The sequence below is a fragment of the Acinetobacter dispersus genome (assembly GCF_009884975.1).
GTDB classification, from domain to species: Bacteria; Pseudomonadota; Gammaproteobacteria; order Pseudomonadales; family Moraxellaceae; genus Acinetobacter; species Acinetobacter dispersus.
Genome location: NZ_CP041970.1, coordinates 2,996,845 through 3,054,515, shown reverse-complemented (window position 1 = coordinate 3,054,515; position 57,671 = coordinate 2,996,845). Strand labels below are relative to the sequence as shown.

Annotated in this window: 52 protein-coding genes, 2 tRNA genes and 3 rRNA genes (2 of these 57 only partly in view); 29 read left to right on the top strand and 28 right to left on the bottom strand. The window is 41.6% G+C overall.

Translation table 11 applies throughout. The features are described from left to right. The 3 genes from dnaK to FPL17_RS14045 form a co-directional block, all read right to left on the bottom strand. A protein-coding gene (dnaK, locus tag FPL17_RS14055) for a molecular chaperone DnaK (protein ID WP_005186321.1) crosses the window boundary here: on the bottom strand, positions 1–435 show its 5' end (the start). It extends 1,512 nt beyond the left edge of the window; 435 of the gene's 1,947 nt are visible here — the first part of the coding sequence; the start codon lies at positions 433–435; its stop codon lies off the left edge, out of view. A 118-nt stretch (positions 436–553) separates the two neighbouring features. Then, on the bottom strand, positions 554–1,099 hold the full coding sequence (gene grpE / locus FPL17_RS14050) for a nucleotide exchange factor GrpE (RefSeq protein ID WP_005186322.1): 546 nt from the start codon (positions 1,097–1,099) through the stop codon (positions 554–556). A gap of 159 nt (positions 1,100–1,258) precedes the next feature. Next, positions 1,259–2,152, bottom strand: a complete 894-nt coding sequence (locus FPL17_RS14045; RefSeq protein WP_005186330.1) for a LysR family transcriptional regulator — start codon at positions 2,150–2,152, stop codon at positions 1,259–1,261. Positions 2,153–2,259: 107 nt separating this feature from the next. Here FPL17_RS14045 and FPL17_RS14040 point away from each other — a divergent pair, with 107 nt between their 5' ends. The 11 genes from FPL17_RS14040 (at position 2,260) to FPL17_RS13990 (ending at position 13,001) form a co-directional block, all read left to right on the top strand. Continuing rightward, complete coding sequence (locus tag FPL17_RS14040) at positions 2,260–3,114, top strand: MBL fold metallo-hydrolase (protein WP_159885650.1); 855 nt, start codon at positions 2,260–2,262, stop codon at positions 3,112–3,114. Between the two features lie 389 nt (positions 3,115–3,503). Further along, positions 3,504–3,743 (top strand): hypothetical protein, encoded by a 240-nt coding sequence (locus FPL17_RS14035; protein WP_005186334.1) that lies wholly within the window; start codon positions 3,504–3,506, stop codon positions 3,741–3,743. Between the two features lie 366 nt (positions 3,744–4,109). After that, positions 4,110–5,180: an alpha/beta hydrolase gene (locus FPL17_RS14030; RefSeq protein WP_212749402.1), complete on the top strand. Its 1,071-nt coding sequence runs from the start codon at positions 4,110–4,112 to the stop codon at positions 5,178–5,180. A 133-nt stretch (positions 5,181–5,313) separates the two neighbouring features. After that, positions 5,314–5,871 carry a peptidylprolyl isomerase gene (locus FPL17_RS14025; RefSeq protein ID WP_005186344.1) on the top strand — a complete coding sequence of 186 codons (558 nt, stop codon included), beginning with the start codon at positions 5,314–5,316 and terminating at the stop codon, positions 5,869–5,871. A gap of 422 nt (positions 5,872–6,293) precedes the next feature. Next, positions 6,294–7,831: ribosomal RNA gene (locus tag FPL17_RS14020) — 16S ribosomal RNA — on the top strand. A 59-nt stretch (positions 7,832–7,890) separates the two neighbouring features. Next, positions 7,891–7,967: transfer RNA gene (locus FPL17_RS14015), tRNA-Ile, on the top strand. A 55-nt stretch (positions 7,968–8,022) separates the two neighbouring features. Then, positions 8,023–8,098: transfer RNA gene (locus FPL17_RS14010), tRNA-Ala, on the top strand. 383 nt (positions 8,099–8,481) lie between these two features. Further along, a 23S ribosomal RNA gene (locus FPL17_RS14005) occupies positions 8,482–11,374 on the top strand. A 205-nt stretch (positions 11,375–11,579) separates the two neighbouring features. After that, positions 11,580–11,694, top strand: a 5S ribosomal RNA gene (gene rrf, locus FPL17_RS14000). The 16S, 23S and 5S rRNA genes sit together here with 2 tRNA genes alongside, the layout of an rRNA operon. A gap of 138 nt (positions 11,695–11,832) precedes the next feature. After that, positions 11,833–12,168 (top strand): hypothetical protein, encoded by a 336-nt coding sequence (locus tag FPL17_RS13995; protein ID WP_159886874.1) that lies wholly within the window; start codon positions 11,833–11,835, stop codon positions 12,166–12,168. 107 nt (positions 12,169–12,275) lie between these two features. Continuing rightward, entirely contained in the window at positions 12,276–13,001 is a 726-nt protein-coding gene (locus FPL17_RS13990) for an AAA family ATPase (protein ID WP_159885648.1), read from the top strand. Between the two features lie 198 nt (positions 13,002–13,199). Here the strand turns inward: FPL17_RS13990 and FPL17_RS13985 are convergent, their stop codons facing one another. The 5 genes from FPL17_RS13985 to ribF form a co-directional block, all read right to left on the bottom strand. Further along, positions 13,200–13,742, bottom strand: a complete 543-nt coding sequence (locus FPL17_RS13985) for an NADPH-dependent FMN reductase (RefSeq protein ID WP_159885647.1) — start codon at positions 13,740–13,742, stop codon at positions 13,200–13,202. 105 nt (positions 13,743–13,847) lie between these two features. Further along, a complete protein-coding gene (locus FPL17_RS13980; protein WP_159885645.1) occupies positions 13,848–14,330 on the bottom strand; it encodes an FKBP-type peptidyl-prolyl cis-trans isomerase in 483 nt (160 codons plus the stop codon). A gap of 1 nt (position 14,331) precedes the next feature. Further along, the gene (gene lspA / locus FPL17_RS13975; RefSeq protein ID WP_005186355.1) at positions 14,332–14,874 is read right to left on the bottom strand and encodes a signal peptidase II; all 543 of its coding nucleotides are present in this window, start codon (positions 14,872–14,874) and stop codon (positions 14,332–14,334) included. Then, positions 14,867–17,704, bottom strand: a complete 2,838-nt coding sequence (gene ileS / locus FPL17_RS13970) for an isoleucine--tRNA ligase (protein ID WP_159885643.1) — start codon at positions 17,702–17,704, stop codon at positions 14,867–14,869. Before ileS ends, lspA begins: the two co-directional genes overlap by 8 nt. Positions 17,705–18,032: 328 nt before the next feature. Beyond that, the gene (gene ribF, locus FPL17_RS13965; RefSeq protein ID WP_159885641.1) at positions 18,033–19,034 is read right to left on the bottom strand and encodes a bifunctional riboflavin kinase/FAD synthetase; all 1,002 of its coding nucleotides are present in this window, start codon (positions 19,032–19,034) and stop codon (positions 18,033–18,035) included. Positions 19,035–19,241: 207 nt separating this feature from the next. On the opposite strand from ribF, the gene FPL17_RS13960 reads away from it, so the two are divergent. From FPL17_RS13960 to FPL17_RS13950, 3 genes are all read left to right on the top strand, one after another. Continuing rightward, a complete protein-coding gene (locus FPL17_RS13960; protein WP_159885639.1) occupies positions 19,242–20,375 on the top strand; it encodes a TDT family transporter in 1,134 nt (377 codons plus the stop codon). Between the two features lie 358 nt (positions 20,376–20,733). Next, a complete protein-coding gene (locus FPL17_RS13955) occupies positions 20,734–21,300 on the top strand; it encodes a phosphorylase family protein (RefSeq protein WP_159885637.1) in 567 nt (188 codons plus the stop codon). A 189-nt stretch (positions 21,301–21,489) separates the two neighbouring features. Further along, on the top strand, positions 21,490–22,173 hold the full coding sequence (locus tag FPL17_RS13950) for a tetratricopeptide repeat protein (RefSeq protein WP_159885635.1): 684 nt from the start codon (positions 21,490–21,492) through the stop codon (positions 22,171–22,173). A gap of 248 nt (positions 22,174–22,421) precedes the next feature. On the opposite strand, the gene FPL17_RS13945 is transcribed toward FPL17_RS13950, so the two are convergent. The 11 genes from FPL17_RS13945 to ubiG form a co-directional block, all read right to left on the bottom strand. Next, on the bottom strand, positions 22,422–23,033 hold the full coding sequence (locus FPL17_RS13945) for a TetR/AcrR family transcriptional regulator (protein WP_005154234.1): 612 nt from the start codon (positions 23,031–23,033) through the stop codon (positions 22,422–22,424). A 243-nt stretch (positions 23,034–23,276) separates the two neighbouring features. Then, on the bottom strand, positions 23,277–24,077 hold the full coding sequence (locus FPL17_RS13940; protein WP_159885633.1) for an ATP-binding cassette domain-containing protein: 801 nt from the start codon (positions 24,075–24,077) through the stop codon (positions 23,277–23,279). A gap of 13 nt (positions 24,078–24,090) precedes the next feature. Next, complete coding sequence (gene ssuC, locus FPL17_RS13935) at positions 24,091–24,894, bottom strand: aliphatic sulfonate ABC transporter permease SsuC (RefSeq protein WP_005186375.1); 804 nt, start codon at positions 24,892–24,894, stop codon at positions 24,091–24,093. Beyond that, positions 24,891–26,066: an FMNH2-dependent alkanesulfonate monooxygenase gene (ssuD, locus tag FPL17_RS13930; protein ID WP_005319979.1), complete on the bottom strand. Its 1,176-nt coding sequence runs from the start codon at positions 26,064–26,066 to the stop codon at positions 24,891–24,893. The genes ssuC and ssuD overlap by 4 nt, the downstream gene beginning before the upstream one ends. Before the next feature lie 32 nt (positions 26,067–26,098). Further along, on the bottom strand, positions 26,099–27,085 hold the full coding sequence (locus FPL17_RS13925; protein WP_159885631.1) for an aliphatic sulfonate ABC transporter substrate-binding protein: 987 nt from the start codon (positions 27,083–27,085) through the stop codon (positions 26,099–26,101). Positions 27,086–27,097: 12 nt separating this feature from the next. Then, positions 27,098–28,090 (bottom strand): sulfonate ABC transporter substrate-binding protein, encoded by a 993-nt coding sequence (locus FPL17_RS13920; RefSeq protein ID WP_005186383.1) that lies wholly within the window; start codon positions 28,088–28,090, stop codon positions 27,098–27,100. A 319-nt stretch (positions 28,091–28,409) separates the two neighbouring features. Next, a complete protein-coding gene (argA, locus tag FPL17_RS13915; RefSeq protein ID WP_005209772.1) occupies positions 28,410–29,762 on the bottom strand; it encodes an amino-acid N-acetyltransferase in 1,353 nt (450 codons plus the stop codon). A 112-nt stretch (positions 29,763–29,874) separates the two neighbouring features. Further along, positions 29,875–30,258: an RcnB family protein gene (locus FPL17_RS13910; RefSeq protein ID WP_005209775.1), complete on the bottom strand. Its 384-nt coding sequence runs from the start codon at positions 30,256–30,258 to the stop codon at positions 29,875–29,877. Between the two features lie 180 nt (positions 30,259–30,438). After that, on the bottom strand, positions 30,439–31,185 hold the full coding sequence (locus tag FPL17_RS13905) for a YciK family oxidoreductase (protein ID WP_004656765.1): 747 nt from the start codon (positions 31,183–31,185) through the stop codon (positions 30,439–30,441). Positions 31,186–31,215: 30 nt separating this feature from the next. Next, a complete protein-coding gene (locus FPL17_RS13900) occupies positions 31,216–31,914 on the bottom strand; it encodes an HAD family hydrolase (RefSeq protein WP_159885629.1) in 699 nt (232 codons plus the stop codon). Beyond that, complete coding sequence (gene ubiG, locus FPL17_RS13895; RefSeq protein ID WP_159885627.1) at positions 31,911–32,627, bottom strand: bifunctional 2-polyprenyl-6-hydroxyphenol methylase/3-demethylubiquinol 3-O-methyltransferase UbiG; 717 nt, start codon at positions 32,625–32,627, stop codon at positions 31,911–31,913. The genes FPL17_RS13900 and ubiG overlap by 4 nt, the downstream gene beginning before the upstream one ends. A 178-nt stretch (positions 32,628–32,805) precedes the next feature. Between ubiG and FPL17_RS13890 the strand changes: the two genes are divergently transcribed. Further along, entirely contained in the window at positions 32,806–33,426 is a 621-nt protein-coding gene (locus FPL17_RS13890; protein ID WP_005186400.1) for a thiol:disulfide interchange protein DsbA/DsbL, read from the top strand. Positions 33,427–33,477: 51 nt separating this feature from the next. Here FPL17_RS13890 and FPL17_RS13885 read toward each other — a convergent pair whose 3' ends face one another. Further along, entirely contained in the window at positions 33,478–34,113 is a 636-nt protein-coding gene (locus FPL17_RS13885; RefSeq protein ID WP_004801761.1) for a TetR/AcrR family transcriptional regulator, read from the bottom strand. Positions 34,114–34,220: 107 nt separating this feature from the next. Beyond that, positions 34,221–34,871, bottom strand: coding sequence for a TetR family transcriptional regulator (locus FPL17_RS13880; protein ID WP_159885625.1), 651 nt, complete (start codon positions 34,869–34,871; stop codon positions 34,221–34,223). Between the two features lie 312 nt (positions 34,872–35,183). On the opposite strand from FPL17_RS13880, the gene FPL17_RS13875 reads away from it, so the two are divergent. From FPL17_RS13875 to FPL17_RS13860, 4 genes are all read left to right on the top strand, one after another. After that, entirely contained in the window at positions 35,184–36,209 is a 1,026-nt protein-coding gene (locus tag FPL17_RS13875) for a flavin reductase family protein (protein WP_159885623.1), read from the top strand. A 33-nt stretch (positions 36,210–36,242) separates the two neighbouring features. Then, the gene (locus FPL17_RS13870; RefSeq protein WP_171519549.1) at positions 36,243–37,385 is read left to right on the top strand and encodes a fatty acid desaturase family protein; all 1,143 of its coding nucleotides are present in this window, start codon (positions 36,243–36,245) and stop codon (positions 37,383–37,385) included. Between the two features lie 108 nt (positions 37,386–37,493). Next, positions 37,494–38,210, top strand: a complete 717-nt coding sequence (rph, locus tag FPL17_RS13865) for a ribonuclease PH (protein ID WP_159885619.1) — start codon at positions 37,494–37,496, stop codon at positions 38,208–38,210. A gap of 311 nt (positions 38,211–38,521) precedes the next feature. Then, on the top strand, positions 38,522–40,702 hold the full coding sequence (locus FPL17_RS13860; RefSeq protein ID WP_005200928.1) for a phosphocholine-specific phospholipase C: 2,181 nt from the start codon (positions 38,522–38,524) through the stop codon (positions 40,700–40,702). A gap of 64 nt (positions 40,703–40,766) precedes the next feature. Here FPL17_RS13860 and FPL17_RS19095 read toward each other — a convergent pair whose 3' ends face one another. After that, positions 40,767–41,006: a hypothetical protein gene (locus tag FPL17_RS19095; protein WP_167515370.1), complete on the bottom strand. Its 240-nt coding sequence runs from the start codon at positions 41,004–41,006 to the stop codon at positions 40,767–40,769. A 197-nt stretch (positions 41,007–41,203) separates the two neighbouring features. Between FPL17_RS19095 and FPL17_RS13855 the strand changes: the two genes are divergently transcribed. Continuing rightward, complete coding sequence (locus FPL17_RS13855) at positions 41,204–41,389, top strand: ABZJ_00068 family colistin stress protein (RefSeq protein ID WP_159886872.1); 186 nt, start codon at positions 41,204–41,206, stop codon at positions 41,387–41,389. Here FPL17_RS13855 and nadC read toward each other — a convergent pair. Then, the gene (gene nadC, locus FPL17_RS13850; RefSeq protein ID WP_159885617.1) at positions 41,386–42,231 is read right to left on the bottom strand and encodes a carboxylating nicotinate-nucleotide diphosphorylase; all 846 of its coding nucleotides are present in this window, start codon (positions 42,229–42,231) and stop codon (positions 41,386–41,388) included. The genes FPL17_RS13855 and nadC overlap by 4 nt on opposite strands. 145 nt (positions 42,232–42,376) lie before the next feature. Between nadC and ampD the strand changes: the two genes are divergently transcribed. Next, complete coding sequence (ampD, locus tag FPL17_RS13845; RefSeq protein WP_151717011.1) at positions 42,377–42,970, top strand: 1,6-anhydro-N-acetylmuramyl-L-alanine amidase AmpD; 594 nt, start codon at positions 42,377–42,379, stop codon at positions 42,968–42,970. Between the two features lie 62 nt (positions 42,971–43,032). Beyond that, entirely contained in the window at positions 43,033–44,583 is a 1,551-nt protein-coding gene (murJ, locus tag FPL17_RS13840) for a murein biosynthesis integral membrane protein MurJ (RefSeq protein WP_171519523.1), read from the top strand. 42 nt (positions 44,584–44,625) lie between these two features. Here murJ and FPL17_RS13835 read toward each other — a convergent pair whose 3' ends face one another. The 5 genes from FPL17_RS13835 to FPL17_RS13815 all read right to left on the bottom strand — a co-directional run bounded on the left by FPL17_RS13835 (position 44,626) and on the right by FPL17_RS13815 (position 49,976). Then, a complete protein-coding gene (locus tag FPL17_RS13835) occupies positions 44,626–45,309 on the bottom strand; it encodes a BamJ family beta-barrel-assembly machinery protein (protein WP_159885613.1) in 684 nt (227 codons plus the stop codon). Positions 45,310–45,355: 46 nt separating this feature from the next. After that, on the bottom strand, positions 45,356–46,063 hold the full coding sequence (locus FPL17_RS13830) for a BamJ family beta-barrel-assembly machinery protein (protein ID WP_159885611.1): 708 nt from the start codon (positions 46,061–46,063) through the stop codon (positions 45,356–45,358). 177 nt (positions 46,064–46,240) lie between these two features. Next, complete coding sequence (locus FPL17_RS13825) at positions 46,241–48,424, bottom strand: polysaccharide biosynthesis tyrosine autokinase (RefSeq protein WP_159885609.1); 2,184 nt, start codon at positions 48,422–48,424, stop codon at positions 46,241–46,243. A 17-nt stretch (positions 48,425–48,441) separates the two neighbouring features. Then, positions 48,442–48,870, bottom strand: a complete 429-nt coding sequence (locus tag FPL17_RS13820; RefSeq protein WP_005209801.1) for a low molecular weight protein-tyrosine-phosphatase — start codon at positions 48,868–48,870, stop codon at positions 48,442–48,444. Between the two features lie 5 nt (positions 48,871–48,875). Then, complete coding sequence (locus FPL17_RS13815; protein ID WP_032857374.1) at positions 48,876–49,976, bottom strand: polysaccharide biosynthesis/export family protein; 1,101 nt, start codon at positions 49,974–49,976, stop codon at positions 48,876–48,878. Between the two features lie 672 nt (positions 49,977–50,648). Here FPL17_RS13815 and wecB point away from each other — a divergent pair. The 7 genes from wecB to FPL17_RS13780 all read left to right on the top strand — a co-directional run. Next, the gene (gene wecB, locus FPL17_RS13810) at positions 50,649–51,779 is read left to right on the top strand and encodes a non-hydrolyzing UDP-N-acetylglucosamine 2-epimerase (RefSeq protein ID WP_159885607.1); all 1,131 of its coding nucleotides are present in this window, start codon (positions 50,649–50,651) and stop codon (positions 51,777–51,779) included. A 207-nt stretch (positions 51,780–51,986) separates the two neighbouring features. Further along, complete coding sequence (gene tviB / locus FPL17_RS13805) at positions 51,987–53,282, top strand: Vi polysaccharide biosynthesis UDP-N-acetylglucosamine C-6 dehydrogenase TviB (RefSeq protein WP_159885605.1); 1,296 nt, start codon at positions 51,987–51,989, stop codon at positions 53,280–53,282. 25 nt (positions 53,283–53,307) lie between these two features. Then, positions 53,308–54,258, top strand: coding sequence for a Gfo/Idh/MocA family protein (locus FPL17_RS13800; RefSeq protein ID WP_005209807.1), 951 nt, complete (start codon positions 53,308–53,310; stop codon positions 54,256–54,258). Then, entirely contained in the window at positions 54,255–54,833 is a 579-nt protein-coding gene (wbpD, locus tag FPL17_RS13795) for a UDP-2-acetamido-3-amino-2,3-dideoxy-D-glucuronate N-acetyltransferase (protein WP_005209808.1), read from the top strand. Before FPL17_RS13800 ends, wbpD begins: the two co-directional genes overlap by 4 nt. Position 54,834: 1 nt before the next feature. Continuing rightward, on the top strand, positions 54,835–55,914 hold the full coding sequence (locus tag FPL17_RS13790; RefSeq protein WP_005209809.1) for a DegT/DnrJ/EryC1/StrS family aminotransferase: 1,080 nt from the start codon (positions 54,835–54,837) through the stop codon (positions 55,912–55,914). 1 nt (position 55,915) lies between these two features. Then, positions 55,916–56,998, top strand: a complete 1,083-nt coding sequence (locus FPL17_RS13785) for a glycosyltransferase (RefSeq protein WP_005209810.1) — start codon at positions 55,916–55,918, stop codon at positions 56,996–56,998. Next, positions 56,995–57,671 carry the beginning of a lipopolysaccharide biosynthesis protein gene (locus tag FPL17_RS13780; protein ID WP_159885603.1) on the top strand. Its footprint extends 742 nt past the window's final position, so the window shows 677 of its 1,419 coding nt (coding positions 1–677); the start codon lies at positions 56,995–56,997; its stop codon lies beyond the right edge, outside the window. Before FPL17_RS13785 ends, FPL17_RS13780 begins: the two co-directional genes overlap by 4 nt.

Sequence of the window (57,671 nt, the reverse complement as noted above, 5' to 3'; positions counted from 1 at the left end):
AAAGTAAGCAGGAACAGTAATAACTGCTTCAGTTACTGTTTCACCTAAATAGTCTTCTGCAGTTTTCTTCATCTTTTTCAAGATTTCAGCAGAGATCTGTTGAGGTGCTAATTTTTTATCGTTTACTTCAACCCAAGCATCGCCATTGTCTGCTTTGATGATTTTGTAAGGTACAAGACCGATATCTTTTTGTACCGCTTGATCTTCATAACGACGACCGATTAAACGCTTGATTGCGAATAATGTATTTTTTGGGTTAGTTACCGCTTGGCGTTTCGCGCTTTGACCAACAAGGATCTCGCCATCTTTATATGCAATGATCGATGGAGTTGTACGCGTACCTTCTGCATTTTCGATTACTTTTACTTTATCGCCTTCAAGTACAGCAACACATGAGTTGGTAGTACCTAAGTCAATACCAATAATTTTTGCCATTGATTGTGTTCCTCTAAAATTTTGTTGCAATGTTTTGCTTGTTATTCGATATGAGAGTTAATCGGTTTTTTTCAAGCATTTTTGTGAAAAAAAATCAAAAAACTCTCAAATTTTTACCTTATTGACCGACCATGACCATCGCTGGGCGAAGTAAACGACCATTTAAGGTATAGCCTTTCTGTAAAACAGTACCAATTTGATTGGCTTTGGCATTCGGGTCGATACCTACGGCTTGGTGTAAATCGGCATTGAAACCATTTTGGGTATCTGCTTCGACAACGCCAAACTTCTCAAGCGTGGTGAGTAGTGATTTCAAAGTGAGCTTAATCCCTTCAAGTACAGGTGTTTGTTCTTCACCCGCAGCTTGAATTGCACGTTCTAGGTTATCGACAGAATCCAATAATTCTTTCGCAAATTTTTCAAGCACAGTCTCTTTATGCTTTTCAGACTCACGTTGAATACGTTCAACACTCTTTTGTGCTTCATAAACAGCATTGGCTGTACGTGCTTTTTCGAGTTTTAAGCTTTCTTCGAGTTTAGTGATTTGAGCTTGTAAATCTTCAACGCTAAGCTCGTTTGCTTGCTCTACACCTTCAGCTTGAGTTTGTTCAGTTTGTTGCTCATTTTGAATGTCTTGAGCTTGCTCATTGTGCTCATTAGCCATTGATGATCTCCGTTGAAAAAAGTTCTTAAACATGTACAGTCCTTCTGGCGTTAATGCTCATAGGGTTAAACCCGAACTGCCACATCTTGGTCATTCATAGATAGGGATGAAGTATGGGCAACGCGACAAAATTCAAGCGTTCAGGTCGATTTAAATCTTTTAATTTTGCTGATTTAAGTAAAATTTTAAGTTTTCAATCACAAAAGCAATAAATTCTTGGGTTATTTTCGGTAAATGTTGTCTGGATGCATAAACCAAAGATAAGGTGAGATCGGGTGCAGAAAAATCGGTAAACACCTGTTGCAAACGTTGTTGAGCAATATCTTTACGCACCAGCAAGGTTGGCAGCATCGCAATACCTTGTGCTTTAAGACACATCTGATAAAGCGCGATCACATCATTGCTTTTAAACGTAACATTTAAAGGATAGTTCTGGGGTTGCTGATCTGTATCAAACAATGTCCAATATTGATTATGGGTGTGATGGGCAATGCATTCATGTTGAATGAGTTGACTGGGATGTAGCAGGGGAGTGTGGTCTTGTAAATAATGAGGATGAGCACAAAAAGTTGATTCGATTTCACATACAGGGCGTGCAATCAGTCCATCTGCAACTTTCTGGGTAATCCTCAAAGCAAGATCAACATGAGCATCCATTAAGTCCACGGTATTTTCCGTTAAATAGACATCAAAATGAATCTGGGGATAACGTTTTTTAAATTGCTTAATACATTCATTCACGCCAAGCTGAAATAAAAATAAGCCACAGGTAAAACGGATGGTACCGCTGTGCTGTTCTGGCGCGGCCAAGCCTTCTAATAGTTGTTGCTGTTGTAAAATATTTTCGCAATAGACCAATGCTTTTTCACCAGCAGGCGTAAGCGATACTTTTCGGGTATTGCGTTGAAACAGCCGTGTCGAAAAGGTTTGTTCGAGATGGTCTAAGTAACGAGAGACCATCGCTTTAGAATAATCGAGATGTTCAGCAGCTTTGCTCAGATTGCCTTGATGTGCAATACAAACAAAGACTTGAATGGCTTTTAATGTGTCCATCGTTATTATCATTGTTGCAAGATATGCAACATTTTATCTTAGTTTAGAGTGTTTATTCAGCAATAATTGCAATTTAAAGTGTCTCTTATCAGATTGGAGACGATAAGATGAATACCAAACCTTATATTATTGCTTTATCAACTTTGGCAGCAACATCTGCTGCTTTCGCACAAGATTTAAAAATCCAAAACTTTTTGGCTCAACCTGAGCACTTCGGTGTGACTTCAACCTTGATTGAAGGTGAAAAAGAAGTGTTATTGGTGAATGCGCAATTTTCTAAATCGGAAGCATTGCGTATTGCGGCTGATATCTTAGATAGCGGTAAAACCTTAAAAACCATTTTTGTCAGCTATGGCGACCCAGATTTCTATTTTGGCTTAGATGTATTTAAACAGTACTTCCCGAATGTACAAATCATTGCGACACCTGAAACAGTGAAACATATTCAGGATACTCAAGCACTGAAAGTACAGTATTGGGGACCAAAAATGGGGGCTAATGCACCGAGTCAAATCATTGTTCCTCAAGCGTATACCGCAAAAACTTTAAAGCTTGAAAATGAAAGCATCGAAATTAAAGGTAAGAAAGAACTTACTTACTTATGGATTCCAAGTGTTAAAGCTGTCGTCGGTGGTATTCCTGTGTCATCAGGCATTCATTTATGGACAGCAGATACTCCTACAGTGAAAGATCGTGCTGAAGTTGTTCAAACATTGGAAAGCATTAAAGCCTTAAACCCTAAAGTTGTTGTGCCTGCGCATATGAAAGCAGGCGCAGCTGAAGGTTTGGATGCAGTTAACTTTTCAATTGACTATTTAAAGCAGTATGAAAAAGCGGTTAAAGTGACTAAAAACTCGGCCGAATTAATCAAAGCTATGCAAAAGCAGTACCCTGCTTTAGGTGAGTCGAGCAGTTTGGAGTTGGGTGCTAAAGTGGTTAAAGGTGAAATGCAGTGGCCTTAAACTTAAATTAGGAAATTGCAAAAACCGTGATGAAAAATCACGGTTTTTTATGTGCACTACACTTATTTTTAATCAAAATTACCTAATTGTAATCTTTTAAGAAGATTGTGCAGTCTTTCTATGAATTATAAAAAAATAAGATAAATGCTTTTTTGCATCAGAAATAAAGACCAAACGAATGAAACCACTTAATTCATAACACCTTAGCAAAGCTGCACCGATTACAGAATATGTGAAACATGAACGTAGTCTATTTAAGAAAAATTGCAAAACAGTGCTGCTTGCATAACAAACTGCAACTAATACGCATCACGTCTAAGAAAAAAATTGTGAATTATAGGCAACGCAAAGACAACTTTGCTTTTTGTCATAATGAAAGGAAATACACAATGAAAAAGTTAGCATTGATCTCTATGGTTGTATCTGGTGTTGCATTAACAGCTGTGGGTTGCTCAACTCAAGGTGGGTTGGATGCTTCTGGTTCAGCTCAAACAACAAGTGCAAGCCCATCAGGTGTACAAGGTGGTGTTGGTGTGCAAGCAGGTACTTCGGTAGATGTTCAACCTGGCGGTGCTTCTGCTGACGTTTCAGGTTCTGTGTCTGGTTCAGCAGGCGGTTCTGCGCAATAATTTTTTTATTAAGCCGATGAGCATGAGATTGAATCGGAGATGCCAACCTTAATTTCAATCGCTGTTATGTACTGCTATACATAATGTGTGAATCGACTTAATTCATAAAATTGACACTTTAAAAGTGATATAAAACTAGAGCTAAGACATTAGTTCTAGTTTTATAGTTTTGAAAAACGAACTTGTAAGACACGATTGAGTTGACATAAAAAGTGAGTGGTAATAAGCACAATGGTTAATGACTTTTTTAGAATAGCCCTTTAGCGTACGACATAATTTTGAAATCTTGAACTTGATCTAAGACTTTATAAAAGCATATAGTCGAAGGCAACAAGAATTATGGACAGAGCGAAGAAGGGGACAAAAGTGACAGCATTACCTCAAAAAATTCAGACGATTTTAGATAAAGGACAAGGTCCTGCTGCACGAGCACTCGATAAGCTCCCCAAAATCGTACAAGAGTCCTTGGCTAAGATTTTAGCTTATCCGCACCAATATCCAGATTTAGATTCATTTACCAAATGTCTGATGGCTGTCCAAATTAAACAAGGGCGCATTGGCTTCATTGGTGATGATCCGATTGAGTCTCGCCGTCAATTTGACGCGCAAATGTTGGCAATCATCAATAAACCAACTTCGGTTGCATCGGTTGAAGATATTCGTCTTCCTCTACAAAGTGGGACTGTCTTTGCCAGACACTATCATCCTGCGCCAAATAAAAAGCTACCGATTATTGTGTTCTATCATGGTGGTGGCTTTGTGGTCGGTGGTTTAGATACACATGACGAAGCGTGTCGCTTAATTGCCAAGTATGCAAAAGTACAAGTATTAAGTATTGACTATCCATTAGCACCCGAAGCATCACCACAGTTATTGATTAAATCTTGTGAAGATGCCTTGGCGTGGGTATATCAAAATCGCCGTCAATTGAAAATTTATAAGAATCGCATTGCTGTTGCAGGGGATAGTGCGGGTGGCAATATTAGTACGGTCGTTGCACAGCACTCCGTGGGTAAAGCTTATGCGCCACAAGCACAGCTATTGATTTATCCTGTCGTTGACTTCAAAAGCCGTCATCCTTCGTTCTATGCCTATGGAGAGGGCTTGGTACTGACCAGTAAAGATGTGGATTATGTGACTGACTATTATGCAACACAGCATAATGTTGCATTAGACGATCCGTTAATCTCACCAACCTATGGAAGCCTCAGAAAGTTGGCACCTGCTTATGTGATTACTGCGGGGCATGACTTACTTCATGATGAGGGTGCAATCTATAGTCATAAGCTCAGACAAAACGGAGTTAAAGTCCAATACGTGGATTACCCAGATCAGACTCATGGCTTTATTAACCTCACGCCAGTCTCAAGTAAGGCCAAACGTAATACTATTGAAGTTGCCAAAAACTTTAGAAAGTTTTGGGATAAACATAGTTAATAAAGTACGAGCCGATGTTTCACGTGAAACATCGGTTTTTTGTTTTAAAGATAACAAATAGAAATAGCAAAATTAGATTTGCAAAACTAAGATGAGCTTTCACAACAAATCTATGTTCAAGCCGAGAAAAGCAATGATGAAAAAGTTGTTTATGACAACAGGGTTAATTTTGGCAAGCAGCCATTTATTTGCAAATACCATGATTGATATGAAAACCAGTATGGGGAACATCGAAATCGAACTTTTTGATGATAAAGCACCTGTGTCTGCAAAGAATTTCGAAAGCTATGTAAAAAGCAACTTCTATACGGGTACGATCTTCCATCGTGTGATTCCTGGTTTTATGGTGCAGGGTGGTGGTCTTGATGCAAACATGGTGGAGAAGACAACCAAAGCACCGATCGTGAATGAAGCCAGTAATGGTTTGAAAAATACCCGCGGTACTTTAGCAATGGCACGTACCCAAGATCCAAACTCTGCAAGTAGCCAATTCTTTATTAATGTCGCAGATAATAACTTTTTAAATAAATCGCCAATGGATGCAGGTTACGCCGTTTTTGGTAAAGTGACTAAAGGTATGGATATTGTCGACAAGATTGTAAAAGTACCGACAGCTAACTTCGGAATGCATCAAAATGTGCCAAAACAGCCAATCAAAATTATCAGTGTTCAGATAAAGAACAATAAGTAAAAAGCAAAGCAGAAATATGTTTAAAATATTTCTGCTTTAATTTTATATGGTTACAGCTGTATTGATCGCTTGTTAAACATATTTGTGTGTAAAAAAAGAACACTCAATAAAACAAGGGTTTAAAAAAGCTTGCACACCAAAAAAAATCTCCTATAATGCACACATCCCGACGCGATGAAGCAAAAATAACTTAGCTTTACTGGTTAAGTTGTTAGATATTCATTGCGTTAATTTATCGCTGACGAGGCGATAAAGAGATCATTAAGAGAATAGAAGAACAACTTGTGTGGATTTTTACTGATTGATCGATCGAAAATATTTCATTGATTGAATGGTAGAAATTTCTCGAAGTTTATTTGAGCGAATTTTTAGTCAGAAAATTGATGAGCCAAGATTTGTAGCCATAAGCTACTAATGATTTTAAACTGAAGAGTTTGATCATGGCTCAGATTGAACGCTGGCGGCAGGCTTAACACATGCAAGTCGAGCGGAGTGATGGTGCTTGCACTATCACTTAGCGGCGGACGGGTGAGTAATGCTTAGGAATCTGCCATTTAGTGGGGGACAACATTCCGAAAGGAATGCTAATACCGCATACGTCCTACGGGAGAAAGCAGGGGATCTTCGGACCTTGCGCTAAATGATGAGCCTAAGTCGGATTAGCTAGTTGGTGGGGTAAAGGCCTACCAAGGCGACGATCTGTAGCGGGTCTGAGAGGATGATCCGCCACACTGGGACTGAGACACGGCCCAGACTCCTACGGGAGGCAGCAGTGGGGAATATTGGACAATGGGCGGAAGCCTGATCCAGCCATGCCGCGTGTGTGAAGAAGGCCTTTTGGTTGTAAAGCACTTTAAGCGAGGAGGAGGCTCTCCTAGTTAATACCTAGGAAGAGTGGACGTTACTCGCAGAATAAGCACCGGCTAACTCTGTGCCAGCAGCCGCGGTAATACAGAGGGTGCGAGCGTTAATCGGATTTACTGGGCGTAAAGCGTGCGTAGGCGGCTGATTAAGTCGGATGTGAAATCCCTGAGCTTAACTTAGGAATTGCATTCGATACTGGTCAGCTAGAGTATGGGAGAGGATGGTAGAATTCCAGGTGTAGCGGTGAAATGCGTAGAGATCTGGAGGAATACCGATGGCGAAGGCAGCCATCTGGCCTAATACTGACGCTGAGGTACGAAAGCATGGGGAGCAAACAGGATTAGATACCCTGGTAGTCCATGCCGTAAACGATGTCTACTAGCCGTTGGGGCCTTTGAGGCTTTAGTGGCGCAGCTAACGCGATAAGTAGACCGCCTGGGGAGTACGGTCGCAAGACTAAAACTCAAATGAATTGACGGGGGCCCGCACAAGCGGTGGAGCATGTGGTTTAATTCGATGCAACGCGAAGAACCTTACCTGGCCTTGACATACTAGAAACTTTCCAGAGATGGATTGGTGCCTTCGGGAATCTAGATACAGGTGCTGCATGGCTGTCGTCAGCTCGTGTCGTGAGATGTTGGGTTAAGTCCCGCAACGAGCGCAACCCTTTTCCTTATTTGCCAGCGAGTAATGTCGGGAACTTTAAGGATACTGCCAGTGACAAACTGGAGGAAGGCGGGGACGACGTCAAGTCATCATGGCCCTTACGGCCAGGGCTACACACGTGCTACAATGGTCGGTACAAAGGGTTGCTACCTAGCGATAGGATGCTAATCTCAAAAAGCCGATCGTAGTCCGGATTGGAGTCTGCAACTCGACTCCATGAAGTCGGAATCGCTAGTAATCGCGGATCAGAATGCCGCGGTGAATACGTTCCCGGGCCTTGTACACACCGCCCGTCACACCATGGGAGTTTGTTGCACCAGAAGTAGGTAGTCTAACCGCAAGGAGGACGCTTACCACGGTGTGGCCGATGACTGGGGTGAAGTCGTAACAAGGTAGCCGTAGGGGAACCTGCGGCTGGATCACCTCCTTAACGAAAGATTGACGATCGGTAAGAATCCACAACAAGTTGTTCTTCGAAGATGTATCTGAGGGTCTGTAGCTCAGTTGGTTAGAGCACACGCTTGATAAGCGTGGGGTCACAAGTTCAAGTCTTGTCAGACCCACCAAATCTGATTGCAGTAGCTTAGATTGAAAGATATGTCGTTCATTAAATGATAAGCTGGGGACTTAGCTTAGTTGGTAGAGCGCCTGCTTTGCACGCAGGAGGTCAGGAGTTCGACTCTCCTAGTCTCCACCATACATTACAAAGTGATGTAAAACGAAAGTTGAATTCCAAGATAGCTTATAGAATTTAGTAAGTAGATAGCTTATTAAGTTCTGTGATTTATCACAGTTTACTACACACCGACGAGGTGGTAGTTAATCATTAACAGATTAGAAAATTGAGTCTGAAATAAATTGTTCAAACTCGATTAATTTGACACTAACGGTAATACGTAAGTATTGCAGTTGGATGAAGAATTAATCTGAGAACTAGCAAATTAACTGAATCAAGCGTTTTGGTATATGAATTAGATTGAAGCTGTACGGTGATTAAATTCACAGGACAACAGATGGTAGCAATTAAGTTTGCAACGATAACACTCACTTGTATGTGTTAACGACTGTTTGGGGTTGTATAGTCAAGTAATTAAGTGCATGTGGTGGATGCCTTGGCAGTCAGAGGCGATGAAAGACGTAATAGCCTGCGATAAGCTCCGGGGAGGCGGCAAATATCCTTTGATCCGGAGATTTCTGAATGGGGGAACCCACCCGCTATAAGGCGGGTATCATAAGCTGAATACATAGGCTTATGAAGCGAACGAGGGGAAGTGAAACATCTCAGTACCCTTAGGAAAAGAAATCAATTGAGATTCCCTTAGTAGCGGCGAGCGAACGGGGAGCAGCCCATTAAGTTGTGTGTGTTCTAGTGGAACGCTCTGGGAAGTGCGAACGTAGAGGGTGATATTCCCGTACACGAAAGGGCACACACAATGATGACGAGTAGGGCGAGGCACGTGAAACCTTGTCTGAATATGGGGGGACCATCCTCCAAGGCTAAATACTCCTGACTGACCGATAGTGAACCAGTACCGTGAGGGAAAGGCGAAAAGAACCCCTGTGAGGGGAGTGAAATAGATCCTGAAACCGCATGCATACAAGCAGTGGGAGCCGACTTGTTCGGTGACTGCGTACCTTTTGTATAATGGGTCAGCGACTTATATTCAGTAGCGAGGTTAACCGAATAGGGGAGCCGTAGAGAAATCGAGTCTTAATAGGGCGTTTAGTTGCTGGGTATAGACCCGAAACCAGGCGATCTATCCATGAGCAGGTTGAAGGTTGGGTAACACTAACTGGAGGACCGAACCCACTGTCGTTGAAAAGCCAGGGGATGACTTGTGGATAGGGGTGAAAGGCTAATCAAGCCTGGTGATAGCTGGTTCTCCCCGAAAGCTATTTAGGTAGCGCCTCGGACGAATACCATTGGGGGTAGAGCACTGTTTCGGCTAGGGGGTCATCCCGACTTACCAAACCGATGCAAACTCCGAATACCAATGAGTACTATCCGGGAGACAGACTGCGGGTGCTAACGTCCGTAGTCAAGAGGAAAACAATCCAGACCGCCAGCTAAGGCCCCAAAATCATAGTTAAGTGGGAAACGATGTGGGAAGGCATAGACAGCTAGGAGGTTGGCTTAGAAGCAGCCACCCTTTAAAGAAAGCGTAATAGCTCACTAGTCGAGTCGGCCTGCGCGGAAGATGTAACGGGGCTAAAACTATGTGCCGAAGCTGCGGATTTACGCATTAGCGTAAGTGGTAGGGGAGCGTTCTGTAAGCCGATGAAGGTGTATTGAGAAGTATGCTGGAGGTATCAGAAGTGCGAATGCTGACGTGAGTAACGACAAAACGGGTGAAAAACCCGTTCGCTGAAAGACCAAGGGTTCCAGTCCAACGTTAATCGGGGCTGGGTGAGTCGACCCCTAAGGCGAGGCCGAGAGGCGTAGTCGATGGGAAATTGGTTAATATTCCAATACTTCTGTGTAATGCGATGAGAGGACGGAGAAGGTTAAGTCAGCCTGGCGTTGGTTGTCCAGGTGGAAGGCAGTAGGCATGCATCTTAGGCAAATCCGGGGTGCTCTATGCTGAGAGCTGATAGCAAGCTGTACTTGTACAGTGAAGTGGCTGATACCATGCTTCCAGGAAAAGTCTCTAAGCTTCAGTTACACAGGAATCGTACCCGAAACCGACACAGGTGGTCAGGTCGAGTAGACCAAAGCGCTTGAGAGAACTCTGCTGAAGGAACTAGGCAAAATGGTACCGTAACTTCGGGAGAAGGTACGCTGCTGACGGTGATGGGACTTGCTCCCTGAGCTATTGGCAGCCACAGAAACCAGGCCGCTGCAACTGTTTATTAAAAACATAGCACTCTGCAAACACGAAAGTGGACGTATAGGGTGTGATGCCTGCCCGGTGCTGGAAGGTTAATTGATGGGGTTAGCGTAAGCGAAGCTCTTGATCGAAGCCCCAGTAAACGGCGGCCGTAACTATAACGGTCCTAAGGTAGCGAAATTCCTTGTCGGGTAAGTTCCGACCTGCACGAATGGCATAATGATGGCGGCGCTGTCTCCAGCAGAGGCTCAGTGAAATCGAATTCGCCGTGAAGATGCGGTGTACCCGCGGCTAGACGGAAAGACCCCGTGAACCTTTACTGCAGCTTGACATTGAACTTTGACCTTACTTGTGTAGGATAGGTGGGAGGCTTTGAAGTTGGAACGCTAGTTCCAATGGAGCCGTCCTTGAAATACCACCCTGGTAATGTTGAGGTTCTAACTCTGCCCCGTAATCCGGGGCGAGGACCATGTCTGGTGGGTAGTTTGACTGGGGCGGTCTCCTCCTAAAGAGTAACGGAGGAGTACGAAGGTGCGCTCAGCGTGGTCGGAAATCACGCGTAGAGTATAAAGGCAAAAGCGCGCTTAACTGCGAGACCCACAAGTCGAGCAGGTACGAAAGTAGGTCTTAGTGATCCGGTGGTTCTGTATGGAAGGGCCATCGCTCAACGGATAAAAGGTACTCTGGGGATAACAGGCTGATACCGCCCAAGAGTTCATATCGACGGCGGTGTTTGGCACCTCGATGTCGGCTCATCTCATCCTGGGGCTGAAGCAGGTCCCAAGGGTATGGCTGTTCGCCATTTAAAGAGGTACGCGAGCTGGGTTTAGAACGTCGTGAGACAGTTCGGTCCCTATCTACCGTGGGCGCTGGAAATTTGAGAGGATCTGCTCCTAGTACGAGAGGACCAGAGTGGACGAACCTCTGGTGTACCGGTTGTGACGCCAGTCGCATCGCCGGGTAGCTATGTTCGGAAGGGATAACCGCTGAAAGCATCTAAGCGGGAAGCCTACCTCAAGATAAGATTTCCCTAGGAATTTATTCCTCTAAAGAGCCGTTCGAGACTAGGACGTTGATAGGTTGGGTGTGGAAGCACGGTGACGTGTGAAGCTGACCAATACTAATTGCTCGTGAGGCTTGACTATACAACACCCAAGCAGTTGTATGTAAAGCTGATAATCGATTCATAAAAGATCAGTTAAACCTGATCTTGAACAAAGAACTTGATTTAGTGATTGCTAAGCAATAAACTTCGACTCAATAATCTAATCCGTTAATAACTCTTTGGACCGTAAGTAAGGCATACGATGAATACATCGTGAATAAGACCCGAAAGCACCACAACAGTTTGCTGGCGACAATAGCAAGAGTGAACCACCTGATCCCTTCCCGAACTCAGAAGTGAAACCTCTTAGCGCTGATGGTAGTGTGGCACTTGCCATGTGAGAGTAAGTCATCGCCAGCTTTTAAATTAGAACACCCCCAACCTAACGGCTGGGGGTGTTTTTTATCGTGTGGAAAAAGAAAAATAGAAGCCAATATTTAACGAGTCGTGCTATTTTTATCCTAATTAGATGCTAAATAAGAAATGCTATTAGGACTGATGATTCTCTATGAACTTTTATCTGCTATTGGAATTGTCTATTTAGGTTTTTTAGTATGGACGTGGTTAGAAAAACCTAAGAAAAAATATCAAGCACCTAGAGTTATTCGCGAATGGATATTGGATGATCCTGAAGGGGAGCTGTATTTAGCTTCTATTACATCAGACCAAAAGGTCTGGTCTGCTTGTGGACGTTATGCGCATTCTTCTGGTTCAACGAGTACGACTTGGTCTTGTTTTTTAGCAGGGGATTTAAATGAAGTTGTGCGAACAACGATGGGGCAGAAAGTATTGGATGAAATGATTGAATGCCTAAAGCAGCAAAATTTAGGATAGTTCTGTTAGATTTACAATACGACAGCCTAAGACGTTTATCAATGAATTAAGGTATTTTTCAAACTAAAAATCTAGCATGCTATAACAAATCGTTTTGCCAATATTTTATGCAAGAAAGACCCTACATTCGAGCTGTGAAGTTTAAATCACCTGAGTCCTTGGATTGGGCCAGTTATCCTTATGTCGTTCCTGCGGTTAATGATTTAGAAAGTATCGAGTTCCATCCAGAAGTCACCTTTTTTGTCGGAGAAAATGGTTCAGGAAAGTCGACCATTCTTGAAGCTTTAGCGCTTGCTTTGGGTTTTTCAGAAGAAGGTGGAACACGGAATGTGCAATTAAATACGGCAACAACGGCTTCTGATTTGCATCAGGCGATTCGAACAATAAAAAGCTATAAGAAGCCTCAAGATTACTACTTTTTGCGTGCCGAGAGCTTCTATAACGTTGCAACCTATATGAAACAAGTAAACTATTTGGTGGAGTATGGGGGCGATATACATTTGCGCTCGCATGGAGAGGCTTTCTTAAAACTATTAACAATGAAATTAAAAGGGAAAGGTTTATATCTATTGGATGAGCCAGAAGCAGCCTTGTCTCCAACAATGTTGATGACAACTTTATCGGTTTTGGATCGCTTATGTCGGGAGCAATCTCAATTTATTATTGCCACCCATTCTCCCATTTTATTGGCTTATCCAAATGCCAAAATTTATCAGTTTTCGGATTCAGGGATTAAAGAAATATCTTATGAAGAAACAGAGCATTTTCGGGTAACAAAGGATTTTTTAAATAATTATCAAAAGAGAATCCAGCAGTTGTTAGAGAAAGAATAGATAAAAAGAAGCCCCATCATCCTGACGGGGCTTCTTCATATTCAGTTTATGTCGTTGATATCCTATTAACGACCACGTCCTGTGTGTTTTATTATTCTCAATGAGACTTCCTGTCTCTCTATGATTCATATATTAGCGACTAAGTCGAAAGTGGAACAGACGTAAATTGACCTGATCAATGTACGCTTAGGCGTACAACTAAGCGATATGATACTTCTGTAGTTTGCTAATTAGCGCTGCTAATCCTTTCACTTCAAACTCATTAGCTTCAAAGTTGTCGTCTTTATTACGTTTAAAGATGTCGCGAATTTCAATCACAGCATTTGGATCAACAATACCTAAGCTTGAGGTTACTTGGCGAATTTGACTGATTGAACGTGAGCCATTGGTAGAACCATAGCCGATAAAGGCTGCAGGTTTGCCTTGCCATTCTTTACCCACATAATCCAAGGCATTCTTCAGTGCTGGACTATAGCCATGGTTATATTCAGGGTTAATGAAGATAAACGCCTGTGCCTGCGCAATTTTATCCGCCCATTGCTGTTGTTTCGGCTGATCATAGATGCCTGTCGCAGGTGGATGAGAACCTGCAAATAGCGGTAAGTCCCATTCCTTAAGATCAACAACTTCGGTTTGAATATCTTTTAATGCGAGTTCAGTTGTCGCTTGCTGTACCCAATTTGCGACTTTGATCGCTGTACGACCTTCCCGAATACTACCAACAATAATATAAATCAGCATGCTTAAATTCCTATGTTATTGCTTTGATTTTAAAAATGAATGCCTTTAAATGATCTTATACTTTTTTTAGGCGATAAAAAAAGCTCTCATTTGAGAGCTTTTTTGTTACATCAATTTGATGCCTTGCTGGCCTGCTGGGGTGACTTTGAAGATTTCCACTTCAAAAGTAATATTTTTGCCTGCCAGTGGATGATTAAAATCGATTTCTGTGGTGTCATCATTGACTGATTTTACAACGCCAAACAGTGTAGCTTTGGCCTTGTCTTCAAACTCAATCATATGACCCACGGTTGGGCGTTGTTCAAATTTAACCGTATCAAAGATTTGGATATTTTCGGCATTCCAAGGTCCAAAAGCATCTTCAGGTGGTAAATGTACAGTACGACGGTCGCCTGCACGTAAACCAAATAAAGCCTTTTCGAACCCTGGTAACAGGTTGCCATCACCAATTACAAGACTGACTGGTTCTTCACGACCACGGGTATTGTCGATTTCAACACCATTTTCAACCGATACAGAAAAATGTAAGTCGACTTTTGAGCCTTCTTGAATACGAATTTCTTCGTTTGGTTGGATAATTTCGTTCATCTTATGCATCCGCATTTTGGTTGCGTTTCTTCTCTAAGAAGAAAGTATCAATCAGCAGCAAAATCGTGCCTAGGGTAATTGAGCTATCTGCAAGATTGAAGGCTGGAAAATGGCTGTTTTGATAGTAAACATGAATAAAGTCGACCACATATCCTAAGCTGACACGGTCAATCAGATTGCCAATTGCTCCACCAAGAATCAAGGCAATTGCCATCGGTAATACAATCATTTTCTTAGGCATACGCATCAGCCAGAAAACAAAAATTACCGAAACAAAACCTGCTAATGAGGTAAAGAAGTAGCGTTGCCAGCCACCTGCATCCGACAAAAAGCTGAATGCTGCGCCATAATTATGCAGCAGTGTCCAATTTAAAAACGGCAGGACGGGAACAGGGTCCGCATAGTTTAAATGCGAACTTGCAATCCATTTGGTCCATTGATCCAACACAATGGCAAGGACTGAAAGTCCAAGCCAGAGTACGTTGTGCGGGTAAAATTGGAATAAGCCTTTTTTTGTTGGGCTTGTTTGCACAGAATTATGCATATTTTCTCACTTCGCCACTGCCAGTGACATTGATAATACAACGAGCGCATAAACCAGCATGACCAACGTGTGTATTTACATCTGGCAATACATGCCAGCAACGTACACACTTTTCACCATCTGCTGCTGAAACTTGCACACGCAGACCTTCGAGGTCTGTGCTTTCGCCTTGTTCAGCATAAGGGTGAACGATGACTTGAGAGGTAATCAAGACAAAACGTAATTCATCAGCCAATTGGTTTAACAATGTTTGTAATGCTTCATCTGCCCAAAGTTCAACTTTAGCAGATAGGTTACTACCGATGAGTTTAGCGTTACGTGCCGCTTCAATCTGTTTATTTACTGCTGATTTTACGCTAATCAATGTTTGCCAATCTGCTTCAGACAGTAAGTTTGCTGTTGATGCAGTTGGGATGTCATACCATTCTGCGGTAAATACATATTTTCCAGTTTGTTCTGGAATCAATGGCCAAGCTTCTTGTGCGGTAAAGCTGAGGATAGGTGACATCCAGCGAACAAAAGCTTGCACGATATGATATAGCGCTGTTTGCGCAGAATGACGTGCCTGTGAATCTGCTTTGGTGGTGTACTGACGATCTTTGATGATGTCGAGGTAGAAACCACCTAAGTCATTAATACAGAAGCTTGTTAGTGCATTGGTTACAATGTGGAAATTCATCTCTTCATAGGCTTGCTGAATGGTTTTTTGAACCTCAGCAGCACGTTGTAAGATGTATTGATCCAATGCAATCAACTGGTCGACAGGTAACGCATCTGTTGATGGTTTGAAGCCATTCAAGTTTGCTAACAAGAAACGTAAGGTATTACGAATACGACGATAACCATCTGACGCACGGCTAAAGATTTCTTTACCCGCTGTCATTTCGTAACGGTAGTCAGCAGATGCGATCCAGAAACGTAAGCCATCAGCACCCATATCTTTGATAATGTCTTGTGGGGTAATGATGTTGCCTAATGATTTAGACATCTTACGGCCTTTCTCATCAACCACGAAACCGTGGGTGAGTAGGCCTTTATATGGTGCACGTTCATTGATCGCGATCGAAGTTAACAACGACGATTGGAACCAGCCACGGTGTTGATCTGAACCTTCAAGATATAAGTCTGCTGGATCTTGTAGATCATCACGTTCACGCAGCACAGCGTAGTGTGTAGTTCCAGAGTCAAACCAAACGTCTAAGGTATCGCGTACTGCATTATATTGTTCTGCATCAGCACCGATGAACTCGCTTGCTTCACGGTTATACCAACCATCGATACCTTCTTGCTCGATCAGTTTAGCCACTTCTTCGATCAATTCAGGTGTGCGTGGGTGCAATGCATTGGTATCTTTGTGTACAAAGAATGGGATTGGTACACCCCAAGTACGTTGGCGTGAGATACACCAGTCTGGACGACCTTCAATCATCGACTGAATACGGCTTTGTCCCCAATCCGGCACAAATTCGATCTCATTTTCAATTGCATTTAATGCATTTTGGCGTAGACCATTGGCATCCATGCTGATGAACCATTGTGGCGTCGCACGGAAGATAATTGGAGTTTTATGGCGCCAGCAGTGCGGATAGCTATGTTTGATTGGCTGATGCGCCCATAGACGGCCAACAGCACCCAATGCCTCAATGATTTGAGGGTTGGCTTTATAGATATGTTCCCCTGCAAAAATTGGCGATGTTGGTAAATAAACACCATTACCGCCGACAGGGTTTTCAACTTTTAATTGATACAGCAAACCGACTTTGTAATCGTCTACACCATGGCCGGGTGCGGTATGCACTGCACCTGTACCACTGGTTGCAATCACGTGCTCGCCTAAAATCACAGGGACTTGACGATCTGCCAACAGCGGATGTTGTAAAAGAAGGTTCTCAATTGCAGCACCTTTGAAATCAGCGAGTACAACTGGATTTTCCAGTTTGTAACGTTCAATCGCTGATTCAACCAAGTCTTTGGCCAAAATAAAGTTTTGCGTACCACGGTCAGTGGTCACTTGAACCAATTGATAGTCGATATCAGCATGTAGCGCGACTGCTTGGTTGGCAGGCAAGGTCCATGGTGTGGTGGTCCAAATGACGATATCCGTGGCATCTTGAACATCAACATTCAAACGTGCGCTGAGCTCTTTAAGATCAACAACCGTGAAGCCAACATCAATCGCATCTGATTTTTTGTCTTCGTATTCAACTTCAGCTTCAGCCAATGACGAACCACAGTCCATACACCAGTTCACTGGTTTTAGACCTGGTTCGATATGACCAGCTTTGGCAATGGCACCCAAGGCACGGACGATATCCGCTTCTTGCTTGAAGTTCATGGTGAGGTATGGATTGTCCCAATCACCAAAAACGCCCATACGCACAAAGTCTTTCTTTTGTAGTTCGACTTGTGTGTAAGCATATTCGCGGCAAGCCTTACGGAAAGTTGAGGCATCAACTTTAACGCCTACTTTACCGACTTTTTCTTCGACTTTCAGTTCGATTGGTAGGCCGTGACAGTCCCAACCCGGTACATACGGTGCATCGAAGCCATCTAAAACGCGGCTTTTAATAATGATGTCTTTTAACACTTTATTGACTGCATGGCCTAAATGGATTTGACCATTGGCATATGGAGGGCCGTCATGCAGTACATATTTTTTCTTGCCAATACGCGCTTCACGAATCTGCTGATAAATGTTGTCGGCATACCACTCTTCTAACCATTTGGCTTCACGCACAGCCAAGTTTGCCTTCATGGCAAATTCAGTCGCTGGCAAATTGAGTGTGGCTTTATAATCCACTGCATTTTCAGGAGTTTGCTTATCGCTCATGCAAGTTTTCTTCCAGTTTGATCAGTTTGTAAACTGACATGTATTACTTTAGGGTCTGTTAACACTTCAGCCATGCCTTGCGTTATTGGCTAAAACCACACAAACAAGGCATGAAACGTAGGCAATGGCGATCCCCTTGTCAAGTTTCATAACGATGTTTGGGGCAGTTTTAGCTATAACCCTTCGGGACAGGGATATTTTTTGCCGCTACTGCGTTATAACTTGGCTCATTTAGAATGACTAAATTTCGCAAGTCATGCCTTGTATCGTCTAAAAAACTCCTCTGTCGCAAGCATTGTGAAGTGTAAACAAACCCTACTAATTAAATTTAAAAAGGAAATTCAGCTGTGTTAGTACGATAGTCTCGTAACTTTTGCACATCATCATCAATTCCGGCTTTGAGGGCTTCAAGCGAAGGGTAATTCAGTTCACCATGCAAATAGTGAAGAAAGGTTACCCGCATCAATAAGCCATACAGATTAGCAGAAACATCAGGGAAATGTACCTCTAATCGCCATTCAGGCTGGTCTTGTTTGATGGCTGGGCGTGTCCCCACATGACCTGCACCAAACAAACTGTCAGCTTGATAGCCTGCAATCCCGTTGAGGGCCGGATCTGAATGTTTTACTTTTCCATTCAATGATGCATTTTCACAGACCACATCCACTGCATAAATCCCGTTTAAACAGGGTTTGTGACGTTTTAAACGCACATTAATGGTTGGAAAATCAAGGGTGCGACCAATCTGATCACCATATTGCACTCGGCCTGTGATGCTATAAGGACGGCCCAGTAGTTTTGCCGCTAACGCCAGATCACCTTCTTGAAGGACCTGACGAATACGGGTTGAACTAACGCGTTTACCATTTAAAGCCACGGTATTTAAATTGGTGACGTCAAAACCATAATCGCGTAAGAATTCGCTGTTGCCTTGGCGGTCTTTACCAAAATGGAAGTCATCGCCCAACACTAGGCTTTGTGCATTGAGTTTTAATTTGAGTAGTTCAGCAAATTCAGTGGCATTTAAGCTTCTAAAATATTGGTCAAATTTCGCAACTGCAATGTAGTCCACACCAAGCTCAGTTAAATATTCTACTTTTTCTCTGAGCGAGCTGATGCGCGGAGGTGCATCATAACCTTTAAAAAATTCAAGTGGTTGTGGCTCAAAAATCATCACCAATGTTTTTAAGCCTTGCGCTTCAGCCAACGTTTTGAGTTGAGCAATCATCGCTTGATGGCCGAGATGGACACCATCAAAATTGCCAATCGTTACCGCAGTTGGGGGTAACTGAAAATCTGGCGATAATGCGTTGAGACGAAGCAACTTCATGGGCGTTAAATACAGTGATTTTGCAAAGGCTATATATTGCCATATTCTCAGCGTTTCGTCTTGTTGTTGTGTTTTTACACAGGAAATTTTCAATATTTAGAAGCTTTATATCAATTAAATTGATTCATTAAATAAAAATAAATCAATTTTTCTTATTTAATGATTGGCCCTAAAATAGCTGCATAGTCGCTTGATATTGAGAAAGAGATGAAAAAGCCGTTTTATCAGCTAGAGCAGAGCACCGATGTGATTCGCCATTTTACCCCGAACTGGTTTACTGCAACCATGGGAACAGGTGTGGTGGCGATGATTTTAGCACAGCTGCCTTTCGCTTCATCTGTCTTATTTATGCTTGCGACCAAATTATGGCAATTTAATATTTTGTTATTTAGCACCTTTAGTGTGCTGTATATCTTACGCTGGATTTTATTTCCGGCTGAAGCCAAACAGATTTTTACTCACCCCAACATGAGCTTATTCCTCGGTGCGATTCCGATGGGCTTAGCGACGATTGCCAATGGTTTTCTCAGTTTTGGTACCCATTTATATGGCGATATTGCCGTTCAGATTGCCACTTACCTTTGGTACATCGATGTTGTTCTTGCGGTGGTGATTGCGTGGGTGGTGCCATTTTGTATGTTTAGCTGCCAAGATCATCAATTACATCGTATGACTGCGGTATGGTTACTCCCGATCGTGGCCTGTGAAGTCGCTGCCAGCTCAGCGGGGCTGCTATTACACCATTTAGCTGCCGATAAACATGCATTAACCATCTTGATCACAGGCTATGTATTGTGGGGTATTTCTGTACTGCCTGCTTTTGCGATCTTAACGATTTTGATGTTACGTTTAGCTTTACACCAGTTACCTGAAAAAGAAGTCGCGATTTCTAGCTGGTTGTGTCTAGGACCGATTGGAACAGGGGCCTTAGCGTTATTATTACTGGGTGAGCAAGCGCCACGCATTATGCAGGCGATGGGCTTTGAAGGCTTAGCGACATTACTTCCAGCCTTGGGTATTGTGGCAAGTTTGGTGCTATTAGGTTTTGGCTTATGGTGGTTTGGGATTGCGATTTTGACCACACTGCGTCATATGCGTACTGGTATTCCATTTAATTTAGGTTGGTGGGGACTGACTTTCCCATTCGGTGTGTTTATCTTGGCGATCTTCAACTTGGCGCATCAGTTACATATCGATTTCTTACAGTATGCGGCTGTGGTTTTAAGTCTGTTGTTGGTTGGCCTATGGACATTGGTGATGAAGAAAACACTGGCAGGGGCGTATAGCGGTCAATTATTTTTCTCTCCTTGTTTAGTCGCCTTACAGCAGAAGATGCAATAATATCGAGGTGTGCCGAAGCACACCTTTTTATGTAGCCTGAGTTCGGTTTATATCTTTAGTTTTTTTAAAACAATTATCTTGATGGAATCTTATTTGTTCTCATCCAATTTCAGGATAAACCTTCGGTTCGACTTACTTTTGTTTCGGCATGAGCAGTAAAGCTGCGCAAGAGCAACCATCTTGCGCAGCTTTACTGCTCACCGCAAAACTCGTTGACTACCATCAACTTGTTGAAAGAGTCGCAGAAACAACTCTTTATAAATGGAGCCCTGTCTCGAACAGTTGCGGAGGACGTTTCCGAGTATCAAATTTTTTGTTAAATTCAGGCTATGTTTGTTCTGATTGAAAAGAGTCCTCTATGAATGCTGATATTGCTCTGATTATGGCTTTGCCGAATGAATCCAAAGGGCTGTTTGAACAAGCTGGAATTGATGTTCATTACAGTGGCATTGGCAAAATTAATGCAGCATTCAAGGCATTTGAGGTGATTCAAAAGACGGGATGTAAAACCCTCATAAATTTAGGCAGTGCAGGAAGTTCACATTTTGATGCGCATAGTCTGGTTGAGGTGATTACTTTTGTGCAGCGTGACATGGATGTGTCTCCCTTAGGTTTTGCCGTAGGTGTGACACCGATGGATGACGAAATTCCAGCAGAGATCCATACTCAGCCTCATTTTGAGCTTTTACCTAAAGGGATCTGTGGTACAGGTGATTCTTTTGAAACAGGAATTCCCAAAGTCAGTTGTAACCTCGTCGATATGGAAGCCTATGCCTTGGCAAAAGTGTGCCAAAAACTGGGTGTAAGATTAATTTCAGTTAAATATATTACTGATGGTGCCAATGATACGGCTCATTTGGATTGGGAAGAAAATCTGCTAGTTGGTGCACAAAAATTATTGGCGCTGTATCAAGCGCATTTTTAAATGCAAAGGTTTAACGCTGTAGTCTGTATGGATAAACATTGTTTTGTTTATAAGATATTGAAAATAAATAATGGTTTTGTGGTGAATTCTTAAGAGAACCATTATGTTAAATACCTCTAAGTTTTTATCTTTATAACGTATTATTAATAATTTAAAGAATTAAATGTAACTCTAATTTAAAGGCAGAAAATGAAAATTTTCAGACTTATCGCTATTGCTTGTGGACTGGTCTTTTCTATGGAAATCTTAGCAAATCCAACGCTCTCAAATGATTTATTAAGAAAAGCTGAAAATGGTGATGCGCTAGCACAATATAACCTTGGATGGGTATATGCAAATGGCCAAGGAGTTATACAGAATTATGAGAAAGCATTTGAATGGTATAAAAAATCAGCTGTTCAGGGAGTTGCTGCTGCACAATATAATCTTGGATTGCTGTATCAGAATGGCCAAGGTGTAGAAAAAGATGATAAAAAAGCATTTGAACTATACAGTTTAGTAGCTAATCAAGGATTTGCAATGGCACAAAATGCTCTTGGATTTATGTACTATAGCGGTCAGGGTGTAGCCCAAAATGATAAAAAGGCATTTGAGTGGTATGAAAAATCAGCTATACAGGGAGATGATGTTGCACAGACTAACCTTGCGTTGATGTATGACAACGGTGAAGGCGTTGTACAAAATTATGAAAAAGCATTTGAATGGTATGGCAAAGCGGCTAATCAAGGTAATGCTCAGGCACAATATAATCTTGGATCGATGTATCAGAATGGCCAGGGTGTAGTACAAGATGATAAGAAGGCTTTTGAGTGGTATAGCAAAGCCGCTAATAATGGGCATTCACAAGCGAAATTGGTGCTTTCAGGACTTTAAAGTTTCCTAAAATTAATATAATACAGCTTGAACAAAATTATTAATTTTTTATATTTAATATCATAATCTTAATTAATGTTGGTTCAGTTTTCTGTATATTGGAATGGTTTGTCCGTGATTTTTCACGTTCTATAATTTTATTTAGGTAAACTTAATAACATTCTCAAGTACTTAATAGAAAAAAGCGACTTTGTTAGTCGCTTTTAAGTGTACGCCAATCGCTAAAATTAAGGCTTTTAGAAGAAAACTTAACGAGGCAACACGCCGTATAGCATCACATGGATAGTATGTTCGATGGTACGTTGATACATGCTACGGTTACGCAAAGTTTTGCCTGTGACCATTTCCATTTGCGTCGAAAAATCAGCGTAATTTTGCGTGATCGCCCAAATGTTGAGAATCAATAGTTCTGGATCGACCTCTGCCGACAATTTGCCTTGTTCTTGCCAAGTTTGAATCACCTTGGTTTTGCGCTTAAATAGCTTTTTCAAAGGCCCTTTTAAGATTGGCAAAATATGCGGCGCACCTTGAATAATCTCAAGAGCAAATAAACGTGATGCTTTCGGTTGATCACGTGAGCTTTCAATTTTTTGAATCAAATAGTGAGTAAGTGCTTCAGTTGGCTCAAGCTCAGACTCTAAGGTTTGTAAGGGTGCAAGCCACTTTTGCAATACAGTGGTGAGCACTTCGACATAAAGCGATTCTTTATTTTCATAGTAATAGAAAATATTCGATTTATGCATATTTGCGAGCTGTGCAATCTCATCGAGGCTGGCACCACTAAACCCATAGACGGAAAAAACATCTAGGGCAGCATTCAGCAGTTGATTGCGCTTTTGTGTACTTTTCTTCTGTTCCATCTGCGAGCTTGATTCAAAAAATGTCATTGACATTGTAAGATAAATTGTCGGATTTGTGCACAATTGCGCAATTTTTTTATCGAAAAAAATATACTTTTTAGGCCAATGCTAACGATGTATTTGATAATTATTGAAATCTAAAAAAATGCATACATATTTTGTAAATAATTTTTTTCTGATCAGGGAAAAAGAGCGCTAATTTTTTATTATTTTGGTCACATTTTAGTGCAAATGAATGCGGCTTTAGGTGGCTAAAACCGCATCGAGGACTTGTTGCTCGAGTTGAGCGAATGCAATACTTTTTTTACGTGGTCGTGGTAGATTGACCTGAAAACTATGGGCGATATGCCCTTGATCCAAAAGAATAATCCGATCGGCAAGTTGTACCGCTTCACTGACATCATGCGTAACCAAGATGGCAGTAAAACCTTGTTCTTTCCAAAGACGCTCAATCAAGTTCTGCATTTCCAACCGAGTCAGTGCATCTAATGCGCCGAGTGGTTCATCTAACAGTAAAATACGGGGTGTATGGGAAAGCGCTCGTGCAAGCGCAGCGCGTTGGCGTTGTCCACCTGAGAGCTGAGCTGGCCATTGCGTCGCTTTGTCTTTTAGCCCGACTTTTTCTAACAATGCTTCTGCAAGCAGATGCTGATTTTTAGGCAACCCCAATTGTACGTTTTGTATAATGCTTTTCCATGGTAACAGGCGTGGATCTTGGAACATGACACGAATATCGTGGTTGGTAATGCCTTCACGAAAATTGCGAGCGGATTGAAACTTGATTTCGCCATAACTGGCCTTTTCAAGTTGGGCAATCAAACGGAGCAGGGTGCTTTTACCACAGCCGCTACGACCAACGATGGCAACAAACTCACCCGCTTGAATGTTCAGATCAAGGTCTTCAAGGACTTTGACCTCGCCATAAAATTTATATAGCTGCTCAATCAGAATATGAGCACCATTGTCTGGCGAGGTTACAGTTTCTGGTTCAGCAACGGGCTGAATCAGGTTGTTATCGTAGAAGTTTAAATTTAAGTTACTCATCGTTATGTCCTTATTATTTTTGATAACCTGCATGCCAGCGCAGTAGATAACGTTCCAACACTTGAGCCAATACATCTGCTAATTTTCCGAGCAAGGCATACAGTAAAATCCCGACCAAGACGATATCTGTTTGTAAAAACTCTCGTGCATTCATGGTCATATATCCAATTCCTGCTTGCGCAGAAATGGTTTCAGCCACGATGAGCAGCACCCAAACCAGACCTAAAGAGAATCGTAGCCCAACTAAAATCGAGGGCATCGCACCTGGTAAAATAATGTCTTTATAAAGTTGCCAACGATTGAGTCCGTAACTTTTTCCCATTTCGATCAGTTGTGGGTCAACCGAGCGGATACCGTGATAAGTGTTGATGTACATTGGGAAAAACACGCCGACGGCCACTAAAAATAGCTTGGCAGTTTCATCAATCCCAAACCATAAAATCACCAGTGGAATCAGGGCCAGTGCGGGGATATTACGGATCATTTGTAAGGTGGTATCCAGTAAAGTCGATGCGATACGGGAAGAACCATTCAATAGCCCCAAAACCAACCCTAAGCCACCACCAATCAATAAGCCGAGTAAGGCACGACCAGCACTCACTTTGACATGCTGCCAAAGTTCACCACTGATCAGTAAGTGCCAGAAGGCACTTACAACAGCAGTTGGGGCAGGCAAGACCCGACTTTGCAACAAACCTGAACTAGAAGCTGCTTGCCAAATTAAAATCAGTAAAATTGGAAACAACCACGGCAGGAGGCCTTTGCCTATTTTTTGTGTTCCACGTGAAACATCATTCAAAAAAGGTTTTGCACTCATGCGTCCTCCTTGATCAAGGTTTTTGCTTCCTTGGTCTCAGGGACATAGTTATTGGCAATGATTTCTCCGAAAGGCCCAGTTAAATGTGGTTGCGCCAGTTTTTCACGGGTTTTGAGTGGCAGTAAAGGGAACACCAGTTCGGCAAAACGAATTGACTCTTCCAAATGTGGGTAACCTGAGAAAATAAAGGTATCAATACCCAAGTCTGCATATTCTTGAATTCGTGCAGCAACGGTTTCTGGGTCACCCACTAGAGCGGTTCCCGCGCCACCACGGACTAAGCCGATGCCCGCCCATAGGTTCGGTGAGACTTCAAGTTGATCTTTACGACCACCATGTAATGCAGCCATACGTTGCTGACCCACTGAATCCATTTGTGCAAATTTTTTCTGCGCTGCAGCAATCGTTGCATCATCTAAGTATTGAATCAGTTCATCTGCAGCGGCCCAAGCCTGTTCATTGGTCTCACGCACAATAACGTGTAAGCGAATGCCATAATTCAGGGTACGGCCTTTGGCTGCGGCTTTGGCACGTAAATGTTCAATCTTTTCTTTTACGGCAGCAGGAGGTTCACCCCAAGTCAAATAGGTATCAACTTGCTCAGCAGCAAGCTCGGTTGCAGCTTCTGATGAGCCACCGAACCAAAGCGGTGGATAGGGTTTTTGTACGGGTGGATAGAGCAGTTTGGCATCATCCACACTGAGACGTTCACCGTGAAAGCTAAACGGTTCACCCGTATGTGAGCGAGTGAGAATTTCGCGCCAAATTTTGACATATTCAGAAGCAGTTTGATAACGGGTACTGTGATCTTCATAGAGTCCATCACCTTTGAGTTCCTGTTCATCACCACCTGTGACAAGGTTGAGCAGGATACGGCCATTGGAGAGACGATCAAAAGTTGCAGCCATGCGTGCAGCAAGTGCTGGTGTGGTCAGCCCAGGACGAAGTGCGACTAAAAACTTAAGCTGGGTGGTTGCATCAATTAAACTGGCTGCCGTAATCCAAGGATCTTCACAAGAGCGTCCTGTTGGAATGAGTACGCCTGCATAACCCAGATTATCCACGGCAACTGCAATCTGTTTCATATAAGCATGATCGACCTGACGAGCACCCTTGCTGGTGCCTAAATAACGACTGTCACCATGAGTGGGGATAAACCAGAAAATATTCATGTCGATGTTCCTTATGAAAATGAAATTAATGTTTATTGGGCAGACCAGACACTGTGCTGAATATCAATTTGCACAGGAATGAGTTGCTCTTGTTTAAATAAATCGGCGATTTGTTGCTGACTCTTTATGACCTCAGCTGTGAGGATGTGCACAGGCGATGGTTTTGGTCGTTTGTCTAAAACACGTTGCGCCACAGGAAGGCTCAGCCCCGTACTTTGTGCGTAAATCTGTAATGCCTGATCTTGATGTTGCACAATCCACTGATCCGCAATGTTGATGCTCTTAATCAGCTTTGGTGCAGAATCAGGATGCTTTTTAATAAAATCAGGATTACCAATATAAAAAGAATAAGTGGTTGGAAAAGCAGAGCCATCAACCAAGGTTTTGGTATGGCCTTGCAGTTCTGCTGTACCTAAGTAGGGTTCCCAAATTGCCCACGCATCAACGGCCTGTTTGTCAAAGGCTGCGCGTGCATCGGCAGGAGGTAACCAGATCGGTTGAATGTCTTGCCAAGATAGACCCGCTTTCTGCAAGGTTTTTGCCAAAAGTTCGTGTGCACTGGAGCCCTTTTGAACTGCGACACGTTTGCCTTTTAAGTCTTGCAGGCTGCTGATTTTATCGTTGGCATGTACCAATATAGCTTGGCCTGTTGGTGCAACCACTTCATAAGCCACATAGCTCAATGGTTTAGCTGCGGCTTGCGCAAAGATGGGTGGGGTATTGCCGACATAACCAAAATCGACTGCACCAACGGCAAGTGCTTCAAGCATTTGTGGACCTGCTGGAAATTCTCGCCATTCAATTTTGGCATTCGGAAATTCCTGCTCAAATAACTTTTGTTGTTTGGCAACTAACAAATTGAGGGAAGATTTCTGGAAGCCAATGGATAGGGTTTTGACCGCCGTATTTTCAGTTGCTGAAGTTGCCTTCTCCGTACTCTGCTCTGGCTTCTGGCAACCACCCAGTGAAAATGTAGAGATCAGTAATCCCAAAACAGAAACTTTAGATAGCAATTTCATGGTGATCCTCAATTATTTAACGTCGTTCTTTAATACGGCATCTTGGATCACAAGCTGCTTCGGAATCAGTTTCTGCGCAAAGAAGGCATCGGCGACGTATTGCTGCTCTTTTGCGACTTTTTCAGAGATGGGTTGAACCCCAAAACCCATGCGTGAAATGGAACTTTTTAGGACATCGAACTCAAGCCCCGTCGGCTTTTCCAGCAATTTGGCTGCATCATCTGGATGTGCTTTGACCCAATCCGTGGTTTGATTGAGTGTGGTGACCAAGGTCGTTAAAACCTGAGGGTGGCTTTCAGCAAATTGGCGGTCGGCCAAATAGAATTGATGATTACTGACTAAGTGTTCACCTGTGGCGATCACGCGGGCATGTATTTGATGTTCAGCTGCAGCGAAGAAAGGATCCCAAATCACCCAAGCATCTACAGCACCTTTTTCAAATGCTGCACGTGCATCTGACGGTGGCAGGTAAACAGGTTGAATATCGTTTAAGCTGAGATTGTTTGCTTCTAATAGTTTGAGTAAGAGGTAATGAACATTTGAGCCTTTATTCAAGGCAACACGTTTACCTTTCAGATCTTGGATCGATTGAATCGGTGAATCTTTTTGTACAATTAACGCTTCTGCTGTCGGTGCAGGCGGTTGGTTGGCGACATACACCAAGTTCGGATTGGCTGCTTGAGCAAAGATCGGCGGTGCTTCACCTGCCTCACCAAAGACCACACTGCCAACATTTAAACCCTCTAACAGTTGTGGGCCGGCAGGGAATTCAACCCACTTAACATTGACACCTTGAGCAGCAAGATTTTTTTCTAATTCACCTTTTGCTTTGAGAATCGGCAGGATGCCATACTTTTGAAAGCCGATATTTAATGTTGTGGTTTCTTGTTTTGTTGTCTCTTGCTGCTCTGGTTTTTTTGCACAACCTGCAACACCCATCAGGCTGGCAAGACTTGCTGCGATGATGCTATATGTTGCCCATGAACGATTGATTGAAATGGTCATGTTGGTTGTGCTCCCCGACAAATCAAAAGATTTAAATAAGATGAGCAACTAAACTAAAACTTTTTTTATTGCATAAAAAATAAGTAATCGGGCTTTGCTTATGCTGAAAAGTGCAAAATAGAAAATTGCATAATCTTATCTATGGATTGAATAAGTGGTGAAGAGCTTTTTTTGAATAAAACATTGTTTTTAATTGGATTATTTTTTATTTTATCGATTGGTGAATTTATTCTTCATACTCACTTAAGCAGAGATAATGATGAAGTAGAGATATCTTTATCAAAAATAAAAATATCTCCTTCAGTCTGCGTTGCGATGACTACAATGCTTTTTTAAAGACGAGAGAATTACGTTGATAGTTATACAGTGCTTGGCGCGCATTGGGTAAATCATCTACGCTGGCAGGGCTAAAGCCTTGCTCTAGGAACCAGTGAGCGGTTCTAGTGGTCAGTACAAACAGGCGCTGAATTCCTTGCTGTTTGGCCCTGCTTTCCAAGAATTGCAAAATTTGGCTACCACGATTGGATTTTCGATAGCTTGAATCCACTGCAACGCAGGCAATTTCAGCAGAACGAATTTCATCTGATCCAGCTGGAATTGGGTACAGTGCTGCACAAGCTAAAATCATACCGTCGCGTTCAATCACTGCAAAATGTTCAATTTCGCTTTCAAGACGTTCGCGAGAGCGATACACCAGAATCCCTTCCTGTTCCAGCGGACGCAGTAGATTAATCAAGCCACCGACATCGTGAATATTGGCAATACGCACTTCTTCATAATGAGCATCGGTGATCAAGGTACCAATACCATCGCGAGTGAATAGTTCTTCAATCAGTGCGCCGTCATAAGCATATGAAATCAAATGTACGCGATGTACGCCAGATAAAGAGGCTTGTTGCGCTTGTTTGAGGTGTAAGGCAAATTCTGGATATTGTTGTTGGTTTTGTTGAATATAGGGTTCAAGCTGACGTGGACTTAATTCACGTAATAACTGTTGCTGTTCATTCATCAAGCCTTGTTTTTCGCCCAAGAAGATCAGTTTATCTGCTTTTAAGGCTGTCGCTGTTTTAGTGGCCACGTCTTCAGCCAGTAAATTAAATACTTCACCTGTGGTTGAATAACCTGTTGGTCCAAGCAAAACAATATTGTGATTGTCTAAATGACGTTGAATGGCATCGGTGTCAATCGAACGGACTTCACCTGTCAGTTGGAAGTCGATGCCATCGCGAATCCCATACGGTTTTGCGGTGACAAAATTGCCAGAAACGACATCAATGCGAGCACCATACATCGGTGAATTGGCCAAACCCATGGAGAGAAGGGCTTCAATTTCTAGACGAATAGAACCCACCGCATTCATGACACCACGTAAGGATTCGCGTGTGGTAATGCGACGACTTTGATGGAAGGGTGTTTCGATATTGCGTTCGAGTAGATTTTGATTAATTTGCGGACGTGCGCCGTAGACCAAAATTAAACGAATCCCTAAAGAATGTAATAGGGCAATATCATGGATGATGTGCTGGAAATTTTCGTGTTGGACTGCTTCACCAGAGAACATCAAAACGAAAGTTTTATCACGGTGGGCATTGATATAAGGTGCGGAGTGGCGAAACCAATGCACATAATCTTTTGTTGTACTATGTGAATTTTCAGTCATTTGCTTCGCCATGTTGATCTCAGATATGCAGCACTTGCTCTGATTCTAACGAAAAAAATCAAAAGATAAATCTATTCCTAAAGCATCTATTCAACTTTAATTCTGACGAACCATGAAAAAGGGCTTAGAAGCCCATGATTCGGATAATACTGTTGTCATCTGAGTTGACTAAAATGTAGTCATTGTTGATTTTGTACCACTGTTCGTTACGACCTGGGCGAGGCAGATTACTGTCTTTATAGTCGACTTTATAGCCGTTACCACGATAATGTTGTGGCATGACGTAGCCTTCCTGCCAACGATGTTGTTTTAGGCGCTCTACACCACGTTCTTCACGCATACGACGTTCGCGTTGACGATTCTCACCATCTGGGCGATCAAAGTTACGACCACCTTGCCAGCCGCCACCGCGCGAATCATCGTCACGATCATGCGGGCCCGCAAAACTCCCCATACTACTAAACAGGACTGTCGAACCTAAAACCAAGATAATGAAAAAATTTTTCATGATGCACCTTATTGACTTCGGATGTCTCTCATGTGAAAACTGTACCTTAAAAATGCAGAGAAACTGTGAAGATCGATTCATTTTTCCATTAAAAAAATGAAGATCCACCACACATTTCTCTCAAAAAATCAGCTTTAAGGTCAGTGTTCAATGTTATTTAGAATTATTGTAAGGGTTGAATTAAGCTTGAGCATCAATACTTTGACCATTCATATCTAAACTATCATCACCCATCAGATAAAGATAGGCAGGCATAATGCTGTCAGGTGTTGGAAGTACTTTTGGATCTTCCTCTGGATAGGCTTTCGCACGCATCGCTGTACGAGTACCACCTGGATTGATGCAGTTAAAACGAATGTTTGGGTAGGTATTTTCTGCTGCAAAGATTTTGCTCATAGCCTCAGTTGCAACTTTAGACACTGAATAAGCACCCCAAAGCGCACGTGCTTCACGGCCTACGCTTGAACTGGTAAATACCACCGAGGCATGTTCAGATTTCTCTAGTAAAGGCAACAAGGCTTGAGTGAGGGCAAACGGTGCACGCAAATTTACTGCGAGTACATCATCCCAAACATCGACAGGATAATGTGCCAGTTCAACCCGATCACCCAACATGCCTGCGTTATGCAAGATACCATCCAAACGACCAAACTGCTGCTCCAGCGTACTGACAAGCAGCTCGTAATCATGTGTTGATGCTGTCGACAGTTGTAGAGGCAAAATTGCAGGTTGTGGTGCGCCTAAGCCTTCAATTTCATCATAAATGACTTCAAGTTTATTCAAGGTGCGACCATGTAATACAACGGTTGCACCATGCAGGGCATAACTCATCGCAGCAGCACGACCAATCCCATCACCAGCGCCTGTGATCAGGATAATACGATCTTTCAATAAATCTGGACGAGGTTGATATTCTGAGTATTTCATTGTTATGCCTCCTATTCTTATCTTAAAAATTTAATTCATCATACCCTGATTTTCTGACAATACAGTGATTTTCTGTTTGATCAGTTGATGCAGTTCAGGAATGGTTTGAATAATGGCATCGGCTTGCCAAGCTGCAAGATCATCGCGTGATTCGACAGGTAGATAACCGTAAGCAGCCAAAATGGTATACATATCGGCATGACGACCTGCGTCAATATCGCGTGGATGGTCACCGACATAGATAATCTCTTTCGCATCAAGCTCGAGTTGTTTTGCAGCCAAATACATCGGTTCTGGATCAGGTTTGGTTTTGCTGACATCTTCTGGGCAAACCAAGACTGCACAACGTTCAGTCAGATCCAATTTTGCCAATAGAGACTCACTTAGACCACGAGGTTTGTTGGTGACAATGCCCCACGGAATTTGATGTGCTTCCAGTTCTTCAAGTAATGGGTACATGCCGACAAACAGGTCGGTATCGACCACAATATTGTCACCATATACATCTAAAAAGCGTTGGCGATGTGCCAAAAACACGGGGTCTGTGACGTCTAATTCAGGATAAACCAGCTTCACCATAGCACGAGCACCTTCCGACACTTGAGTACGAATGGTATCCGCATCGACTACAGGTCGTTGTTCATCGCGACACATTTGTTGAATGATACGAATGAAGTCTGCTGCAGTGTCAATTAATGTGCCATCTAGATCAAATAAAACAGCTTTCATTCAGCACCTGTATTGGTGGTATGCACCATGTAATTCACTTCAACATTGGGTGCTAACCAATAGTGTTTGGTGATTGGATTGTAATGGAGGCCAATCATTTCTTTCAGCGTTAAACCTGCATTGCGAATATCATGTGCCATTTCCGAAGGGCGGATGAATTTATGATAATCATGCGTGCCTTTAGGCAATAAACGCAGGATGTATTCTGCGCCAATAATCGCAAATAAATACGATTTAGGATTACGGTTAATGGTCGAGAAGAACACATGACCGCCTGGTTTCACCAAAGTTTGGCAGGCTTTCACGATTGATGCTGGATCAGGCACATGTTCCATCATTTCCATACAGGTCACTACATCGTATTGACCTGCTTGTTCGAGTGCCAATTGTTCAACGGGGATTTGACGATATTCAATGTTTTGTACATTGTCTTGTTCTGCGTGCAAACGACCTACAGCGAGAGGTGCTTCACCCATATCGATGCCAATGACATCTGCTCCGCGACGTGCCATGCTTTCAGCCAAGATGCCACCACCACAACCGACATCAAGTACTTTTTTGCCAGCTAAGCCACCGACACGTTCATCGACCCAATTTAGACGTAAGGGATTGATTTGATGCAGTGGGCGGAATTCTGAATGTTGATCCCACCATTTGGCAGCCAATGCTTCAAATTTTGCGATTTCTTGTGGGTCAACATTCAATTGCGACATGGTGTCACCTCTATATTAGGATGATTATTTAGGTTTAATCTGTTGGTAGTGTAGCGATTCTGGCAAAAAAAGCGATAAATCCAATAAAAAACTTCACAGAAGCAAAACGAATTGCTCGTGTTTGTTTTATATTTAGCATATAAACTTACGAAAAATGCTTAGAGGAAAAGCAAAGCCAATGAAAAAGTTAGTATTAGGTGGTTTAAGTGCAGTTGCGTTGGCATTCTCAATGAATGCGATGGCAGCAGATTTTGTGGCCGGTAAAGACTATACCGTGATTGCCAACCCAGGCAAAACGTCAGCACCTGCTGGACAACTCGAAGTACGTGAGTTCTTCTGGTATGGTTGCCCGCACTGCTTTAAGCTTGAACCGCATATGCAAACATGGTTAAAGCAAATTCCAAAAGACGTTTATTTCTTACGTACCCCTGCGGCGATGAATAAAGTCTGGGAACAAGGTGCACGTGGTTATTACGTTTCAGAAGCACTCGGTGTGCGTAAGAAAACCCATATTCCGCTATTCCATGCCATTCATGAAGGTGGTCAGCAAATCTTTGATCAAGCCTCTCAAGCAAAATTCTTCGCGCGTTATGGTGTACCTGAGCAGAAATTTAACAGTATGTTTAACTCATTCCCAATTACGGCAAAAATTGCTGAGTCGAATAAATTGGCGCAGCAGTACCAGTTGACGGGTGTTCCTGCCGTTGTCGTGAATGGTAAATATGTGGTTCAAGGTGAAGACGGTAAAGTAACTCAAGTGGTTGATTATTTGCTAGAAAAAGAGCGTAAAGCCAAATAATTTGCGTCGATCTGCAATAAAAAAGGACTGTAGTGACAGTCCTTTTTTCATTTAGTTTTGGTCAATCTGTAAATCTTTTAAATCAATCTGAACTTTCTGTGTTGGTAGAGACAAAGCCTGATTGACATAGAGATTAATCAACTTCTCACGCGAACCAATCGAGCGTTGATAATAGCTTGAGTTTAATAATAATGCTGCACCGTAGGTCAAAGACCAGATATAAGACAGGTAATCACGAATCGACATATCGTAATTCTGTGATTTTAAATATTTTTCAGTCATATCTTTCAATGAAACAATACGCTGCTGACGAATCGCGTACAGTTCATCAAACAAATGTTTTAACTTCGACTCAGTCATGGTCAAATGTTCTTCTAGCTGATGCAGCAGAATGGTACGACTCGGTGAGGTTAGATGATAAAGCATATAACGCGGTGCGTATTCTTTGACATCGGTATTGTATTTATCTGAAATTTTTAAAATTTCTTTTTCATTTTGAATAATTAATTCCAGCAACAGTTCATTCTTGCTACGGAAATGTTTGTATAGCGTACCTTTGGCAATATCCAGTTCCGCAACCAGTTCATCTAAGGTCATTTCTTGGTTGTTTTCTAATAATAGCTTTTCCGCAACCTGCAAAATTTTTTCTTTACGAATTAAGAACTGAGTATGACGATCAGGATTCATGATGCTTATAAGCTCCTCATAGTGTTCTAGACTGCGTTTGCATTAGTCTCTAATGCATCATAACGCGAAGCAATGCTTTTATATATCAAACTTTGGTTTGGATCAGGTCAAGCGTTTTGTGGTTCCCAGTTGGAGATGCCACTGAAGAGTAAACGGACTTGAGTCGCTGCATTGTCGATAAATAAGTTTTGTTGTTCGAGTAGATGATCAATCGTGAATTGTTTGGGTAAATTGATCCACGTCATTGCCCATGTAAACGACATATTAATCAAAATCGTAGATAAGACTTGCAAGTCTTTGGCTTCTTTAATGTGTTTGAAGGTTTCGAGTTTGCACAGATCAATGGCGAGGTCTTCAATCAGAAACTCAATTTCTCGTGCGATCGCAATGCGGACTATTTCTGAGCCACCCCAACGTTCTGCAATCATAAACTGCCATTGTTGCGGGCTATGATTCACGGCCTGTACAAAAAGTTCAATACTGGTACGGGTTTTGGCACTGCCACTGTGTTTCAAATAACTTTGCCCTAATTGATGGATCAAGCTTTTTAAATGCAAAGAGACTTGATCAACCAGTTCTTGGCCGAGTGTGTCCATATCTTGGAAATGACGATAAAACGCTGTTGGGACTAAACCAACCTCGCGAGCAACTTCACGCAAACTAATACTACTAAATGAGCGCCCAGCAGTGCTGAGATGAAGTGCTGCATCTAGTAGAGCCTGCCGACTCTGTTGTTTTCGTTCATCTCTAATCGACATGAATAAGACTCGTTGAAACCGTACAGCAGAGTCTAGCAAAAAAAACAGAAACTTTTTAGTCCTTGTCCATTGCTAAATGCCAATGTTTTTGATCTTTCACTGATCAATGCTTGCTAGATATGAGTTCAAAGCATGCGCAAATTTTAAATTTTTTCCTTATTTTAAATGGCTTATTAAAAAGTATAAAAAATATTCAAAAAATTAGTGAACAAGTGTTGACTCAGTGAACACAAATAAATATAGTGTACACATGTTCACTACACGAACATTTGTTCACTCAAAATAAATAGCCAGATACAAAACGAGGAACGTATGAACGCAGAGTTAAGTTATCAGCCACATTGGATTCGAGAAGATTTCGTTGATTTTATTTTGCAAAAAATAAAGCCAACCTTTGCTTGGAAACGCATTCTTGCAGAAGTGACCGCCGTACAGCCACTCAGCTCGGATATGGTGTTATTGACGATAAAGCCAAATCATAATTTTGATTTTAGCCAAGTCCAAGCAGGTCATAGTGTTTTGATTACCTTGATGATCAATGGGGTATATCAACAACGTAGTTACTCAATTATTGATGTCACGCCACAGGGCGAAATTCGTCTTGGGATTAAAGTCCAAGGTGTGGTCTCGAAAGCAGCACAACAATTGCGTGTAGGCGATCGTTTCGAGATCTCACAGGCACAAGGTGACTTCGTCTTACATCAAGGTCAGCAACCTGCATTACTGATTGCTTCAGGTTCAGGGATTACTGCGATTTATTCTTTATTGCAACAAGCACTACAACAGCAGCTTGAACAGATTCATGTGGTTTATTTTAACCGTGCAGAAGTGTTGCATCAGGACATCTTGGCTTTGGCTGAGCAATATCCACAGTTGCACTATCATTTCTTTAATACCGCAGAGCAAAAACAGCATTTAGATGCAGCATTGTTAGAGAAATTAGTCCCAAATTTTAAAGAGATGCAAGCTTATGCCTGTGGTCACCACAGCATGATGCGCCAAGCGCAAGACATTTATACGCAACAGGATGCGGCTGGAAACTTTCATCAAGAGTTTTTCCAACCGATCCAGATTGAGCATTCAAGTACAGCTCAACCGATTAGTTTCCGTCGTGCGCAACAGAATTTTATTGCAACGACCAATCTATTAAGTAGTGCAGAACAAGCAGGTTTACGTCCACAACATGGTTGCCGTATGGGTGTCTGTAACCGCTGTAGCTGTACCAAAGTCAGTGGTGTGACGCAGAACGTGATCACAGGCGAAATTGATGATCAACCGAATCGTCCAATCAAGTTATGTGTGAGCCAGGCCTTAAGCCCAGTCACGATTGACCTATAAAAACAAAGATATTTGAGGATTAGTACAATGAATATGGCATTAGAATTTAAAACCGTATCAAAGTCAGCGCATTTAACCCCTGAACAAGTTGAAGAGTTTGGTCGCCGGGTCGAGCAAATACGTCTAGATGTGATGCAAAATCTCGGTGAGCAGGATTCAAAATATATCTACAAAGTACGTAATTTTGTACGTTATACCGAAATCGCATCACGCGGTATGTTGATGTTCGGTGGCTGGATCCCACCCGTATGGTTGCTGGGGACAGCCATGCTGGGTGTGTCTAAAATCGTAGAGAACATGGAGCTTGGACATAATGTGATGCACGGTCAGTTTGACTGGTTGAATGACCCAAGCTTGCGTGGTGAAGACTACGATTGGGACAATACCTGTTCAGGCAATGACTGGCGCTATACTCATAATTATATGCATCACACTTATACCAATATTGTGGGTAAAGACCATGATGTCGGTTATGGCATTTTACGAGTAACAGAAGATCAAAAATGGGAAGTGCGTCATTTAGCCAATATTCCGTTGGCTTTGCAGTTGATGTTCTTTTTCCAATGGTATGTCGGGGTACAAAACCTGCATTTGGAAGATGCGTTAGTGTATAAAACCAAAACTTGGAAACAGGTTTGGGCAGATGCATCTGATTTCCGTAAAAAAGCGACGCGTCAGGTATTAAAGGACTATGTGTTTTTCCCTGCAATTGCAACGATTAATTTTATTCCAGTATTGGCTGGAAATGCAGTTGCAAACATCATACGTAATTTATGGTCATCAGCCGTGATTTTTAATGGTCACTTTACTGAAGATGCGGAAACCTTTGAAGCAGATAATACTGAGAATGAGACCAAAGCGCAGTGGTATCTGCGTCAGATCCGTGGTTCGAGTAACTTTACCGGTGGTAAATGGATGCACTTTATGAGTGGTAATTTGAGCCATCAAATTGAGCATCATTTGTTCCCAGATATGCCTGCCAATCGTTATGAGCAAGTTGCACCACAAATCAGAGCTTTATGTGCTGAATATGGCGTGAACTACAACGAAGCTAACTTTATGAAGCAGTTCTGGACGGTTTGGGTTCGTTTAGCAAGATGTTCTTTGCCAAATGATATGGCTGCACAAGTGGCTCAAACTTGGACGAATTTCAAATCGAAGTTTAAGTTTGCTTAAGCGATGATTAATTCTGTGAATTGTAACGAATAAGTAAAACTGGAAGCACGTGTAATTGAGATATACTATGGCGCAATGATATTTGTGCCATAGTTTTAAGGAATCGTTATGCGTATTGACCAAAGAACATTAGACCAATTACGTGAGGTCAACATTACCCGTAACTTTACTCGTTACGCAGAAGGCTCAGTTTTGGTTGAGTTTGGTCATACTAAAGTGTTGTGTACCGCAAGCATTGAGAACTCAGTACCTCGTTTCTTGAAAGGTCAGGGACAAGGTTGGGTGACGGCTGAATATGGCATGTTACCGCGCTCAACGCATACTCGCAGTGATCGTGAAGCGGCACGCGGTAAGCAAACAGGTCGTACGCAAGAAATCCAACGTTTAATTGGTCGTAGCTTACGTGCCATGGTGGATTTGAAAAAATTGGGTGAAAACACCATTACGATTGACTGTGATGTGATTCAAGCGGATGGCGGAACACGTACAGCAGCAATTACAGGCGCAGCAGTGGCTTTGGTTGATGCGATGAACGTATTGCTCAGCAACAAGAAAATTAAACAGGATCCATTAAAAAGCTTAGTCGCAGCAATTTCTGTCGGGATGTATCAAGACGAAGTTTTACTCGATTTATGCTACGAAGAAGATTCAAATTGCCAAACCGATTTAAACGTGGTGATGACACAGGCTGGCGAATTTATTGAAATTCAAGGAACGGCAGAAGACAAACCGTTTACGCGCCAGCAGTGCAATGCCATGTTAGAGCTTGCAGAAAAAGGAATCGCGGAATTGATTCAGAAGCAACAGCAGGCACTCGGTTGGTAAGCTCCAGTTGATAGTGCGGGCGGTCTGGTTTTTTTAGACCGCCTTTTTTTTATCCATTTTTTGTCATCGAATTGCGATCAAATCATCATCGAATTGTCATTTAGATTGTATTGACTATCTGCACTGATATTTAACGGATAGTCAAATGCGAAATTTCCTTTTAGCGTTGCTCAGCAGCAGTTGCTTGTTACTCAGTGCCTGTAACGACAGCGATGGCGATAATAATAACCCAACGCCAAATCCAAAGCCGCCAACATCCACATGCAAAATTCACTGCGCGCCATAAACAATAACAATAAGGAAATAAATCAATGAATCGTCGTGATTTTTTATTAAACTCAACCAAAGCCTTGTTTGGAACAGCAGCTCTCACCAGTTTCCCAATGAGTATTCAAAAGGCACTTGCGATTGATGCCAAGGTAGAAACAGGCACCATCAAAGATGTTAAACATGTGGTGATTTTGACCCAAGAAAATCGTTCTTTTGATAATTATTTTGGCACGCTGAAAGGTGTACGTGGTTTTGGTGACCGTTTTACCATTCCTTTAAGCCAAGGTCGTAAAGTCTGGGAACAGTATGATGCCAACAAGAATAAGGTCTATCCATATCACTTAGACAGCAGCCGCGGCAATGCACAGCGTGTCAGCGGTACACCGCACTCATGGACCGATGGACAATATGCTTGGGATCATGGTCGTATGGGCAGTTGGGTACAATACAAGCAACCGCAATCGATGGGCTATTACAAGCAACAAGAAGTTGAATTCCAGTTTGCTTTAGCCAATGCCTTTACCCTGTGTGATGCTTACCACTGCGCGATGCATACGGGAACCAACTCAAACCGTATGTTTATTTGGACGGGCACCAATGGTCCAACAGGTGCCAATGTTGCTAGTGTAGTCAATGATCTAGACGCCATTGGTCCATCGACCACAGGTTATGACTGGACCACTTATCCTGAGCGTTTGCAACAAGCTGGTGTAAGCTGGAAAGTGTATCAAAACATGCCTGATAACTTTACAGATAATCCATTAGCAGGATTTAAAAAGTATCGTCGTGCCAATGAGTTATCAGGCAAACCAGTCAATAACAGCACCATTTGCCCAGCCTATGATCCAGCAATTGATGCCAGTCAACCTTTGTATAAAGGCATTGCCAATACCATGCCAGATGGTGGTTTCTTAGGGACATTTAAAGAAGACATTGCTAAAGGGCAATTACCGCAAGTAAGTTGGTTAGTCGCACCTGCAACCTATAGTGAGCATCCAGGGCCATCAAGCCCAGTGCAGGGAGCATGGTATATCCAAGAAGTTCTCAATGCGCTGACTGAGCGTCCTGAGCTGTGGAGCCAGACCGTTTTCTTGATCAATTTTGACGAAAATGATGGTTTCTTTGACCATGTGCCTTCGCCAAGTGCACCTTCAATGGATGCATCAGGCACGGTCTATGGCAAATCGACGCTCAGCAAAGAACAAATGTCCTATGAGTATGCAACGCATGCTAAAGCGTCGAATGGACAGCCAAATTTCACTGACCCTAAAGTGAGTAATGGCGTTGGGGTCTATGGACCGGGTATTCGTGTGCCAATGTATATCATTTCACCATGGAGTCGTGGTGGTTGGGTCAATTCGCAAGTGTTTGATCACTCTTCCGTGATCCGATTCTTGGAACAATGTTTTGATGTGAAAGAGCCGAATATCAGTCCGTACCGTCGAGCAGTGTGCGGTGACTTGACCTCGGCATTTAATTTTAAAACACCAAACTTACTGCCTGTGCCAGATCTATCCGGTAAGAAGAGCAAAGCAGAAGCTGATGCGATTCGCAAAGCACAGGAGCGTTTATCTCAGGTCAGCCGTCCGCTTAGTCAGACCGATCCTGTGCAGGAGATGGGGATTCGTCCATCGCGTGCATTGCCTTATGTCTTGCATAGCAGTGCAAAAGTTGATGCTGTGGCTAAAACCGTGAAATTGATGTTCTCAAATACGGGCACACATGCGGCCGTGTTTCATGTCTATGACAAATTGAATTTAGAAGCAGTTCCACGTCGTTATATGGTGGAAGCAGGTAAGCAACTGGATGATGTTTGGCAGACTAAAGAGAATCGATATGATCTATGGGTATTGGGGCCAAATGGTTTCCATCGCAGCTTTACGGGTAATCTAACTCAAACCGCACAAATTCAAGCACTTCCAGAAATTCGTGTCTGTATGGAGGAGTGTGATCCAAAGATTTTCTTAAAAGTCCGCAATGATGCTACACAAACAGCAAAACTGGTGGTCAAAGCCAATGCCTACTTACCAAATAAGAGCTGGCAAATTGAAACGGCTGCGACTGAAAAAGAACTCAGTTGGGATATGACTGAGTTTGGGGGATGGTACGATTTTACCGTCACGATTGAAAATGATCCAAGCTATAGCCGTCGCTTTGCTGGACGTATTGAAACCAATGAGGACTCAATCTCTGATCCGTATATGGGCTTTTCAGGAAATTAAGGTTATTTGATATGAGCCTAAAGCAGTCTAAGTCAATCTTAGACTGCTTTTTATAGGTTGAAAATTATCTTAGTAAAAACCAGTAGATACATAGAAGTATCAATATGAGCAGCGTGATAAAACCGACGACAAATACTTCAGTGCTGTCAAAATCTACTCGTTGTCCAAGCCGGTAGCAACGTACAACTCCATAGCCAAGGCTACGAATTACACCTTCAAAAATAATCTCAAAAATTAGGTCAATGAATAGAAAACGGAACAGCTTAAACAGCACATAAAATATGGCTTCGAATATGGTATCCATACTTATTATTTTAATAAATTGAGCTGCTTAGCATTTTAAGCTTACATAGATCGAAATGAAAGTAGACACAAACACATCATCGTCAACAAATAGCTCACTGAGCATTTACATGCCTATAACACAGCCCACTGATTTGACTCATTTTAATTTGATAAATTGAGCCAAATTGAAAGAAACAAGTTTAAGGGGAAATAATGATGCTACAAGTATTTTTGGTCTTACTCACAGCAGTAACATTTGTATTAATGGCGGCTGACCCCCGTCCAACTGATTCGACCGAAGCCAAATCAGCGTGGCAAGTTGAAACGACACAATTGAATAAAGCAGAGGCTTTAGTAGAACAAAAGCCTTTGAAACAAGAAAAAGATCTTGATCAGGCTTAAGCGTTAAAACGCATGGATAAATCAACTGCGCGTACGTCTTTGGTCAATACGCCCATGGAAATGTAATCCACGCCAGAGGTTGCCACTTCACGTAAATTTTCAATGGTGATATTACCAGAGGCTTCTAATTTACAACGACCTGCCACATATTTGACCGCATCAATCATCTGTTGCTGGCTAAAGTTATCCAGCATTACGATATCAGCCCCTGCTTCCAGGGCCTGATTTAACTCCTCCCAAGTTTCCACTTCGACTTCGACCGGTTTGCCCGGTGCGATTTCGTGGGCTTTGGTGATGGCTTGGGCAATGCCGCCCGCAGCCATAATATGATTTTCTTTAATCAGGAATGCATCAAATAAACCTAAGCGGTGATTTTGTCCGCCACCGATGGCTACCGCATATTTTTGTGCAATACGCAGGCCTGGCAAGGTCTTGCGAGTATCCAGCAGTTTGGTATGTAAACCTTCTAGTTGTTGAACATAGCTTGCTGTTTTTGTCGCAACTGCAGACAGCGTTTGAATAAAGTTTAAAGCAGGACGTTCTACAGTGAGCAAACTACGTGCAGAACCAGCAAGCTTTAAGAACGCTTCATTTGCCGCAACAACGTCACCTTCTTGCTTTAACCAGGTCACTTGCACGCTGTTGTCATAGGCTTGAATCAAGGCATTCACCCAAGGCTGACCAGCCAAGACCATCTCTTCACGGCTAATGATGGTCGCAGTGGCTTGCTCATCGACTGGTGTAAGCATGGCGGTAATATCGCCGTCCCCAATATCTTCTTGTAATGCTTGTTGAATATTGATTTGAATAGATTGTTCAAGCAAAGATTGAGGAATACTCATACCAGTTCCAGTGTATGTTTGACTAAAAAACGTGTGTCATATATTAACACCCTCCCTGTAAAAAATAAGTATTTCATCTCGATTATTCTGGAGAAAGCATGGCAGAATGGCGCCTATACAGATTAAATTGCTGATTCGAGTCACAATGCAACACGCTAGATTTGCTCAAGTACAAGAGGGTGTATTGGTGGGGGCGACCCAGATTGCCTCGCCTAATTTTAATGCACGGCCTGCCGGAACCGATATTCAACTGATCGTTATCCACAATATCAGTTTGCCACCTTCACAGTTTGGTGGTGGCTATATCCAACAATTCTTTCAGAATCAGCTGGATTGGTCTGTACATCCTTATTTCCAAACCATTGAAGGGATGAAAGTTTCAGCGCATCTATTGATTTTACGTACAGGCGAAGTGATTCAGTTTGTGAATTTTAATGACCGTTCGTGGCACGCAGGTCGTTCTAGCTATTTGGCTTTGAAGGAATGTAATGATTATTCGATAGGAATCGAGCTTGAGGGAAGTGATGATCTACCTTTCGAACCTGAGCAATATCAAGCATTGGTTGAGGTTGTGAATACTTTACGCCAAGCATATCCAAAAATTCAAAATCATATTGCAGGCCATTCTGACATTGCGCCAAAACGGAAAACCGATCCTGGCTTATATTTTGATTGGCAATTGTTTCGGAACCTATTGTCCCAGCAAAAATTCGCCCAAAAAACATCGTTGGATTTATAATTTCACAACGAAATCTATTCGGACTTTCATTACAATAACGCTTTTTAAAATATAAGCCGTAGGTGAATGCGATGGCATTGTGGCGATCGACTGTAATTGTCAGTGCAATGACGATGTTATCCCGGGTGTTGGGTTTGGTACGTGATGTGGTGCTACTCAATGTGTTTGGTGCGGGTAAGGACTTCGATACCTTTGTCGTTGCCTTTCGTATTCCCAATTTTTTCAGGCGCTTATTTGCGGAAGGGGCTTTTTCTCAGGCCTTTATTCCTGTTTTAACAGAATATAAAACCAGCCGTGCGCATGCCGAAGTCCAGATTCTCATTAGTCGAGTGTTTGGCTGTCTGCTTACGGCCATGTCGTTATTGACCTTTGTGGCGATGGTGGCTGCACCTGCAATTATTTATTTGTATGCACCTGGTTTCCATAACGACCCAGAGAAATTCGATCTCGCCGTGGATATGTTCCGTCTGACTATTCCATATCTGATGTTTATGTCGTTGACGGCTTTTGCCAGCAGTATCTTAAACAGCTATGGTTCATTTGCTTCACCTGCTTTTTCTCCAGTATTGCTCAATGTGGCAATGATTGCAGGGGCTTGGTGGCTGACGCCGTATATGGCGGAGCCAATTATGGCTTTGGGTTGGGCTGTGGTTGCCGCGGGTGTTTTACAGCTGGCGATTCAGATTCCTGAATTATGGAAGAAGAACTTACTGATTCCACCTAAAGTAGACTTCAAGCATGAAGGGGTGGATCGTATTTTAAAACTGATGCTGCCCGCTTTGTTTGGCGTATCAGTGACGCAAATTAACTTATTGCTCAATACAATCTGGGCATCATTTATGCAAGATGGCTCGGTGTCATGGCTATACAGTGCCGAGCGAATGACTGAGTTGCCATTGGGATTGATTGGTGTGGCGATTGGTACGGTAATTTTACCTTCGCTTTCTGCACGTCATGCAGAGCAAGATCAAGCCAAATTTAGAGGCATGATTGATTGGGCTGCCAAGATTATTATGCTGGTGGGGATTCCTGCAAGTATTGCATTATTTATGTTGTCGACACCGATTATTCAGGCTTTGTTCCAACGTGGTGAATTTACCGTAGAAGATACGCGAATGACAGCATTGGCCCTGCAATGTATGAGTGCAGGGGTAATCTCATTTATGTTGATTAAAGTGTTTGCACCAGGCTTCTATGCACAACAAGATACCAAAACACCTGTCCGTGTTGGTTTAATGGCCGTCGCAGCCAATGCAATTCTAAACGTAGTCTTTATTGGTTTCTTTAAATTAATCGATTGGCATGCAGAGCATATGGCACTTGCATTAGCATCTTCAGGCTCAGCGTTGGTGAATGCGGGTATGCTGTATTTCTATTTGCATAAACGTAATATCTATCGTTTTGGGGCACATTGGAAAAAACTGGCACTTCAATATGCAGTTGCCAATATCGCCATGATTGCTGCGCTTTGGTATGGCTTAACCTGGTACCAAGGAGATATTTCACAATGGCTACGTATTGCTGAAGTGGCTGGTTTATGTGTGATTGGTGTGGTGGCTTATGTGGTGGGATTGTTGGTTATGGGCTTCCGTCCAAGACATTTGAAAGCTTAAACGCATTGAAAAATTAAACCCTCCAACTGGAGGGTTTTTTTATTATTTCACTTCAAGCAATTCAATATCAAAAATTAAAGTGCTGTTGGGTCCAATCGCATCGCCCGAACCGACATCGCCATAAGCTAGATTTGCTGGAATAAAGAAACGTGATTTACCACCTTCCTTCATGGTTTGAACCCCTTCAGTCCAACCCGTAATCACTTGACTCAGTTTAAATTCAAGCGGATGGTTACGTGCAATTGAACTATCAAATACGGTGCCATCAAGCAGACGACCTTCATAATTGACTTTAACTGTAGAGCTTGCTTTCGGAGACTTGCCTTTACCTTGTTCTAGCACTTGGTATTGTAGGCCTGATTTCGTGGTCACGATATCGGCTTTCTTGCTATTTTCAGCTAAAAAGGCTTTGCCTGCTTGATCATTTTTTTGTGCTTGTTCTTGAAACTCGACCAGTTGTTTGGCTTCTAGGCGCTTTTTATATTGATTGAGTACAGTCGCCATTTCTTCATCGGTCAATGATGCCGCTTTACCTTGCACCGCTTCTTGTAAACCCTGTACAAAGGTTTCAATATTCAAATCCTTTAGAGTTTCGGCGTTGCCTCTACCCATCAGATAACCGTAGCTATATCCGAGTTGATCTTTTTGTGGGCTTTTTTGTGTAATAGGCGCTGCTTGAACCGTTCCGATGGTTGCAGCAATTAAAATGAGACCTAATCTTTTCATTATTTCTTCCAAAAAATAAAGGAGAGCACAGGCTCTCCTTAGATCATTATTTTACAGCAATTAATTCTACGTCAAAAATTAATGTACTATTTGGTGGAATCGAACCAGGTACACCTTGTTCACCATAACCTAAGTTTGCTGGAATATAGAAAGTTGCTTTACCGCCTTCTTTCATAAGTTGTAAGCCTTCAGTCCAACCTGGAATCACTTGATTTAGTGGAAACTCAATTGGCTCACCGCGGTCATATGAACTGTCAAATACTTTACCATCAGCAAGTTGGCCTTTGTAATGAACTTTCACAACAGATGCTGCGACGGGTTGCTTGCCTGTCCCTTCTTTGGTGATCTTGTATTGCAAGCCTGAAGCTGTGGTTTTCACACCTTCTTTTTTCGCATTTTCTGCTAAAAAGCTGTTGTTGGTTGCTTCAGTTTTTTTGGTTTCAGCGACTTGTTTTTGTTGTTGCTCTTTTTGGAACTCAACATACGCTGCCTGTAACTCTTCTTCCGTATAGGCAGCAGGTTTTTGCGCATGAGCATCACGGAAGCCAGTGATAAACGCACTGGTTTCTAATTCTGGTGGTGTTTGTTTTGCCACTTCATAACCTAATGCATAACTGATTTTTGCAACAGGTGCTGCATTTTTGTCAGCTTTGGCACCAAGCTCAGTTGTTGGGTTTTTGGTAGCGTAGTAAATAGGAACGAGCGCTGCACCGCCTAAAACAGCTGCTACAACGAAAGGTAAAGCTTTACTCATGAGATGTCCCAAAGCGAGATTTGAATAAAAAATATGGCATTGATCTTAGCATGCTTGAGCTTAAGCATTGAATAATAAACCGCAAAAATGCGTGAGTTTTTTATAAGATTTATGTGTTTAAGCATAAAAAAACCAGATCATCTGATCTGGTTTTTTAACAATCAATTTAAAGGGTGTTTAGTCATCTTTATGCGCTTTATAGGCATATGAATAATTATAACCATAGCCATAGCCCGCACTTGAGCGTTGGATATCGTTCAAGATAAAGCCATTGACTTTTACATTGGCTTGTTCAAAACGATTCAAACTCAGTTCAAGTTCTTTCATTTGTGATTTGGCATAACGCGCTACCAATAAATTCACACCCGCATATTGAGAAATAATAATACCGTCTGTGACTGCCAAGATCGGTGGAGTATCAATAATGATATGATCGTATTGCTGACTTAGTTGTTCCAATAACAATTTAAACTGCTCAGAACCAAGCATTTCTGATGGATTGGTCGGGTTTTTGCCTCGAGTAATCACACTTAGTCCAGATACATCGGTTTGATGGATTACTTGATTAAAGTCAGCCAAATTACTTAAATATTCAGATAAACCTGGTTTTACATCTAAATTAAAATATTTATGTATATAGCCACGACGCATATCGGCATCGATGATTAACACTTTTTTATTGCTCTGTGCAAAAATTGTGGCCAAGTTGGTTGAGATAAATGATTTACCCACTTCTGGAGAAGGACCCGCAATCATAATAATATTGTTCTTGGCACTGCTAAGTGCAAAATGAATCGCTGTTCGAATACTTCGTAAACTTTCTACCGCAATATCATCATTATGCTTAACGGCTAGCACAGGAATCGATTTCTTCTTCTTCAAAATACTGATACGGGTTTCTTGCACAGGGGATCGAGGTACAGTCGCATACACTGGCAAATCAAACTCATTCTCGATTTGAGTCGAATCTTTCACACCTGTACGTAACATATTACGTAATAACGCGATTAAAGTGCCTAAAAACCCACCCAAGAAAATTGAAAGTATCAAAATTTGCAGTTTTTTCGGTTTGATTGGTTGTACTGGTTCAACTGCAGTGTCGACAATTCGCACATTACCAATTTCACCAGCTTTGGCGATACGTAATTGCTGGTATGAGTTTAATAAAGCAGTATACAGTTGGGTTTTTACTTCAACTTCACGATACAGTTGCAGGTATTGGCGTTGAACATCTGGTAACTGTTTCAAGGTACTATTTAGCGCAGCGATTTGCTTATCTAATGCCGTAATTTGTGCATTGATTTCACGCATTGCTGGATGCTCAGCCGTATATTTGGCCGCCAGATCGGCTTGTTGTTGTTGTAACTCAATTTTTTTGGTTTCTAAGTTAATACTTTGGGTCAAATATAGTTCGGACTCTTTGGTCACATCAACGGTATTATATTGTTGACGAAACTTGTTGAAGACACGCTCCGCATCATCCAGTTGTTTTTTTAGATCAGGCAGTTGTTCATCAAGGAATTTTAAGGTTTGTGCTGTTTCTGCAGAACGGCGTTCTACATTTTGTGCGCTATATGCCGCTAAAACGGCATTCAGAACTTTAGTAATATGTTCTTTGTCTTCGCCTTGATAGTTTAGTTCTAAGATTCCCGTTAATTTACCTTTTTCTGCCACAGAATAGTTGGCATTGATGGCTTGAACTGCAGCAGGTAAAGAACTCTTTTGTATAAAGTAGTGGGTGTCGAATGTATCTTTACTAAAGATCGCAATCTTCCAAATGCCAGATTTAGTATTGAGCTGATTTAGTTTATTTAATGGTGCAGTTAAAAGTACATTTTCTGTCGCTAGGTCTGTTAAAGTAAACTTATTGTTTTTAAAACTTAAGCTCAGGGTTTTATCCAAATAATAGTTTGGAATTTCAAATTGCTGGACATCAAAAGACTTTTTTTGATCATGAAAAATAACCGCTTTAGATCCATATTCAGTCACATAATCAGATTTATTGAATAAACGATGTGAAAAAGTATTTTCTGGGCTGGAAATACTCAGGTCCAAATGCAGTGCTTGAATCACTGAGCCGAGTACCAAACGCGACTTTAAAATTTCGATTTCAGATTGAGCTGGCGATTTTTGATCAATCATTTGCGACAGATCACCGAGTAAGGCAGCAGATGCCCCTTTTTTGTCTTCCACTTGCACCAGTGCATCGACTGAATAAGTATTAGGTGTTGTACGCAAGTAGAGTAAAGCAAAGACCAAGCTTAGAATAATACACAATGCAATGAGCTTCCATTGTGCAATCAAAGCAAAGAAAAGCTCTTTTAGGTCAATTGTATCTTCGATATTGGTATTTTGGCTCATAATCTTAATCTAAAAAGTTAAATATAATTTTTCCAGTCAGCAACACACTGTTGAATCAGCTGACAGGTATTATCAAAAAAAACTTGATCATGTTGGTAGGGATCAGGTACGTTTTTGTTTTGCCAATGCCCCAGGCGAAAAACTTTGCCTTTTGCAAACGGCCATGTTTGCTCAATATGCTTTTGCTGGTTATTGCTCATCACTAAAATCAGATCTGCTTGTTTAAGTTGCTCTGCATTTAGTTTTTTTGCAATATGCGACTGCATATCAATATTCAAGCGTTGCATACAAAGCTGAGCTTTATCATCAGCTGGATGTCCTGTTAGCCCTGAAATACCTGCAGATTGAATCTGCAGGTCAGGGTGTTGCTGTTTGAGTAAATACTCTGCCATCGGGCTACGGCAAATATTGCCAACGCAAACAACTAAAACGCTCTTAATCTCCATTTTAATTATTGCCCTAGACGATCAAAGTTATATAGTGCACTAGAGAAAGGAATAATTTGGTTAATTACACGTTGCCAGCGAGTTAGACCTGTCGCATCGACATAGACGATATCATTACTTCGCAATCTAAACTGGTTGGCCAGACCAAAATCGCCCAAGCTTACTAAATTCAAATGGTATAGCTCGGTATGGCGATCGTTTGGGTTAGTTCTTAAAACATAAATACGGCTCGCGCTGCCAGACAGCGGGTTGATACCTAAGCTTTCACCTAAAGCATCACTTAAGGTCAAGCCTTGATCACGCATTGGTAGAGCCTGATTCTTACCAGATTCACCCATCACATAAATTTTTTGATTGTCTTTGGTGCTGACGTAGATTGTATCGTTGGGTTGAACCAAGAGTTTATGCAGAGAATAGCCAGCTTTTTCTAAGGCAATGGTGTTGAGGTCATAGGTGGTGCCATTACGAATCAACTGGATAAAGGTATTATCGCCTCTATCGGTTACACCACCTGCCATACCCAAAGCAGTATAGATACTAATTGGTTGGTCATTCAGAAAGAATTGTCCGCCTTTAGTTACACTGCCTTGGACTGAATAGCGCTGTCCTTGATAAGACAGTACCCGTACGATGACATCTGGATTTTTCAGATAATGCGCAAACTGACCGCGTAAGTCCGTATTGAGCTGGGCCAGTGTTTTTCCTGAGGCTTTATAACGACCCACCAAAGGAACTTGAACATAACCATTCGAATCAATTGGATAACCATTGGCCTGAATCGATTGATCATTGGTTAAATTATTGACTGGAGGGGTAATTTCTGGATAAGCCCAAAGTTGAATAGAAAGTACATCACCAGAACTTAAACGATAAGCTGGCTGTTGCTGTTTAAAAAGCGTCGAGTAATTATTGCGATAGTCGATTTGAGCGGGCTGAATCGCGGGTAAGTTATCTTGTGTAATTTTTATAACATTGACATTGGTTCCCTGGTCAGTCGTGTAAACGCCCTCACTTGGAATATCATAAGTTTGCAAGCCAGAGGTAACAGCACAAGCTGTCGCACTAAGGCTAATTGCAAGAATGGAAAAAAGTTGATAATGCTTCACACTCGACCCTTGAATAGTTATATCTGTTGTCACACAACAACATATCTTTGGACTTGGAATTGGGGTCATTCTAGCTGAAAAATATTAAAAAAGCATCGAGGAATCATTTCGGTTTGTATGTTTAGTATTGCTGAAAAATATGCAAATAAGCCAACAAATTACTCTCATTGAGTCGAGATAAGCAAACTGAAATAGCTGAGGAGAGAAGTCGCTCTACCCTATAAATCAAAGTGAGGTTAATGCCTTGCTCTTTAGGATATTTTAGTTTGAATGGACACGTTGAAACAGGGGGGATGTGGTGTTCTGAGATAGCGTTTCTAGAGGAGGCAGGGGCTACAACATGAACGGCAAAGACGATAGAACCTGAATCATGACAGTGTATGAGAAAAGTTAAAAGGATTATGCTTTAAAACACAGCAATGATAGAAATTTATACGCTACAGACTAAAGCGCAATGGGTCAACGCCAAAGAAAAGATGAACATGGTTGGTTTGGGTGATCAAGCTTAGGTTGGTTCTGAAGCAGTTCTTTCAATTAACACAAATCTGTCATTGTTATGTCTGAAGTCTGACATAACAATGATGAAATAGGTCGAATGATTTAAAGGCCTTATTCGGGTGAAGCAACGTTCAAAGCATAAATAATAACTCATACATAAAAAGGGTGAATTCGGTGAAAAAAGTTTTATTGGTGTTCGGTACTCGACCTGAAGCGATCAAGATGGCGCCTTTGGCCTTAAAGTTACAACAGTTTCATCAAGATTTTGAGACTAAAGTCTGTGTGACGGGACAACATCGGCAGATGTTGGATCAGGTCTTGGAGCTTTTTGATTTAAAACCTGATTTTGACTTAAATTTAATGAAACCTGGGCAAACCCTATCGGATGTGACTTCTGGGGTGCTTAAAGGTCTAGAGCAGGTATTCGAGCAATGGACACCTGATCTGATTTTAGTGCATGGCGATACTGCCACGACTTTTGCTGCTGCATTGGCCGCGTATTACCACAAAATAAAAGTAGGCCATGTTGAGGCAGGGTTGCGGACTGGAGATTTATATTCTCCTTGGCCAGAAGAAGCCAATCGACAATTAACGGGCGTGCTGGCAAATTATCATTTTGCTCCGACTCAATCGTCATATAACAATTTAATTCAAGAACATGTGAATCCTGACCATATCATTGTCACAGGCAATACAGTGATTGATGCTTTACTACAAGTGAAGCACAAGGTTGAGCAGGACCAGTCACTCATTGATCAATTTCAACAAAAGTTTTCATTCCTCGATGCGGATAAGAAATTGATCTTGGTTACAGGTCACCGCCGTGAGAATTTTGGTCAAGGCTTTTTAAATATTTGTCAGGCATTAGGTAATTTAGCTAAAAAATATCCTGATATCCAAATCGTTTATCCTGTCCATTTAAACCCAAATGTACAGCAACCGGTCAATGCGCTTTTAGCCGATATTGACAATATTTATCTAATTGCTCCTCAAGATTATTTACCTTTTGTCTATTTGATGAATCGCAGTTATCTGATTCTGACCGATTCTGGTGGTATTCAAGAGGAAGCACCATCTTTGGGTAAACCCGTGCTGGTGATGCGAGATACAACAGAACGTCCAGAAGCGGTTGAAGCGGGCACAGTGCGTTTAGTTGGAACAGATATAGCGACTATTGCAGAGTCTGTAACAGAATTGATTGAAAATCCTGACTTTTATAATGAAATGGCTGCCGCACATAATCCTTATGGTGATGGTAGAGCCTGTCAGCAGATTATTCAGTTTTTAATCAAGACTTCTTGTTAAAGAAGAGGTCTGTACGTTGTTTTATAAATTCCACTGATCTGGTTTATAAGAACCATTGATTAGTTTCAGTAAACACAATCATACAATTGCCATGAGGGATTCTTAAAAAATTTGCTATAGTACGCACGACGTTTAATGTAAAGCATTAGGCCTGAAAAAAATCATTTGATATTGATGTAAACTTTATAAAGGAATAGGCTGATTGTGATGCAACTTGCCGAATTGAAAATAGCAATTATTGGTTTAGGGTATGTAGGCTTGCCATTGGCAGTTGAGTTTGGCAAAAAAACTCCTGTGGTAGGTTTCGATATTCATCAAAAACGTATAGATGAACTCAAAAGTGGTCAAGATCATACTTTAGAAGTTTCACCAGAAGAATTAAGTCAAGCAAAAAACTTAAGTTATAGCGCAAATTTAGAAGACTTAAAAAGCTGTAACTTTTTTATTGTGACTGTGCCAACACCTGTAGATGAGGTTAATCGCCCTGATTTAACGCCATTAAGAAAAGCCAGTGAAACTTTAGGCAAGGTCATTAAAAAAGGCGATATTGTTGTTTATGAGTCGACTGTTTACCCAGGTGCTACTGAAGAAGTCTGTATTCCTGTGCTTGAGAAAATTTCAGGCCTGAAATTTAATCAGGATTTCTTTGCAGGTTATAGCCCTGAACGTATTAACCCTGGTGATAAGGTAAATACCTTAACCAAGATTAAAAAAATCACCAGCGGTAGTACACCAGAAATTGCAGATAAAGTAGATGCTGTCTATGCCAGCATTATTACGGCAGGTACACATAAAGCATCAAGTATTAAAGTTGCAGAAGCAGCCAAAGTGATTGAAAACACCCAGCGTGACTTAAATATTGCTTTGGTAAATGAACTCTCGGTTATTTTTGATCGTTTGGGTATTGATACGATTGATGTGCTTGAAGCCGCTGGCAGTAAATGGAACTTCTTACCTTTCCGCCCTGGTCTAGTGGGTGGTCATTGTATTGGTGTTGATCCTTACTATTTAACTCATAAAGCAGAAGAAGTGGGCTACCACCCGCAAGTCATTTTGGCGGGTCGTCGTATTAATGACAATATGGCACGTTATGTGGCGCGTAATACCATCAAACGTATGTTACAAAATGGTATCGATGTGCCTCGTGCAAAAGTAGGTGTACTCGGCGTTACCTTTAAAGAAAACTGTCCAGATATCCGTAATAGTAAAGTCGCGGACTTAATTAAAGAGTTTGAAGCTTGGGGTGCTCAAGTGGTCGTTGCAGATCCGTGGGCAGATGCTGAAGAAGTGAAACACGAATATGGTATTGAATTGGGGCAGGTCAATGCTGAACACCCAGTCGATGCACTGGTGATTGCTGTTGGGCATAATGAATTCCGTAGTTTGTCCGCAGCCGAGTTAAAAAGCTATGTGCGTAGTAATAAGCCAGTTCTTGCCGATGTTAAAGGTTTATTAGATCGTACGATTATGGCTGAACAAGGTTTTACAGTATTCCGTCTATAATTTAAAATTGAAAAGAAGTGAAACGATGAAAAAATTTGCTCTTATTGGTGCGGCTGGATATATCGCACCACGCCACCTGAAAGCGATCAAAGAAACAGGTAATACTTTAGCTGTTGCCATGGATGTAAACGACTCTGTGGGGATTATGGATAGTCATTTTCCTGAAGCAGAATTTTTTACTGAGTTTGAAGAATTTGAAGCGTATGTAGAAGACCAAAAATTAAAAGGTGAAAAGCTAGATTATGTTGCGATCTGCTCACCCAACTACCTACATGCGCCACATATGAAATATGCTTTGAAAAATGGTATTGAGGTCATTTGTGAAAAGCCATTGGTGCTGAATTCAGAAGATTTAAATATGCTTTCAGAATATGAAAAGCAATATGGTGCCAAGGTAAATTCAATTTTACAATTGCGTTTACACCCGTCGATTATCGCATTGCGAGATAAAGTTCAAGCAGCGCCAGCAGATAAAGTATTTGATGTTGATCTCACTTATTTAACTTCCCGCGGTAAATGGTATTTAAAATCATGGAAAGGCGTGGACAACAAATCTGGCGGTGTAGCAACCAATATTGGTGTGCATTTCTACGACATGTTGCATTTTATTTTTGGAAAAATCGTTAAAAATGAAGTGCATTTCCGTGATGAAAAAACATCTTCGGGGTATTTGGAATATGAGCGCGCGCGTGTGCGTTGGTTCTTGTCGATTGATGCAAATAACCTTCCAGAGAATGCGGTACAAGGTGAAAAACTGACTTATCGCAGTATTACCATTGAAAATGAAGAACTTGAATTTTCAGGCGGTTTTACCGATTTGCATACGCAAAGCTATCAACGTGTATTAGAAGGTAAAGGTTACGGTGTTGAAGAAAACCGTGCAGCAATTGAGACTGTTGAAGTGATTCGCGTTTCACCAATTGTTGAAAACCCAGCAAATCCGCATCCATTATTGGCAAAGGTGAAAAAAGCATGAGCTTTTATCAACATGAAACGGCCATAGTTGATGATGGTGCACAAATTGGTGATGATTCCCGTGTTTGGCATTTTGTTCATGTCTGTGGTGGTGCCAAAATCGGTAAAGGCGTGTCTTTAGGCCAAAACGTATTTGTGGGTAACCGCGTTGTCATTGGCGACCACTGTAAAGTTCAGAACAACGTATCGGTTTACGATAATGTCGTTCTGGAAGAAGGCGTATTTTGTGGGCCAAGTATGGTCTTTACCAATGTATATAACCCACGCTCTCTGATTGAGCGAAAAGACCAATATCGTGACACACTGGTGAAAAAGGGTGCCACATTAGGCGCAAACTGTACCATTGTCTGTGGTGTGACTATTGGGGCATATGCTTTTGTTGGGGCAGGTGCGGTAGTGAATAAAGACATACCTGCATATGCACTGATGGTCGGTGTACCTGCAAAACAAATCGGCTGGATGAGTGAGTTTGGTGAACAGCTGGATCTCCCTTTGCATGGGCAGGCACAAGTGACCTGTTCGCACACAGGAGCAGTTTATCAACTTGATGGAACGACACTGACAAAGCAAGGTTAATATGATTGACTTTATTGATTTAAAAGCGCAGCAACATCGAATTAAAGATAAAATTGATGCAGGTATTCAAAATGTATTGACACATGGTCAGTATATTCTTGGGCCAGAAGTCACTGAACTAGAAGAAAAGTTAGCTGCTTATGTTGGTGCGAAGCACTGTATTACGTGTGCCAATGGCACAGATGCATTGCAAATTGCACAAATGGCATTTGGTATAGGACCAGGTGATGAAGTGATCACACCAGGTTTTACTTATATTGCGACAGCCGAAACAGTGGCTTTATTGGGTGCAAAGCCAGTTTATGTGGATGTAAATCCTAAAACTTATAACTTAGATGTGGAAAAGTTAGAGGCAGCCATTACTCCTCGAACCAAGGCCATTATTCCTGTAAGTTTATATGGTCAATGTGCTGACTTTGATGCGATCAATGCGATTGCTGCAAAGCATGGTATTCCAGTCATTGAAGATGCTGCACAAAGTTTCGGTGCAACCTACAAAGGTCGTAAAAGCTGTAACTTAAGTACGGTTGCTTGTACCAGTTTTTTCCCAAGTAAACCATTGGGCTGCTATGGTGATGGTGGGGCTATTTTTACCAGCGATGATGAGTTGGCAAAAGTGATTCGCCAGATTGCACGTCATGGTCAGGACAAGCGTTATCATCATATCCGTGTGGGCGTGAATAGCCGTCTAGATACCATTCAGGCCGCCATTTTATTACCAAAGCTAGAAATTTTGGATGATGAAATGCAAGCTCGCCAAAAAGTAGCTGAAATTTATAACCAGTTATTTAATCAGGCAGGTATTCATACAACCCCATATCTTGAGCTGCATAACACCAGTGCTTGGGCACAGTATACGATTCAAGTTGATAATCGTGCAGATGTTCAGGAAAAATTAAAAGCTCAAGGGATTCCAACGGCTGTACATTATCCTATTCCTTTGAATAAGCAACCTGCTGTAGCAGATGCAAGCGTGATGTTGCCCGTAGGTGATGCAATTGCTGAAAGAGTCATGAGCTTGCCAATGCACCCTTATTTAGATCATGCGAACATCGTTACCATTGTAGATTGTTGGAAGTAAGATGAAAATATTAATGCTTGCACCTTATTCTTCACCAATTGTTCAACGGTTGGTAAAAGCTTTAGAAACGTATAGCGATTGTGAAATTTGGGTTGCAAGCTTTAATGTTGAAACTGATTTAGAGAAAAAACTAATTGGCTTAGGTGAGATTAACAGTTTTATAGATTATTTTAAATTTTACAAAGTTAATAAATTAGTTAAAAAACTAAACCCAGATATAGTTCATGCACATATTATTAACCATTATGGAGTTATGGCTATATTTCAGAAAAAGCCATTGCTGGTCGGCTTATGGGGATCTGATGTAATGTTGGCTCCTAAGAGAGGTTCATTAATGAAGAGAGGTATCTTTAGGTTAATAAATAAAATTGTAGTTACAAAGGCAGATAAATTACATACATCTTCCTCACATATTCTAGATGAACTTGTTTTCCAGTATGGCGAGTTTGTTAAAAATAAAACGGATGTTTTTTATTGGGGATTTCCAGTGGAAAAACCCTCAGATAGTAATCAAGAATTGATTGAAAAGATTTTCAAAGAGGAGTTTGATATTTGTTCGAATGATCGACTTATCGTATCTCCTCGAGGTGTGTCAAGTATTTATAATCCTGATGGTGTCATAAAAATTATAAAAAAAATTTCTAATATAGATGAATTCAAAATTGTAGTTTTACGTGGTTTTTCATCAGATAAAGATGTAGAGAAATTTAAAGAGAATTTAGGTGTATTGAATGACAAAGTTATTTTTATTAACAGGTTATTGAACACAGAGGAATTATATATCCTTTATGGGCAAACAAAATTTCATATATCCGTGCCTATTTCTGATGCCCTTGGAGGAGGAGTAGTTGAACCATATTTGAGAGGGAGTTTTCCGATTTTAAGCAATCTATTACCTTACGAAAAATTTGTTAATGATAATCATGGATTTGTAATAAAAGATTATAGTGAAGAAAGTTTAAGTAATCTGGAAAAAACTATACTTCATGAAGAGACTCAAAAGTATGATCATCTCAGTTCTACTTATTCAGCAAATTCTATAGTATCTAAGTTCACTGAATTATATAAAAATACATTAAAATGAATATAACAAAAATATTACAGTTTAGTATTGGTCCAATTGGGGCAGCATTGTTAGGCGTTTTGACGATACCAACATTAGCTTGGATGTTTACTGTAGAGGATATCGGCCGATTTAGTATTTTACAAATTGTGATGAGTTTTTCTTGCATTTTACTTACATTGGGTTTGGACCAAGCTTATGTTCGAGAATATCATGAAGTTGAGAATAAGGCAGTCATTTTTAAAACATCAACTCTAACGTCAGTCTTATTTAGTATATTTATCGCATCATTGTTTATGCTTTTTGGAGTAGATTCCATTTCACAAAATGCATATAAATTATCATCGTGTTACTTGTCCTATATGACAATAATCTGTGTAATTTTGACTGTGCTGCTTAGATATATAACATTGAATATCAGAATGCAAGAAAAAGGATTAGTTTACTCTATAAGTCAAATTTTTCCAAAAATATTCCTTCTTATAGCTGTTTTAGGTTTGTTTTTTTGGGGGGCTAATGAAGTCAATTTTAATAAATTAATTACAATTCAAGCCGGTTCATTATTTTTAGTACTGTTGGTTTTTTGTCTATATATAAAAGAAGAATTAATTTGTCTTCTAAAAGTGAAATTTGATTATGAAATTTTGAAGAAAATGCTTATTTTTGGATTTCCTTTAGTTATTAGTGGATTAGT

What these genes read in the sequence shown, in the direction of transcription:
- grpE (WP_005186322.1), bottom strand. Translation starts at nt 1,099, where the DNA reads ATGGCTAATGAGCACAATGAGCAAGCTCAAGACATTCAAAATGAGCAA.
- FPL17_RS14045 (WP_005186330.1), bottom strand. Translation starts at nt 2,152, where the DNA reads ATGGACACATTAAAAGCCATTCAAGTCTTTGTTTGTATTGCACATCAA.
- FPL17_RS14040 (WP_159885650.1), top strand. Translation starts at nt 2,260, where the DNA reads ATGAATACCAAACCTTATATTATTGCTTTATCAACTTTGGCAGCAACA.
- FPL17_RS14035 (WP_005186334.1), top strand. Translation starts at nt 3,504, where the DNA reads ATGAAAAAGTTAGCATTGATCTCTATGGTTGTATCTGGTGTTGCATTA.
- FPL17_RS14025 (WP_005186344.1), top strand. Translation starts at nt 5,314, where the DNA reads ATGATGAAAAAGTTGTTTATGACAACAGGGTTAATTTTGGCAAGCAGC.
- FPL17_RS13995 (WP_159886874.1), top strand. Translation starts at nt 11,833, where the DNA reads ATGATTCTCTATGAACTTTTATCTGCTATTGGAATTGTCTATTTAGGT.
- FPL17_RS13990 (WP_159885648.1), top strand. Translation starts at nt 12,276, where the DNA reads ATGCAAGAAAGACCCTACATTCGAGCTGTGAAGTTTAAATCACCTGAG.
- FPL17_RS13985 (WP_159885647.1), bottom strand. Translation starts at nt 13,742, where the DNA reads ATGCTGATTTATATTATTGTTGGTAGTATTCGGGAAGGTCGTACAGCG.
- FPL17_RS13980 (WP_159885645.1), bottom strand. Translation starts at nt 14,330, where the DNA reads ATGAACGAAATTATCCAACCAAACGAAGAAATTCGTATTCAAGAAGGC.
- lspA (WP_005186355.1), bottom strand. Translation starts at nt 14,874, where the DNA reads ATGCATAATTCTGTGCAAACAAGCCCAACAAAAAAAGGCTTATTCCAA.
- ileS (WP_159885643.1), bottom strand. Translation starts at nt 17,704, where the DNA reads ATGAGCGATAAGCAAACTCCTGAAAATGCAGTGGATTATAAAGCCACA.
- ribF (WP_159885641.1), bottom strand. Translation starts at nt 19,034, where the DNA reads ATGAAGTTGCTTCGTCTCAACGCATTATCGCCAGATTTTCAGTTACCC.
- FPL17_RS13960 (WP_159885639.1), top strand. Translation starts at nt 19,242, where the DNA reads ATGAAAAAGCCGTTTTATCAGCTAGAGCAGAGCACCGATGTGATTCGC.
- FPL17_RS13955 (WP_159885637.1), top strand. Translation starts at nt 20,734, where the DNA reads ATGAATGCTGATATTGCTCTGATTATGGCTTTGCCGAATGAATCCAAA.
- FPL17_RS13950 (WP_159885635.1), top strand. Translation starts at nt 21,490, where the DNA reads ATGAAAATTTTCAGACTTATCGCTATTGCTTGTGGACTGGTCTTTTCT.
- FPL17_RS13945 (WP_005154234.1), bottom strand. Translation starts at nt 23,033, where the DNA reads ATGGAACAGAAGAAAAGTACACAAAAGCGCAATCAACTGCTGAATGCT.
- FPL17_RS13940 (WP_159885633.1), bottom strand. Translation starts at nt 24,077, where the DNA reads ATGAGTAACTTAAATTTAAACTTCTACGATAACAACCTGATTCAGCCC.
- ssuC (WP_005186375.1), bottom strand. Translation starts at nt 24,894, where the DNA reads ATGAGTGCAAAACCTTTTTTGAATGATGTTTCACGTGGAACACAAAAA.
- ssuD (WP_005319979.1), bottom strand. Translation starts at nt 26,066, where the DNA reads ATGAATATTTTCTGGTTTATCCCCACTCATGGTGACAGTCGTTATTTA.
- FPL17_RS13925 (WP_159885631.1), bottom strand. Translation starts at nt 27,085, where the DNA reads ATGAAATTGCTATCTAAAGTTTCTGTTTTGGGATTACTGATCTCTACA.
- FPL17_RS13920 (WP_005186383.1), bottom strand. Translation starts at nt 28,090, where the DNA reads ATGACCATTTCAATCAATCGTTCATGGGCAACATATAGCATCATCGCA.
- argA (WP_005209772.1), bottom strand. Translation starts at nt 29,762, where the DNA reads ATGGCGAAGCAAATGACTGAAAATTCACATAGTACAACAAAAGATTAT.
- FPL17_RS13910 (WP_005209775.1), bottom strand. Translation starts at nt 30,258, where the DNA reads ATGAAAAATTTTTTCATTATCTTGGTTTTAGGTTCGACAGTCCTGTTT.
- FPL17_RS13905 (WP_004656765.1), bottom strand. Translation starts at nt 31,185, where the DNA reads ATGAAATACTCAGAATATCAACCTCGTCCAGATTTATTGAAAGATCGT.
- FPL17_RS13900 (WP_159885629.1), bottom strand. Translation starts at nt 31,914, where the DNA reads ATGAAAGCTGTTTTATTTGATCTAGATGGCACATTAATTGACACTGCA.
- ubiG (WP_159885627.1), bottom strand. Translation starts at nt 32,627, where the DNA reads ATGTCGCAATTGAATGTTGACCCACAAGAAATCGCAAAATTTGAAGCA.
- FPL17_RS13890 (WP_005186400.1), top strand. Translation starts at nt 32,806, where the DNA reads ATGAAAAAGTTAGTATTAGGTGGTTTAAGTGCAGTTGCGTTGGCATTC.
- FPL17_RS13885 (WP_004801761.1), bottom strand. Translation starts at nt 34,113, where the DNA reads ATGAATCCTGATCGTCATACTCAGTTCTTAATTCGTAAAGAAAAAATT.
- FPL17_RS13880 (WP_159885625.1), bottom strand. Translation starts at nt 34,871, where the DNA reads ATGTCGATTAGAGATGAACGAAAACAACAGAGTCGGCAGGCTCTACTA.
- FPL17_RS13875 (WP_159885623.1), top strand. Translation starts at nt 35,184, where the DNA reads ATGAACGCAGAGTTAAGTTATCAGCCACATTGGATTCGAGAAGATTTC.
- FPL17_RS13870 (WP_171519549.1), top strand. Translation starts at nt 36,243, where the DNA reads ATGGCATTAGAATTTAAAACCGTATCAAAGTCAGCGCATTTAACCCCT.
- rph (WP_159885619.1), top strand. Translation starts at nt 37,494, where the DNA reads ATGCGTATTGACCAAAGAACATTAGACCAATTACGTGAGGTCAACATT.
- FPL17_RS13860 (WP_005200928.1), top strand. Translation starts at nt 38,522, where the DNA reads ATGAATCGTCGTGATTTTTTATTAAACTCAACCAAAGCCTTGTTTGGA.
- FPL17_RS19095 (WP_167515370.1), bottom strand. Translation starts at nt 41,006, where the DNA reads ATGGATACCATATTCGAAGCCATATTTTATGTGCTGTTTAAGCTGTTC.
- FPL17_RS13855 (WP_159886872.1), top strand. Translation starts at nt 41,204, where the DNA reads ATGCTACAAGTATTTTTGGTCTTACTCACAGCAGTAACATTTGTATTA.
- nadC (WP_159885617.1), bottom strand. Translation starts at nt 42,231, where the DNA reads ATGAGTATTCCTCAATCTTTGCTTGAACAATCTATTCAAATCAATATT.
- ampD (WP_151717011.1), top strand. Translation starts at nt 42,377, where the DNA reads ATGCAACACGCTAGATTTGCTCAAGTACAAGAGGGTGTATTGGTGGGG.
- FPL17_RS13835 (WP_159885613.1), bottom strand. Translation starts at nt 45,309, where the DNA reads ATGAAAAGATTAGGTCTCATTTTAATTGCTGCAACCATCGGAACGGTT.
- FPL17_RS13830 (WP_159885611.1), bottom strand. Translation starts at nt 46,063, where the DNA reads ATGAGTAAAGCTTTACCTTTCGTTGTAGCAGCTGTTTTAGGCGGTGCA.
- FPL17_RS13825 (WP_159885609.1), bottom strand. Translation starts at nt 48,424, where the DNA reads ATGAGCCAAAATACCAATATCGAAGATACAATTGACCTAAAAGAGCTT.
- FPL17_RS13820 (WP_005209801.1), bottom strand. Translation starts at nt 48,870, where the DNA reads ATGGAGATTAAGAGCGTTTTAGTTGTTTGCGTTGGCAATATTTGCCGT.
- tviB (WP_159885605.1), top strand. Translation starts at nt 51,987, where the DNA reads ATGCAACTTGCCGAATTGAAAATAGCAATTATTGGTTTAGGGTATGTA.
- FPL17_RS13800 (WP_005209807.1), top strand. Translation starts at nt 53,308, where the DNA reads ATGAAAAAATTTGCTCTTATTGGTGCGGCTGGATATATCGCACCACGC.
- wbpD (WP_005209808.1), top strand. Translation starts at nt 54,255, where the DNA reads ATGAGCTTTTATCAACATGAAACGGCCATAGTTGATGATGGTGCACAA.
- FPL17_RS13790 (WP_005209809.1), top strand. Translation starts at nt 54,835, where the DNA reads ATGATTGACTTTATTGATTTAAAAGCGCAGCAACATCGAATTAAAGAT.
- FPL17_RS13785 (WP_005209810.1), top strand. Translation starts at nt 55,916, where the DNA reads ATGAAAATATTAATGCTTGCACCTTATTCTTCACCAATTGTTCAACGG.